The organism is Pedobacter roseus (assembly GCF_014395225.1).
In the GTDB taxonomy this organism is placed as follows: Bacteria; Bacteroidota; Bacteroidia; order Sphingobacteriales; family Sphingobacteriaceae; genus Pedobacter; species Pedobacter roseus.
In genome coordinates this window covers 3,633,307-3,690,977 of sequence record NZ_CP060723.1, presented here as the reverse complement: position 1 = coordinate 3,690,977, position 57,671 = coordinate 3,633,307, and the positions used below count along the sequence as shown (strand labels likewise).

At 39.3% G+C, this 57,671-nt stretch carries 55 protein-coding genes (2 of these 55 only partly in view); 26 read left to right on the top strand and 29 right to left on the bottom strand.

Going from position 1 to position 57,671, the window contains the following annotated elements:
* Positions 1–368, bottom strand: the start of a protein-coding gene (locus H9L23_RS15255) for a tRNA pseudouridine synthase A (protein WP_187591223.1). It extends 427 nt beyond the left edge of the window; 368 of the gene's 795 nt are visible here — the first part of the coding sequence; it begins with the start codon at positions 366–368; its stop codon lies off the left edge, out of view.
* 74 nt (positions 369–442) lie between these two features.
* On the opposite strand from H9L23_RS15255, the gene H9L23_RS15250 reads away from it, so the two are divergent.
* Positions 443–826 (top strand): YchJ family protein, encoded by a 384-nt coding sequence (locus H9L23_RS15250; RefSeq protein WP_246474703.1) that lies wholly within the window; start codon positions 443–445, stop codon positions 824–826.
* Here H9L23_RS15250 and H9L23_RS15245 read toward each other — a convergent pair.
* The 7 genes from H9L23_RS15245 to mnmD form a co-directional block, all read right to left on the bottom strand.
* Entirely contained in the window at positions 821–1,945 is a 1,125-nt protein-coding gene (locus H9L23_RS15245) for an ATP-binding protein (protein WP_187591222.1), read from the bottom strand. The two genes, H9L23_RS15250 and H9L23_RS15245, sit on opposite strands and share 6 nt — an antisense overlap.
* Before the next feature lie 75 nt (positions 1,946–2,020).
* Positions 2,021–2,827, bottom strand: a complete 807-nt coding sequence (mazG, locus tag H9L23_RS15240; protein ID WP_187591221.1) for a nucleoside triphosphate pyrophosphohydrolase — start codon at positions 2,825–2,827, stop codon at positions 2,021–2,023.
* 18 nt (positions 2,828–2,845) lie between these two features.
* Positions 2,846–3,295 (bottom strand): DoxX family protein, encoded by a 450-nt coding sequence (locus tag H9L23_RS15235; protein ID WP_187591220.1) that lies wholly within the window; start codon positions 3,293–3,295, stop codon positions 2,846–2,848.
* Positions 3,296–3,309: 14 nt separating this feature from the next.
* Entirely contained in the window at positions 3,310–3,606 is a 297-nt protein-coding gene (locus tag H9L23_RS15230) for a hypothetical protein (RefSeq protein ID WP_187591219.1), read from the bottom strand.
* 1 nt (position 3,607) lies between these two features.
* Positions 3,608–4,717: an AI-2E family transporter gene (locus H9L23_RS15225; RefSeq protein ID WP_187591218.1), complete on the bottom strand. Its 1,110-nt coding sequence runs from the start codon at positions 4,715–4,717 to the stop codon at positions 3,608–3,610.
* A gap of 80 nt (positions 4,718–4,797) precedes the next feature.
* Entirely contained in the window at positions 4,798–5,745 is a 948-nt protein-coding gene (locus H9L23_RS15220; RefSeq protein WP_187591217.1) for an aldo/keto reductase, read from the bottom strand.
* A 231-nt stretch (positions 5,746–5,976) separates the two neighbouring features.
* A complete protein-coding gene (mnmD, locus tag H9L23_RS15215) occupies positions 5,977–6,642 on the bottom strand; it encodes a tRNA (5-methylaminomethyl-2-thiouridine)(34)-methyltransferase MnmD (protein WP_187591216.1) in 666 nt (221 codons plus the stop codon).
* A gap of 271 nt (positions 6,643–6,913) precedes the next feature.
* Here mnmD and H9L23_RS15210 point away from each other — a divergent pair, with 271 nt between their 5' ends.
* Entirely contained in the window at positions 6,914–7,252 is a 339-nt protein-coding gene (locus tag H9L23_RS15210) for an MmcQ/YjbR family DNA-binding protein (RefSeq protein WP_187591215.1), read from the top strand.
* Between the two features lie 11 nt (positions 7,253–7,263).
* Here H9L23_RS15210 and H9L23_RS15205 read toward each other — a convergent pair whose 3' ends face one another.
* From H9L23_RS15205 to H9L23_RS15195, 3 genes are all read right to left on the bottom strand, one after another.
* Complete coding sequence (locus H9L23_RS15205; protein ID WP_187591214.1) at positions 7,264–7,728, bottom strand: DinB family protein; 465 nt, start codon at positions 7,726–7,728, stop codon at positions 7,264–7,266.
* 5 nt (positions 7,729–7,733) lie between these two features.
* Complete coding sequence (locus H9L23_RS15200; protein ID WP_187591213.1) at positions 7,734–8,513, bottom strand: DUF2625 family protein; 780 nt, start codon at positions 8,511–8,513, stop codon at positions 7,734–7,736.
* A gap of 261 nt (positions 8,514–8,774) precedes the next feature.
* Complete coding sequence (locus H9L23_RS15195; RefSeq protein ID WP_187591212.1) at positions 8,775–10,808, bottom strand: M13 family metallopeptidase; 2,034 nt, start codon at positions 10,806–10,808, stop codon at positions 8,775–8,777.
* Positions 10,809–11,170: 362 nt separating this feature from the next.
* Here H9L23_RS15195 and H9L23_RS15190 point away from each other — a divergent pair, with 362 nt between their 5' ends.
* The 3 genes from H9L23_RS15190 to H9L23_RS15180 all read left to right on the top strand — a co-directional run bounded on the left by H9L23_RS15190 (position 11,171) and on the right by H9L23_RS15180 (position 14,679).
* Positions 11,171–13,162 (top strand): heavy metal translocating P-type ATPase, encoded by a 1,992-nt coding sequence (locus H9L23_RS15190; protein ID WP_187591211.1) that lies wholly within the window; start codon positions 11,171–11,173, stop codon positions 13,160–13,162.
* A 191-nt stretch (positions 13,163–13,353) separates the two neighbouring features.
* Positions 13,354–13,992 (top strand): Uma2 family endonuclease, encoded by a 639-nt coding sequence (locus H9L23_RS15185; RefSeq protein ID WP_187591210.1) that lies wholly within the window; start codon positions 13,354–13,356, stop codon positions 13,990–13,992.
* A gap of 45 nt (positions 13,993–14,037) precedes the next feature.
* Positions 14,038–14,679 carry a Uma2 family endonuclease gene (locus H9L23_RS15180; RefSeq protein WP_187591209.1) on the top strand — a complete coding sequence of 214 codons (642 nt, stop codon included), beginning with the start codon at positions 14,038–14,040 and terminating at the stop codon, positions 14,677–14,679.
* Here H9L23_RS15180 and H9L23_RS15175 read toward each other — a convergent pair.
* Positions 14,615–15,091, bottom strand: coding sequence for a DoxX family protein (locus tag H9L23_RS15175; protein WP_187591208.1), 477 nt, complete (start codon positions 15,089–15,091; stop codon positions 14,615–14,617). The two genes, H9L23_RS15180 and H9L23_RS15175, sit on opposite strands and share 65 nt — an antisense overlap.
* Before the next feature lie 427 nt (positions 15,092–15,518).
* Here H9L23_RS15175 and H9L23_RS15170 point away from each other — a divergent pair, with 427 nt between their 5' ends.
* The 4 genes from H9L23_RS15170 (at position 15,519) to H9L23_RS15155 (ending at position 22,837) form a co-directional block, all read left to right on the top strand.
* Positions 15,519–18,209, top strand: coding sequence for a valine--tRNA ligase (locus tag H9L23_RS15170; protein ID WP_187591207.1), 2,691 nt, complete (start codon positions 15,519–15,521; stop codon positions 18,207–18,209).
* A 272-nt stretch (positions 18,210–18,481) separates the two neighbouring features.
* Positions 18,482–19,837, top strand: coding sequence for a Gfo/Idh/MocA family protein (locus H9L23_RS15165; RefSeq protein WP_187591206.1), 1,356 nt, complete (start codon positions 18,482–18,484; stop codon positions 19,835–19,837).
* Positions 19,838–19,958: 121 nt separating this feature from the next.
* On the top strand, positions 19,959–21,323 hold the full coding sequence (locus H9L23_RS15160; protein ID WP_187591205.1) for a 3-keto-disaccharide hydrolase: 1,365 nt from the start codon (positions 19,959–19,961) through the stop codon (positions 21,321–21,323).
* Between the two features lie 320 nt (positions 21,324–21,643).
* Positions 21,644–22,837 carry a Gfo/Idh/MocA family protein gene (locus tag H9L23_RS15155; protein WP_187591204.1) on the top strand — a complete coding sequence of 398 codons (1,194 nt, stop codon included), beginning with the start codon at positions 21,644–21,646 and terminating at the stop codon, positions 22,835–22,837.
* A 284-nt stretch (positions 22,838–23,121) separates the two neighbouring features.
* Here H9L23_RS15155 and H9L23_RS15150 read toward each other — a convergent pair whose 3' ends face one another.
* Positions 23,122–23,580 (bottom strand): type I restriction enzyme HsdR N-terminal domain-containing protein, encoded by a 459-nt coding sequence (locus tag H9L23_RS15150; RefSeq protein WP_187591203.1) that lies wholly within the window; start codon positions 23,578–23,580, stop codon positions 23,122–23,124.
* Between the two features lie 232 nt (positions 23,581–23,812).
* Here H9L23_RS15150 and holA point away from each other — a divergent pair, with 232 nt between their 5' ends.
* Positions 23,813–24,832: a DNA polymerase III subunit delta gene (holA, locus tag H9L23_RS15145; protein ID WP_187591202.1), complete on the top strand. Its 1,020-nt coding sequence runs from the start codon at positions 23,813–23,815 to the stop codon at positions 24,830–24,832.
* Between the two features lie 133 nt (positions 24,833–24,965).
* The gene (locus H9L23_RS15140) at positions 24,966–27,224 is read left to right on the top strand and encodes a glycosyl hydrolase family 95 catalytic domain-containing protein (RefSeq protein ID WP_187591201.1); all 2,259 of its coding nucleotides are present in this window, start codon (positions 24,966–24,968) and stop codon (positions 27,222–27,224) included.
* A gap of 392 nt (positions 27,225–27,616) precedes the next feature.
* Here H9L23_RS15140 and H9L23_RS15135 read toward each other — a convergent pair whose 3' ends face one another.
* The gene (locus tag H9L23_RS15135; protein WP_187591200.1) at positions 27,617–28,237 is read right to left on the bottom strand and encodes a class I SAM-dependent methyltransferase; all 621 of its coding nucleotides are present in this window, start codon (positions 28,235–28,237) and stop codon (positions 27,617–27,619) included.
* Between the two features lie 159 nt (positions 28,238–28,396).
* Here H9L23_RS15135 and H9L23_RS15130 point away from each other — a divergent pair, with 159 nt between their 5' ends.
* From H9L23_RS15130 to H9L23_RS15115, 4 genes are all read left to right on the top strand, one after another.
* The gene (locus tag H9L23_RS15130) at positions 28,397–29,389 is read left to right on the top strand and encodes a helix-turn-helix domain-containing protein (protein WP_187591199.1); all 993 of its coding nucleotides are present in this window, start codon (positions 28,397–28,399) and stop codon (positions 29,387–29,389) included.
* A gap of 574 nt (positions 29,390–29,963) precedes the next feature.
* Entirely contained in the window at positions 29,964–30,524 is a 561-nt protein-coding gene (locus tag H9L23_RS15125; protein WP_187591198.1) for an RNA polymerase sigma factor, read from the top strand.
* A complete protein-coding gene (locus H9L23_RS15120; RefSeq protein ID WP_187591197.1) occupies positions 30,505–30,774 on the top strand; it encodes a hypothetical protein in 270 nt (89 codons plus the stop codon). Before H9L23_RS15125 ends, H9L23_RS15120 begins: the two co-directional genes overlap by 20 nt.
* Positions 30,775–30,852: 78 nt before the next feature.
* The gene (locus tag H9L23_RS15115) at positions 30,853–31,542 is read left to right on the top strand and encodes an ATP-dependent Clp protease proteolytic subunit (RefSeq protein WP_187591196.1); all 690 of its coding nucleotides are present in this window, start codon (positions 30,853–30,855) and stop codon (positions 31,540–31,542) included.
* Positions 31,543–31,693: 151 nt separating this feature from the next.
* On the opposite strand, the gene H9L23_RS15110 is transcribed toward H9L23_RS15115, so the two are convergent.
* Both H9L23_RS15110 and H9L23_RS15105 read right to left on the bottom strand, forming a co-directional pair.
* The gene (locus H9L23_RS15110) at positions 31,694–32,053 is read right to left on the bottom strand and encodes a ferredoxin (RefSeq protein ID WP_025143736.1); all 360 of its coding nucleotides are present in this window, start codon (positions 32,051–32,053) and stop codon (positions 31,694–31,696) included.
* 20 nt (positions 32,054–32,073) lie between these two features.
* Complete coding sequence (locus H9L23_RS15105; RefSeq protein WP_187591195.1) at positions 32,074–32,697, bottom strand: hypothetical protein; 624 nt, start codon at positions 32,695–32,697, stop codon at positions 32,074–32,076.
* A gap of 333 nt (positions 32,698–33,030) precedes the next feature.
* Between H9L23_RS15105 and metN the strand changes: the two genes are divergently transcribed.
* The 3 genes from metN to metQ are packed head-to-tail and all read left to right on the top strand — an operon-like array spanning position 33,031 to position 35,551.
* On the top strand, positions 33,031–34,062 hold the full coding sequence (gene metN, locus H9L23_RS15100) for a methionine ABC transporter ATP-binding protein MetN (protein WP_187591194.1): 1,032 nt from the start codon (positions 33,031–33,033) through the stop codon (positions 34,060–34,062).
* A 4-nt stretch (positions 34,063–34,066) separates the two neighbouring features.
* Positions 34,067–34,711, top strand: a complete 645-nt coding sequence (metI, locus tag H9L23_RS15095) for a methionine ABC transporter permease MetI (protein ID WP_394355221.1) — start codon at positions 34,067–34,069, stop codon at positions 34,709–34,711.
* Between the two features lie 18 nt (positions 34,712–34,729).
* The gene (gene metQ, locus H9L23_RS15090; protein WP_187591192.1) at positions 34,730–35,551 is read left to right on the top strand and encodes a methionine ABC transporter substrate-binding lipoprotein MetQ; all 822 of its coding nucleotides are present in this window, start codon (positions 34,730–34,732) and stop codon (positions 35,549–35,551) included.
* A 250-nt stretch (positions 35,552–35,801) separates the two neighbouring features.
* Here the strand turns inward: metQ and H9L23_RS15085 are convergent, their stop codons facing one another.
* On the bottom strand, positions 35,802–36,299 hold the full coding sequence (locus H9L23_RS15085) for a hypothetical protein (RefSeq protein WP_187591191.1): 498 nt from the start codon (positions 36,297–36,299) through the stop codon (positions 35,802–35,804).
* Between the two features lie 6 nt (positions 36,300–36,305).
* Positions 36,306–36,674 carry a DUF7674 family protein gene (locus tag H9L23_RS15080; protein ID WP_187591190.1) on the bottom strand — a complete coding sequence of 123 codons (369 nt, stop codon included), beginning with the start codon at positions 36,672–36,674 and terminating at the stop codon, positions 36,306–36,308.
* 571 nt (positions 36,675–37,245) lie between these two features.
* On the opposite strand from H9L23_RS15080, the gene H9L23_RS15075 reads away from it, so the two are divergent.
* The gene (locus tag H9L23_RS15075; RefSeq protein WP_187591189.1) at positions 37,246–37,728 is read left to right on the top strand and encodes a hypothetical protein; all 483 of its coding nucleotides are present in this window, start codon (positions 37,246–37,248) and stop codon (positions 37,726–37,728) included.
* A 575-nt stretch (positions 37,729–38,303) separates the two neighbouring features.
* Positions 38,304–38,849, top strand: coding sequence for an REP-associated tyrosine transposase (locus H9L23_RS15070; RefSeq protein ID WP_187591188.1), 546 nt, complete (start codon positions 38,304–38,306; stop codon positions 38,847–38,849).
* 172 nt (positions 38,850–39,021) lie between these two features.
* Here H9L23_RS15070 and H9L23_RS15065 read toward each other — a convergent pair whose 3' ends face one another.
* The 3 genes from H9L23_RS15065 to H9L23_RS15055 all read right to left on the bottom strand — a co-directional run bounded on the left by H9L23_RS15065 (position 39,022) and on the right by H9L23_RS15055 (position 41,767).
* Positions 39,022–39,477: a hypothetical protein gene (locus tag H9L23_RS15065; RefSeq protein ID WP_187591187.1), complete on the bottom strand. Its 456-nt coding sequence runs from the start codon at positions 39,475–39,477 to the stop codon at positions 39,022–39,024.
* A 416-nt stretch (positions 39,478–39,893) separates the two neighbouring features.
* Positions 39,894–40,934 carry a hypothetical protein gene (locus H9L23_RS15060; RefSeq protein WP_187591186.1) on the bottom strand — a complete coding sequence of 347 codons (1,041 nt, stop codon included), beginning with the start codon at positions 40,932–40,934 and terminating at the stop codon, positions 39,894–39,896.
* A gap of 332 nt (positions 40,935–41,266) precedes the next feature.
* Complete coding sequence (locus H9L23_RS15055) at positions 41,267–41,767, bottom strand: DUF2004 domain-containing protein (protein WP_187591185.1); 501 nt, start codon at positions 41,765–41,767, stop codon at positions 41,267–41,269.
* Positions 41,768–41,924: 157 nt separating this feature from the next.
* On the opposite strand from H9L23_RS15055, the gene H9L23_RS15050 reads away from it, so the two are divergent.
* The 3 genes from H9L23_RS15050 to H9L23_RS15040 all read left to right on the top strand — a co-directional run bounded on the left by H9L23_RS15050 (position 41,925) and on the right by H9L23_RS15040 (position 43,816).
* The gene (locus H9L23_RS15050) at positions 41,925–42,329 is read left to right on the top strand and encodes an EVE domain-containing protein (RefSeq protein ID WP_187591184.1); all 405 of its coding nucleotides are present in this window, start codon (positions 41,925–41,927) and stop codon (positions 42,327–42,329) included.
* A 253-nt stretch (positions 42,330–42,582) separates the two neighbouring features.
* The gene (locus H9L23_RS15045; RefSeq protein ID WP_187591183.1) at positions 42,583–43,095 is read left to right on the top strand and encodes a hypothetical protein; all 513 of its coding nucleotides are present in this window, start codon (positions 42,583–42,585) and stop codon (positions 43,093–43,095) included.
* Between the two features lie 154 nt (positions 43,096–43,249).
* A complete protein-coding gene (locus H9L23_RS15040; protein WP_187591182.1) occupies positions 43,250–43,816 on the top strand; it encodes a hypothetical protein in 567 nt (188 codons plus the stop codon).
* 330 nt (positions 43,817–44,146) lie between these two features.
* Here the strand turns inward: H9L23_RS15040 and H9L23_RS15035 are convergent, their stop codons facing one another.
* On the bottom strand, positions 44,147–45,181 hold the full coding sequence (locus H9L23_RS15035) for a cation:proton antiporter (RefSeq protein ID WP_246474702.1): 1,035 nt from the start codon (positions 45,179–45,181) through the stop codon (positions 44,147–44,149).
* Positions 45,182–45,250: 69 nt separating this feature from the next.
* Complete coding sequence (locus H9L23_RS15030) at positions 45,251–45,772, bottom strand: acyl-CoA thioesterase (protein WP_187591181.1); 522 nt, start codon at positions 45,770–45,772, stop codon at positions 45,251–45,253.
* 187 nt (positions 45,773–45,959) lie between these two features.
* On the opposite strand from H9L23_RS15030, the gene H9L23_RS15025 reads away from it, so the two are divergent.
* A complete protein-coding gene (locus H9L23_RS15025; protein ID WP_187591180.1) occupies positions 45,960–47,447 on the top strand; it encodes an alpha-amylase in 1,488 nt (495 codons plus the stop codon).
* 1,023 nt (positions 47,448–48,470) lie between these two features.
* Here H9L23_RS15025 and H9L23_RS15020 read toward each other — a convergent pair.
* The 6 genes from H9L23_RS15020 to H9L23_RS14995 all read right to left on the bottom strand — a co-directional run bounded on the left by H9L23_RS15020 (position 48,471) and on the right by H9L23_RS14995 (position 56,416).
* A complete protein-coding gene (locus tag H9L23_RS15020; protein ID WP_187591179.1) occupies positions 48,471–49,397 on the bottom strand; it encodes a hydroxypyruvate isomerase family protein in 927 nt (308 codons plus the stop codon).
* A gap of 15 nt (positions 49,398–49,412) precedes the next feature.
* Positions 49,413–50,360 (bottom strand): FAD:protein FMN transferase, encoded by a 948-nt coding sequence (locus H9L23_RS15015; RefSeq protein ID WP_246474701.1) that lies wholly within the window; start codon positions 50,358–50,360, stop codon positions 49,413–49,415.
* 59 nt (positions 50,361–50,419) lie between these two features.
* Entirely contained in the window at positions 50,420–51,739 is a 1,320-nt protein-coding gene (locus H9L23_RS15010; protein WP_187591177.1) for a Gfo/Idh/MocA family oxidoreductase, read from the bottom strand.
* A 17-nt stretch (positions 51,740–51,756) separates the two neighbouring features.
* Complete coding sequence (locus H9L23_RS15005) at positions 51,757–52,722, bottom strand: formylglycine-generating enzyme family protein (protein WP_187591176.1); 966 nt, start codon at positions 52,720–52,722, stop codon at positions 51,757–51,759.
* 164 nt (positions 52,723–52,886) lie between these two features.
* Positions 52,887–54,164, bottom strand: coding sequence for a type IX secretion system plug protein (locus tag H9L23_RS15000; RefSeq protein WP_187591175.1), 1,278 nt, complete (start codon positions 54,162–54,164; stop codon positions 52,887–52,889).
* Between the two features lie 344 nt (positions 54,165–54,508).
* Positions 54,509–56,416 carry an ABC-F family ATP-binding cassette domain-containing protein gene (locus H9L23_RS14995; protein WP_187591174.1) on the bottom strand — a complete coding sequence of 636 codons (1,908 nt, stop codon included), beginning with the start codon at positions 56,414–56,416 and terminating at the stop codon, positions 54,509–54,511.
* A gap of 167 nt (positions 56,417–56,583) precedes the next feature.
* Between H9L23_RS14995 and H9L23_RS14990 the strand changes: the two genes are divergently transcribed.
* Both H9L23_RS14990 and H9L23_RS14985 read left to right on the top strand, forming a co-directional pair.
* The gene (locus H9L23_RS14990; RefSeq protein WP_187591173.1) at positions 56,584–56,994 is read left to right on the top strand and encodes an Rrf2 family transcriptional regulator; all 411 of its coding nucleotides are present in this window, start codon (positions 56,584–56,586) and stop codon (positions 56,992–56,994) included.
* A gap of 73 nt (positions 56,995–57,067) precedes the next feature.
* Positions 57,068–57,671 carry the 5' portion of an NAD(P)-dependent oxidoreductase gene (locus H9L23_RS14985; RefSeq protein WP_187591172.1) on the top strand. Its footprint extends 47 nt past the window's final position, so 604 of the gene's 651 nt are visible here — the first part of the coding sequence; the start codon lies at positions 57,068–57,070; its stop codon lies beyond the right edge, outside the window.

Below are 57,671 nucleotides of genomic sequence, written 5' to 3'. Positions count from 1 at the left end.
TGCGTACTTAAAAAGGGATCTTTAAAGGTGTGTACAAAATAATCGTATTTCCGCTGTACGGCATCGAAACGGGCATGGGGCTTTCCTTCCATTTTAATAATGTCGAATACCGCAATATTATATGGCAATGCTTTGTTCAGGATGTAGAGCAGATCGAAATCAATTTCTTTTTCAATATCAGCATGAAAAAAAAACTGACTTGCATGTACGTGCGCATCTGTGCGGCCACAGCCATTAATGGCAATAGGCGATTTTAAAATTTTAGAAAGTGTTTGCTCAATAACTTCCTGAACGCTTTTAACCCCGGGTTGTTTTTGCCAGCCACTGTAGTATTGACCCTGATATGCAATATGGAAGAAGTATCTCATTATTTCGGTGCAATTTTACGGAAATTTTAGCAGCAGGAATATTAAATCCTATTTTTGCACGGTAAAATTTAATCATGGATTTAATAAATTGTCCCTGCGGAAGCGGCATTACCTATCAGCATTGTTGCCAGCCTTACCATTTAAGTTTGAAAAATGCACCAACAGCCGAAGCGTTAATGCGATCGAGGTATTCGGCATTTGTGACGGCCAATGCCGGTTATCTTTACGAAACTACCCATAACAGCAAAAGAAAAAACCACTCAAAAAGCGCTTATTTAAACAGTGCAAAAAATACCAAATGGCTTAAACTCGAAATTATTTTTTCTGCTTTTGATGTGGTGGAGTTTAAAGCCTATTACCTGAATAAAAAGTTTCAGACAGAGGTACTGCACGAAAAATCCAATTTCAGGTTAGAAGATGGGCGCTGGTATTATGTAGACGGGGTTTTTTACTCATAATAAAAACTCACTAATATTATCCGGCGTAATCACTTTTGTTTCTACACCATCATAAGCATCCAGAAATGTTTTTGGAAATCTTGCCTTAGCTTTTGAATTCCACTTAATTTCGTAAGCATTCATTAAACCATTCCGTTCTTCAATATAATCTATTTCTTGCTGTGCATGTGTACGCCAAAAGTATTGGTTACAGTTAATTTTATTATAAGCAAGGAATTTGACCCTTTCACTAATCACAAAGTTTTCCCAGAGCGCTCCGATATCCTGCCTTAACATCGCCGGGCTGAATTGATTAATCACTGCGTTTCTGATCCCATTATCGTAGAAATATATTTTCCGGCTCTTTTTTAGTTCATTTCTTAAATTTCTACTTAATGATCCTAGTCTGAATACGATAAATGCTTTTTCAAGTAGATCGATGTATTTCTCAGTGGTTTGATTATCCAAACCGGTTAACTGTCCTAATTCGTTATATGATACTTCATTCCCTACCTGAAAAGCCAATGCCTGGACTAATTTTTCCATTTTATCGGGCTTTTGTATTTTCTCCCACGTTAGGAGATCTTTATACAGATAACTATCTGATAATTGCTTCAGGCGTATTTCTTCTTCTCCGGGATTGTTTACGATTTCGGGATAGTAGCCATAAACCAGGCGTTGGTTTAATAATCTTTTTTCGGTAAGTAAACCATGTTCTTCTACCATTTCTCCGAACGAAAAAGGAAAAAGATTGTATTCCCATTTTCTACCGGTAAGTGGCTCGTTGATATGGTTGGCCAATTCAAAGGCTGAAGAACCCGTGGCAATTACTTTTACATCTTTAAGCTGATCGATAATTAATTTGATCGAGATGCCTATGTTATCGATTCTTTGGGCCTCATCAATAATTAATGTTTTTGATTTTCCCAAAAGAGAGCGTAATAAAGTAGAAGTAGTATTGGAAAGTATGGTTCTGATATCTGTATCATCACCATTCCACCACATTACAGGTTGAGCAAATTTAGAAGATAACTGTTGTAAGAGCGTACTTTTTCCCACTTGTCTTGGACCTAAAAGGATAATTGCCTTTTCGTCTTTAAGGTGCTTTTCAATGGAACTGGATATTGCTCTAGAAATCATATTCGCAAATTTAATATAAATTTTGCGAATGTAATCGCAAATCTAATATAAATTTTGCGATTTTACTCCTTTTAGCTATAACTTTTTTGCCTCATTCCAATATACATCCATTTCAGTAAGTGTCATATCTGCAAGGGCTTTACCATTTTCTTTCGCTTTGGTTTCGAGGTATTGGAAACGTTTGATAAACTTCTTGTTGGTTTTTTCTAAAGCGTTCTCAGGATTAATATTAATGAAACGCGCATAATTAATCAGCGAAAAAAGTACATCACCAAATTCTGATTCAGCCTTTTCTATATCAATTGCCGTATTATCTGCAACATTAAATTCGGCTTTAAATTCCTGTAGTTCTTCTTCTACTTTTTCCCAAACCTGGTTTTTATCTTCCCAATCGAAGCCTACTCCACGGGCTTTTTCCTGTATGCGTGCGGCTTTAACCAGCGCGGGTAGCGAAGATGGAACACCAGCCAATACAGATTTATTGCCTTCTTTTAGTTTAATCTGCTCCCAGTTGCGTTTTACATCTTCCTCGTTTTGTACTTCAACATCACCATAAATATGTGGGTGACGGTTAACCAGTTTATCGCAAACCCCATTTAACACATCGGTAATGTTAAAATCGTTGGTTTCGGAGGCAATTCTAGAATAAAAAGCCAGATGCATCATCACGTCGCCTAGTTCCTTTTTAATTTCATCTAAATCGCCCTCCAAAATGGCATCGCTCAGCTCATAAGTTTCTTCTATCGTTAAATGGCGCAGGGTTTCCATGGTTTGTTTTTTATCCCAGGGGCATTGCGTGCGCAAAGTATCTAAAACGGTAAGTAAGCGTGTAAAAGCATCAGCAGGATTATTTGCAGTGGCAGGAATCGGGTTGTTTGGCATGTCTTGTTATTAAGGTAATTATCGGATGCTAAAATACCAAACCCAGCCGATTAAGAAAAGCTGAAAAGGTATCCTAAACCATAAATATTTTGGTCCAGGGCCGGGTTTATACAGATTTTCGTAATTAATACGGTGTTTTGCCGCATAAATATTGGCAGGTAAAATGGCAATGTAAAAAATAATCAACGCAATTCCTGTGTAATACCGGGTACTGTCTACCGTTAAACCTACGGCAAATAAAATTTCTAATACTCCGGTAAAAAGCACAATTTCTACCTTTTTAGGGATAAATAATGGAATCATGGCCGCCATGCTGGTTTTAAACTTAAAATGCCCGATAGCAGTAAAAAGTAACATCACACCCATGGCAATATTGCCGGCAAAAATATTTCCTTTATCAAACGTAGTGTGACCGCCAAATGCTAAAAGTGCAACATATACAATGATGAGTACAAATAAAGGTTTCATGAATAATAGTTACCTTATTTTATGAGGTTAAATGCAATTAATATGGTTGCAACAAATAAAATGACCAGGCCGGATAAAAAGATGAAATCTGCAACTTTTTCTAACCTCTGACTGGAAGTTTTAACTCTTCGCATGGCGGTGAAAGATAAGATGCAACTAGTCATAAAAAACATCACGGCTGCTACCGCAAACTCATCAATCAGCGAACCATCAGTAAGTGCCAGTTTTTTTAAAGAGGTAAGTACAATGAAGCAAATTCCTAAGAGATTAGCCGAGGTGCTTAAAATATGTGGCGATCTGTTTTCGGCCATTTTAATCTTTTTCCTCTAATTTAATCTTTTTAGTGATCCGGTAAACACGTTTCTTTTTGTCGGGTTTATGTTCCTCGCCCATTAAAATACCCCAGGGTTTGAGGTTATCTACCCGGTCGAATATGATTTTTAGCATGGCCAGATAAGGGATACATAAAAACATACCGGAGATGCCCCAGATCATTTCGCCAACCACAATACCGATAAATGCAAACAAGGCATTGATTTTTACTTTCGAACCAACCACCAATGGCATTAAAACATTTCCATCTATGGCATGTACGCCTACAAAAGCGATTAAAACCAATAATACTTTACCTGCACCAGCTGTTGCGAATGTAATTAAACAGCTTACCAGCAATGCAAAGAATATACCGAGGTAAGGCACCACATTAAAAATGCCGGCTACCAAACCCAGTAAAACGGCATATTTAACGCCTAACAAACTGAGTACGGTAATCATTAATACGGTAACAATCAACATTTGTAAGAACAAACCGATGATGTATTTCTTGATGATATATTGAATCTGACTTACAATTTCGGTTACTTTTTCTTTATGTTCTTCTCTAAAAACGGAAGTTAAAAAGGTAAATAAAACCCTGCGGTAATTTAAAATGAAGAAAGTAAACAATAGTGTAAAACCTAAAAATAATAGGGTAGAAGATAGGGTAGCCAAAGTTGTGGCTACAATTGCAGCGCTGGTTGCCAGTGCCTTTTCTGTACTATCATTTAAATAATCGAGTTGTTTCTGAGAGTTTACGCCAAAAGTATGCGAAATCCATTTCTGCAGTTCGTGGTATGAAACATTGGCTTTTTCTTTTAATAACGGCCAGTCTGCCCATAAATCACTCAGCTGATTGCCAAAAAAGTAAATAATGCCACCAATTACGGCGATCATCAAAATTACTGAAACCAGGGTTGATAAACTCCTCTTAAATTTTAGCTTGTGTTCTAAAAAATTACCTACTGGCAGTAATAAGATCGCCATTAAAAAAGAGAAAAGCAAGGGCGCCAACAAAGATTGGCCTAAAATGGCGATGTATGTTAAACTGATTAAACAGAAAAGGACCAAAGCCAGTTTGGGTAGAAATGATAGTTTTTCTTTCATATATTTTAAAATCCTGTTTAATACAAAATGCCCGAGTAATTGTTTGATTATTCGGGCATTTAAATATAAGAGATTATTTTTTAATATCTACTCGCCTGGTCTAAAAGTGAAATATCTTCAGGTGATAATTTCAGGTTAGCCGCATCGGTGAAAGATTTTAGCTGACTTAGATCGGTAACACTGGCAATTGGGGCCGTAATCGAGGGGTGATAAATTAACCAGGCCAACGCTACAGAAGCCGGTTCAACATGGTGTTTGTCTGCAACCTGATCCAGCGCGTCTAAAATCCTAAAGCCACGGTCGTTCATAAATTTTTTAACGCCACCGCCCCTTTGACTTTTCTTTAAATCATCTTCGCCGCGGTATTTTCCCGTTAAAAAACCACTGGCTAAAGAATAATACGTAACTACACCCAGGCCATGTTCTAAACAGATTTTTTCATGTTCCTGTTCAAATTCTTCTCTATCGTAAAGGTTGTAGCCAGGTTGGTAAACCTCATAACGTGGAAGGCTATGCTCGCTTGAAGCGAGCAGCGATTCTTTTAACCGATCAGCAGAAAAATTTGAAGCACCAATCCAGCGTACTTTTCCGGCTTTAATCAGTGTTTCATAAGCACCTAAAGTTTCTTCAACCGGAGTGCTTTCGTCATCAAAGTGAGAAAAATAAAGGTCAATATAATCGGTTTGTAAACGGGATAAAGAATGTTCCACTTCATTAATGATGTAATCTTTTTTCAACGATTTCCCCTGGCCCATATCTGACCCAACCTTTGTGGCGATAATAATATCGTGACGTTTGTTCTGTTTTTTGAGCCAGTTGCCGATGATCGTTTCCGATTCGCCACCTTTATTTCCCGGCACCCAGCGAGAATATACATCGGCGGTATCGATAAAATTAAATCCGCTTTCTATAAATTGGTCTAATATTTTAAATGATTTTTGCTCGTCGATTGTCCAGCCAAAAACATTTCCTCCAAATACAATGGGTGCAATATTTAAATCGGTTTTTCCTAAGGTTCTTTTTTCCATAATATGAATGTTGATGTTATGCTAACAAATTATATAGGCTGTGGTTTTTTACCGCAGTCTGAATTATGTCAAAATGATATCTATGTTTTTAACCGCAAAGGCACGAAAACACAAAGGTGAACGGGAAGAGGGAAAAAAGTTGGGAGACTATTCTTTTGAAATTTTATCTTCGGACTTTCGGACTCCCTACATCGGACTTTACCCCATCATCCATCTTACATTTTACGTCCTTTACATTCCTTTAACCGCTCTCAGCATTTCTCTTTTCCCTGGTGCACCCGGTAGTTTTTCGATGGTAAATCCGCAGGCTTTCACTGCTCTTTTCAATTTTCCGGTAATGGCGTAGGTTACAAAAGTGCCACCCGGTTTTAAGAAACTGCAGGCGTGGGCTATAATTTCGTCGCTCCACATTTCGGGTTGGTGCTGAATAGAGAAAGCATCATAATAAATGATATCAAACTTTTGGTCGGTTTCGTATTCGGCCAGGGTTGTATGCGGAATTTCCAAAGTGCTGAGCGGTGTGAGTTTTTGAGGTACTGTTAATGCATTGGGGTAATTATTAATAAAATCAAACCAAATACTTTCAGGAACATAAGCAGAATAAGCTGTTTGTTCGATGACCTCGCTCGTTAGCGGAAAGGCCTCTATACTGGTATAATTAAGGTTAATCTTGTTCGCTTCACAATATTCGAAGCTTAAAATAAAGTTCAGTCCGGTTCCAAAACCCACTTCTAAAATGGAAATTTCAGCTTGTTTAGCGGAAGCGAATTTTAAACCTGCATCAATAAATACATGTTTGCTTTCTTGCAGGGCGCCATGTTTACTATGATAATGTTCGCCTATGGTTTCGTTATAAAGTGTATTAGAACCATCGGCAGTAGGGGTGATAATATTCATGGGCTATGATTTATTTATTTTTAAAGGTAATGGTGCAAATATAGGAACAGGATTGATAGGTTTTTTGGATTTCCAGGATCATAGGAACAGGATTTATTTGATTTTAATATTTTTAAGATCAATTTGCGGTTCCTGGATTTAATCATTTAAAGATCAAATTTGTCTTTATACTTCTGTCTTGATACTTTTATCTTGCTACTTCTGTCTTTAGTCTTTCCGCTTTCACCTTTAATTTTTTGTTACTAGCTTTGATCTTACCTAAAACCTAAATATGGATATCGAATCTTTCAGAGAATATTGTTTGAGTTTGCCCGGCACCACAGAAGGGATGAAATGGGAACATTTATGTTTTATGATAGAGGAAAAGATCTATGTCATTATTGCTATTGATGAAGGTAACCGTTTTTCGATCAAATGTAATCCTGATGACTTTGAGGAGCTGGCAGCGAGGGATGGCATTGCGCAGGCTTACCATCTGGCCAAAAGACAATGGATCCAGATAGAAAATTTAGAGGTTTTAAATGATAAGGAGCTTAAAAGCAGAGTGGCTGATTCGAGGGCGATGGTTTTGGCTAAACTCCCTAAAAAAACACAGGCAAAATACGCTTAAGTTTTTCAGATCTATACCAGTTTCTTCAATGCCATGATATAACCGATGTGCATACCTTCATGGAAGGGAATAAAATTTATGGCATCTTCTATCGTGTTTAGTTTCATACCGTAACGTTTATCCCAGTGATCGAAGGTTACAAAAATCCCATTTGTATAATCTGTTGCCAAACGGTCGATACTATTTAAAAGTACGTCGAAGATTGAATCAATTTCTTCTTTTTCGATAAAATGATCTGGCTTTGTTCCGCTTAAAAATGGAGCGAAATATTTTTCTTCAACAGTTACCGTTAAACCCGATCTTACATAACAAAGGTTTTGCTGGGTTGCAGTAAGGTGTGCAATATTCCAAATGATGTTATTGTTAAAGCCCGCTGGGATTTTATTTAACTGTTCAGTACTTAAGTCTTTTACAAGTTCTATAATAAACGTTCTGGTCTTTTTTATCTGCGTAATGGTGGCTAATGTATCAGGCATTGGAGTTATTGTTTCGGCGCTTGCTTTTTCATTTCTTCCTCATTCTTAAACTCTTTCGATTTCATGATGTTGAATTTGTACATATCTTCAACGCCTACCAGTTTTCGGGTGCATTTTTCAATATCAGTACCTTCCTGCCACAAATACGGACGGAAACTATAAGTTTTGCTTCCGTCTAAATTACCGATAAACTGATTCCATGAACTCCAGCGCAGGCCTTTGTAAAATTTGGAAAGGTCGCTATCGAAACAGAAAACAAGAAATTCGCCATAACCAGCACCTAATGGCTGCCAGGTTAAACTGTTCGGTTCAAGATAATATACATTTTTGATGTCTTTGCCTAAACCGCCATAATTAATGGCAAAGAAACCGCCAATAGCATCATCGGCAATTAAAAGGTAGGGCATATTATCGCCATATTCCTCAAGCGTTTTTCCTTTGTTCCATTCGGCAATGTTACGGTTAAGTTTTTCGCTACCCGAGCCTAAAATCCTGATCCAGCCATCATCGACCAAAATACCCCCCGTATTGTAAATTACCGATCCCAATGTGGCATAAGTAGTCATTTGTGCGTTATATAAAACCTCTTTTGCCTTCGCTGAATCAACTGGCAATACTTCAACCTTATTTTTGGCAGAATCGATCCATTTTTTTACCAGTGGCCACGCAGGATCTGTTTTATTGATTAATTTTTCAATACTGATCAATTTATTCTCCTGAGCAAAACCTGTGAAAGAAAATAAAGTTAAACCGAGGATAAAGAGAGATTTGATTGTGCTTTTCATTGAAGGATACTTATGTTTTTTCAAAGATAGAATGATAATTAAGAATTGTCGAAAGGAGTAGGGTTAATTTTTTGTTCGTGGGGATACAAACCAAGGGGCATCGTGCAGGAGGTTGTTACCATCTTCCCCTTATAAAACAAAACGTCCCGAAAATGATCGGGACGCTTGCAATATAGGGATGATATATATAATTAAATTTTAAGTTTAGGGGAGAAAACCTTAAGCCTTACACCCTCCACCTTTTAACCTTCAACCTCAAAACTACCACATTCTAATCCTATCCTCTGGTTTTTTATATAATTTATCGCCAGGTTTAACATCAAATGCATTATACCAAGCATCCATGTTAACCGGAGCACCAATAGTGCGGTACGGACCTGGAGAGTGTGGATCGGTTTTAATTAACTGAGCAGCACTTTCTGGTAAAATATTGCCTCTCCAAACCTGTGCCCAGGCCAAAAAGAAACGCTGGTCAGGTGTAAAACCGTCAATTTTTTCATTGCTCTGACCTTGTTTAGTCATTTTGAAAGCCGTGTAAGCAGCATTTAAACCACCTAAATCGCCTATGTTTTCGCCCATGGTTAATTTGCCAATTACGTGCACAGTGTCTAATACAGTGTAACCATCAAACTGCTCGCCTAAAGCTTTGGTTTTAGCATCAAATTTAGCTTTGTCTTCCGCTGTCCACCAGTTTTTTAAGTTACCTGCAGCATCGTACTGACTTCCGCTATCATCAAAGCCATGGCTCATTTCGTGACCGATTACGGCACCAATACCACCATAATTAACTGCATCATCAGCGTTAGGATCAAAGAAAGGGAATTGTAAAATTCCGGCAGGAAAAACAATTTCGTTCAAGGTTGGGCTGTAATATGCATTAACGGTTGGAGGCGTCATACCAAAACGTTTACGGTCAACAGGTTTACCCAATTGATCAACCATTTCGTTATAACCCCAAACACTTGCATTACGTAAGTTTTGGAAGTAAGTGCCTTTATTGATCGTTAAACCATCATAGTTTTTCCATTTTTCAGGATAACCTACTTTAGGTGTAAATGCATGTAGTTTAGCCAATGCTTTTTGTTTGGTTTCAGGGCTCATCCATTCTAAACCATTAATCCTGATTTCAAAAGCTTTACGCAGGTTCACAATCATCTGGTTCATACGCTCCTTAGCCTCAGGTTTGAAATACTTAGCTACATAAAGCTGACCCAATAATTCGCCAATGGTGCCATCAGTTAATGATGACATGCGTTGCCAGCGTGGAGTTTGTACCTTTTGACCAGTTTGCGCTTGTGTAAAAGCAAAACTTGCCTTAACAAAAGGAGAACTTAAGCTTGATGCCGAACCTTTTAAAATGTTCCATTCCAAATAAGTTTTCCAATCTTCAACCGGAACCGATTTCAACATGCCATCTAAGCTAGCCATAAATTTAGGCGAAGAAACCAAAACCGTATCCTGGTTTTTGATTTTGAATTTAGGCAGATAGGTTGTCCAGTTAATATCCGGTGTTTTTTTATTTAACTCAGCAACAGTAAGTTTGTTATAGGTCGCGTAAGGATCACGCATTTCTAAACGGCTCATTTGCGCTTCTGCAAACTGTTTTTCAATTTTATAAACTGTTGCAGCTTTTTGTTTGGCCTCTTCAGGAGAACTTCCTGTTAAGGTAAACAAGGTAACCATATAAGTATTGTATGCCTCGCGGATTTTAACACTACGGGCATCATCTTTCAGGTAATAATCACGGTCGGGTAGGGTTGTGCCGCCCTGACCAATATTAACCATGTATTTATTTACATTTTTACGATCCTGGCCAACACCTAAACCAAACATTCCACCGCCTAAACCATTGGTTCTCATATAAGCCACCTGATCTAAAACACCTGGAATATCTTTAATTTGTTTCACTTTCGCCAAATCAGCTTTTATAGGCGTATAACCTAATTTTTCGATGGTTACGCTATCCATAGCCGCAGTGTAAAAATCGCCAACCCTGCGTTTTACCGAACCCGAAGGAGCAGATTTATCTGCAGCAGCATCCTCAACCAAAGATTTTACGGCATTGATATTAAAATCGCGAAGCTCGTTAAACGAACCCCAGCGTGTTTCTTTAGCCGGAACAGGATTGTTTTTTACCCACGTACCACTTGCGTAGGTGTAGAAATCATCGCCTGGCTTAACGGATAAATCCATGTTTGCAGGGTCGATAAATTTTTTTGTTTGTGCATTTGCAGAAAAGCCAGCAGCGACTATACCCAGTGCCGCAAAATATCTTTTCAAATTTTGGTATTTCATTCGCTTAATAAGTTAGTATCATGATGCGAAATTTATGAAATACAAATCAATACTGATGCAATATATTAAGAATATTACTTGTTAAACCAGTAGTAGATTTTTGCTAAGCCAAGCCGCCTAATAAGTTCGGATGCCGAAAATGGGATTTTTATAGATTTCATGATTTTTAAATCTTTTATACAGTATTAACATTTTTTAACAAATTTTATTGTGTGCTTGTAAAAATTATTGCTATTAAGAATGATTCGGGATAAACCATTTAATTTTCCATAAATTTGAAAATGCTTACCCAAACCTCGCAGGTTTTCGAAACCTGCGAGGTTTATTAAATAATCTATAGAATATATTTAGTATACAATATAATGAGCCATTCCCACAATAAAGAAGATAGCTGTTGCAGTAGTAAAGCGCATTCCGCACCAATACATAATCACGATCACGGGCATTCGCACGATGATGGCGATGATCATGACCACGATCATGGTGGAGACCCATCTTCATTTAGAACCTATTTGCCTGCCATTATAACATTGGCAATGCTGTTAATTGGGGTTGCCTTTGATAATCTTTTTAAGGTTCCTGCATTTCAGATTATTAGACCTTACTGGTACATTGTAGCTTATCTTCCTGTAGGTATTCCGGTTTTGCGTGAGGTTTGGGAAACTTTTAAAGCGAAGGATTTTTTTACCGAGTTTTCGTTGATGTCTATCGCTACCATTGGCGCTTTTGCTATTGGTCAATACCCTGAAGGCGTAACGGTAATGCTATTTTATACCATTGGCGAACTGTTTCAGATGGCTGCGGTAAACCGTGCAAAAAGAAATATCAAAGCTTTGCTCGATGTGCGTGCCGATGTGGCCCATGTATTCCGCAATGGAAAATACGAGGCTATTAATCCCGAAAAGGTAGGAATCGGCGAAACCATTCAGGTTAAAGCAGGAGAGAAAATCCCTTTAGATGGCGAGCTGCTCAGTGATAAAAGCAGTTTTAATACTGCTGCATTAACAGGCGAGAGTAAACCTCGTACCATTAATAAGGGAGAAGCCATTTTAGCCGGAATGCTCAATTTAGATAAAGTGATTGAGGTTAAAGTAACCAAGGCTTTTGCTGATAGTGCCCTGTCGCGCATATTGGAAATGGTTCAAAATGCCACTACACGTAAAGCTAAAACCGAACTTTTTATCCGCAAGTTTGCAAAGGTTTATACGCCAATTGTTTTCTTTTTGGCATTGGCACTGGTTACCATCCCGATTTTGATTTTAGGCAGCGAATACAACTTTCAAACCTGGTTGTACCGGTCGCTGGTATTCCTGGTAATTTCATGTCCATGTGCTTTGGTTATTTCTATTCCGTTGGGTTATTTTGGAGGAATCGGTGCAGCCTCTGCAAATGGAATTCTGTTTAAAGGCTCTAATTTCCTCGATCTGATTACTAAACTCAATACCGTGGTAATGGATAAAACCGGTACGCTTACTAAAGGTGTTTTTAGTGTGCAGCAGGTAGAAAGCAGTATGGATGAAAAGGAATTTTTAAATCTGTTAACGGCTGTAGAAGCAAAATCAACACACCCGATTGCCAAAGCCATTGTAGCCTATTCCGGCGATAAAGAAATCCATCCTGCAGAAAATATTGAAGAAATAGCCGGAATGGGCTTAAAAGGAACCGTAAATGGTAAGGTTGTTTTAGCTGGTAATGTTAAACTACTGGAAAAATTTAAAATTGGTTTTGATGCTAAAATCAAAAATATTGAAGAAAGTATTGTCGTTGTAGCCGTTGATCAACAATATGTTGGTTATGTTTTAATTGCCGACGAAGTAAAAGAAGATGCTGCCGAAGCCATCAAACAGTTGCATGAAAATGGAATAAAACAGGTGGTAATGTTGAGTGGTGATAAAACCACTATTGTTAAAAAAGTAGCCTTAAGTTTGGGGATCGATACTTATTATGGCGATTTATTGCCTGAAGATAAAGTGGCCCGGCTAGAAGAAATCAAAAAAGATAGAACAAAGGTGGTGGCATTTGTAGGCGATGGCATAAATGATACCCCTGTTTTGGCCATCAGCGATATTGGTATCGCGATGGGTGCAATGGGAAGTGATGCTGCCATTGAAACAGCTGATGTGGTGATTCAAACCGACCAGCCCTCAAAAATAGCAACTGCGATTAAAATCGGTAAAGCAACTAAGAATGTGGTAATCCAGAATATTGTTTTGGCCTTTGCGGTAAAAGCAATTGTTCTAGTTTTAGGTGCAGGAGGAATAGCAACCATGTGGGAAGCTGTTTTTGCCGATGTTGGTGTAGCACTTTTGGCTATTTTAAATGCAGTAAGGATACAGAAAATGAAGTTTTTTTAATGGGTTAATTGTTTAAATTGATTAACTGATATAGGAGCATTCTAACTAAAGCGTTGATTTTATTGATCATTAGTTCATTAGCCATTGGTTGATGTGCTAGTTGCTTATTGTGAGCTGGTTCTGGATGATGTTTTGAGGATGTGTAAAATAATTTATCACTTTCAATACTAAGCAATTTAGTATGTTTGGTTATGTCGAAAAAAACAGTTCCATATCCAGTTTTAGATGAAATCGATGAACCTGTTAGGCAGTTCAATGAACTTGATGCTTCATTAACTTACAGCTACGCTAACTATTTAAACTGGCTTTTCCCTGAAAGGGTAGAGCTAATTGCAGGTAGAATCTTTAAGATGAGTCCTGCGCCATCAAGTTTTCACCAATTGATTACAGGAAAAATATACCGCAGGTTAGGTAATTTTCTCGAAAAACAACTCTGTAAGGTTTTTATTTCTCCATTCGATGTCCGTTTTCCAAAGAAAAGCAAAGCCGATAAATCTATTTTTACCGTTTTACAGCCCGATATCTTTGTCTTATGTGATAGAAACAAAATTGATGCCCGTGGTTGTGTAGGCGCACCCGATCTTATTGTAGAGGTTTTGTCCCCAGGCAATACCAAAATGGAGCTGCTTTATAAATACCGTGTTTACGAAGAATTTGGTGTTAAAGAATATTGGGTGGTGAGCCAAAGCAATCAGAACATTTTAATTTACACTTTAAACGATATCGGTAAATTCCAACCCTCTAAAATATTTACCCTCAGTGAAAAAATTACTTCATCTGTATTGCCTGGTTTTGAACTGGCCTTGGATGATGTTTTTGAGGATATGTAAAATAATTTATCACTTTCAATACTAAGCAATTTAGTATGTTTGGTTATGTCGAAAAAAACAGTTCCATATCCAGTCCTAGATGAAATTGATGAGCCCGTTAGGCAGTTCAATGAACTTGATGCTTCATTAACCTATAGCTACGCAAGTTATCTGAAATGGCTTTTCCCTGAAAGGGTAGAGCTGATTGCTGGTAAAATCTTTAAGATGAGTCCTGCGCCATCAAGGATACATCAAACAGTATCTATCAATCTGTTAAAGCCCTTAATCAATTTTTTAGATGGCAAACCCTGTAAAGTTTATGCCGCGCCATTTGACGTCCGTTTTCCGAAAGAAAGTAAAGCTGATAAAGATGTATTTACGGTATTACAACCCGATATCTGCGTAATTTGTGATAAAAATAAGTTAGATGCCCGTGGCTGTATTGGCGCGCCTGATCTGGTAGTTGAAATCTTATCACCAGGCAATACCAAAATGGAACTACTTCATAAATACCGCGTTTATGAAGAATTTGGCGTTAAAGAATATTGGATAGTGAGCCAAAGCGATCAGAATATTTTAATTTACACCTTAAATGATATCGGTAAATTCCAGCCCTCTAAAATATTTACCCTCAGTGAAAAAATTACTTCATCTGTATTGCCCGGTTTTGAACTGGCCTTGGATGATGTTTTTGATGATATAGATTAACACATTTTTCTTCTGATTTTTGAGTTGAGCCGGAATTAAAAAACATAATAGCGGCTAATACGCATATCAGTACAAAGTTATATTCAATGCCGTTTCTTCCACCGCCTACTACAAACCAGCCTTCTTTAAAGTGGACCATGATGATGCCCATAATCAGCACAAAAATGGTTGCAAAACATGCCAGGCGGATGTATTTATTGATCACCAAAAGTACCGCACAAACAATATGCGAAAGTTTAATCGTCCAGGCAATAACTACTCCAAAAGGCGCAAATCCTACTTTATTCAGGTAAAAATTCCCAAAATCATTAATTTCTCCGTCAAATATACCTAAAACACTGTGCGACAGTAAAATTATAGCGATTGTTAAGCGTAAGATGACATAGCCAATTTTGAAGTTTTTAGTATTCATGGTAGTTTAGGAGATGCATTATACTAAAATACAATTATCTATTCAGATTTATGGTGTTAGATGTTCCCAGCTGGCACTGAATTAATATTTATTCTTTTTGCCACGGAAATACGGAATTCACAGATTAAATTCTGTTTAAAACATCTTTAATGATTGCACAACCCAATGTTTCTAAACCTGATTGAAGTGTAAAGCCCGCAATCCCGATTCTTTACCGATGAATCGGCACTAAATTAGCATCGGGAGAGGACTTGTAACGTAAAGCAGGACTAACCTTAAAATGGAATGCTGTATCTGCTTTCCGAAAAATAAAACAATCCACGGAAGAGAGGAATGTTAAAGATACATTGATACTGCTTTGCTCTTTCACTCTACTCTCCTTTGGTCTTTCAGCTTAATTAGCTATTTTTGAACTTTTAATACATTCATGAGCATATCCACCAAGTACAATCCTGCAGAAACAGAAGATAAATGGTATAGCTATTGGCTATCTAAAAAGTTTTTTCATTCAGAACCCGATGAGCGTGAACCTTACACCATCGTAATTCCGCCACCAAACGTCACAGGTGTACTGCACATGGGGCACATGCTCAACAATACCATTCAGGATGTTTTGATCCGTAAAGCCCGTATGCAAGGCAAAAATGCATGTTGGGTACCAGGAACTGACCATGCGTCGATTGCAACCGAAGCAAAAGTTGTAGCGATGTTAAAGGAACAGGGCATTAATAAAAAAGACCTTTCGCGCGAAGAATTTTTGAAATATGCGTGGGAGTGGAAAGAAAAATACGGTGGTATTATTTTAGAACAGTTAAAAAAACTGGGTGCAAGCTGCGATTGGGACCGTACCCGTTTCACCATGGAAGAAGATCTTTCTGAAGCGGTGATCGATTCGTTTATCCATCTCTACAAAAAAGGATGGATTTACCGCGGTATCCGTATGGTAAACTGGGATCCGGCAGGTAAAACGGCTGTTTCTGATGAAGAAGTAATCCGGAAGGAAGTAAATCAGAAATTATATTATATAAGATATACTATTGTTGGCGATACGACTTCGGACTCCGGACTTCGGACTCCGGACTACCTTGTTGTTGCAACCACACGTCCGGAGACGATTATGGCCGATGCTGCAATCTGTATCAACCCTAACGACGAACGTTTTACGCATTTAAAAGGCAAAAAGGTTTTTGTGCCTTTGGTTAATCACGAAATTCCGGTTATTGAAGATGAATATGTAGATATCGAATTTGGTACGGGCTGTTTAAAAGTTACGCCAGCGCACGATCTGAACGATTACGAACTGGGCGTTAAACATAACTTACCGGTTACCGATATTCTAAATGATGACGGGACTTTAAACGAGCTGGCGGTTATTTTGGTGGGCGAAGACAGGTTTGTTGCCCGTAAAAAGATCGCTAAAATGCTGGAAGAGGCTGGTCATTTAGAAAAAGTGGAAGATTATAAATCGCAGGTTGGTTTCTCTGAACGTACAGATGCCGCTATCGAACCAAAACTTTCGATGCAGTGGTTTGTGAAGATGAAAGAGATGGCACAGCCAGCTTTGGATGATGTGCTGAATGGTGAAGTAAACCTGATCCCGAATAAATTTGAGAATACCTACCGCCATTGGATGGAAAATGTTCGCGATTGGAACATTAGCCGTCAGTTATGGTGGGGACAAAGAATCCCGGCCTGGTACGATGATAAAGGAAACTGGGTGGTAGCCAAAACAAAAGATGAAGCTTTAGAAGAATTCTGGAAGAAGAAACATCTCGACGAAAGCTGCTCTGATACTGAAAAAGCAGGATTTAAACATCAGTTGGAACCGTTTTTAAGACAGGATGATGATGTAATGGATACCTGGTTTTCATCATGGTTATGGCCGATTTCGGTTTTTGATGGATTTAAAAATCCTGAAAATAAAGACATCAACTATTATTATCCAACCAACGATCTGGTTACTGCACCTGAGATTTTATTCTTCTGGGTAGCACGTATGATTATGGCCGGACATGAGTTTATGGGCAAAAAACCATTTACTAATGTGTACTTAACAGGGATTGTTCGCGATAAATTAGGTCGCAAGATGTCTAAATCGCTGGGTAACTCACCTGATCCGATCGGATTGATTGAAAAATATGGTGCGGATGCAGTTCGTGTGGGGATGTTAATGTCATCTCCTGCAGGAAACGATTTGATGTTCGATGAAAGCTACTGCGAGCAGGGACGTAATTTCGCCAGCAAAATATGGAATGCTTTCCGTTTGGTAAAAGGGTGGGAAGTGGATGAAAATCTTGCAAATCCAAATAAGCAGGCCATTTCGTGGTTTGAAAATCGTTTCAACGAAGCATTGGTAGAAATTGAAGCTAACTTTAAACAATACCGTTTATCGGAAGCATTAATGATCACTTACAAACTGGTTTGGGATGATTTCTGTGCCTGGTATCTAGAAATGGTTAAACCTGCTTATCAACAGCCGATTGATGCCGAAAGTTATAAAGCGACCATTGCCTTTTTCGAAAATATCATCAAATTATTGCACCCGAATATGCCTTTCATCACAGAGGAATTATGGCATGATGATCTTTTCGCCGACCGTGGTGAACTGGATTGCTGTATCGTAGCCGAATTCCCTAAAGGTGGTGCTTTCGACGAGAAATTGTTGAAGGAAGCAGAGGTAATTAAAGCAATTATAGCCGAAATCAGGAATGTGAGGAATCAGAAACAGATTTCTCCTAAAGAAGCCTTGCCATTAAATATTAAGGTAAATTCTGATCTGGATTACGAAAAATGGTTAAATATTGTTTTCAAATTGGCCAACGTATCAGAAGCGGAGATTGTAAACGATAAAATTGTTGGCGCAACTGCTTTTATGGCTGGCAAGGATGAATTTTTCATCCCGCTGACCGAAAATATTGATGTAGAGGCCGAACGTGAGCGTTTAAATGCCGATTTGATATATTTACAGGGCTTTTTAAAGTCGGTTGATTCGAAATTAAGCAACGAACGCTTTGTACAGAATGCAAAACCTGAAATTATTGCCAACGAACGTAATAAAAAAGCCGATGCTGAAGCAAAAATCAAAATTATTGAAGAAAGTTTAGCAGTTTTAGGTTAATAATTACCTCACAAACCTATAAGGTATTTAAAAACCTTATAGGTTTTAAATAATCCCTTTAGAAAAAATTCTAAAGGGATTTCTTTTTTTCATCCATTCCCCATCTTACTTCTTACTTTTTCCATCTTCCATTCCACATCTCCATTCCTTTCTAAATTGTTACCTAAGCCCATCCATTTATTAAACTAAAAATCCTAATTTGGATTCTGTTAAACACCTTATAAATCGTTTAACATATAAGCTATCTAACCTTATTTAAACCGTTTTATTCTATGGAAAATTCCAGAAGAAAATTCATCAAACAATCAGCAATATTTGCTGCGGCAACCTATGCGGGTACCATGGGCATGAGTGCCAAAAGTTATGGCCGCATTATTGGCGCTAACGATAGGGTACGCGTAGGTGTTGTTGGATTTTCTGACCGCTTTAAAGACACCCTTTTGCCTTGTTTCCTGAACCACAACAAGGAGCTGAATTTCGATATTGTTGGCCTTTCCGATCTTTGGAACTACCGTAGGGATCTGGGCATTGCGCATTTAAAGGCAAAGTTTGGACATGATATTAAAGCTTGTCGCAATAACGATGAACTTTATGCTACAAAAGATCTTGATGCCGTAATTATCAGCACAGCCGATTTTCAGCATGCTTTACACACCATCGAAGCGGTAAAAGCCAGTTGCGATGCTTATGTAGAAAAACCTTTTGCCGAAACCATGGATGATGCCAAGGCTGCATTCAAAGCAGTTAAAGCGAGCAAACAAATTGTTCAGATTGGTTCGCAGAGAAGGAGCGGAGAGAATTACACCAATGCGGCAAAATTTATTCAGGATGGAAAATTCGGGCCTATCACCGCGGTAGATCTGGTTTGGAATGTAAACCAGCCGGGCAGGTGGCGCCGACCAGATTTGGTTGCTAAATTAAAAGAAGAGGACATTGATTGGAAAAGATTTTTGTTAAACCGCCCCAATGAGGCATTCGATCCAAGAAAATATTTAGAATACCGCTTGTTCTGGCCATATTCTTCGGGTATGCCCGGTCAGTGGATGAGCCACCAGATTGATACTGTACACTGGTTTACCAATTTAAAACATCCTCGCAGTGTAGTGGCCAATGGTGGTATTTATACCTGGAAAGATGGCCGTAGAAACTGGGATTCGATGGTTGCCGTATTCGATTATGGTCAGCCAGATTCAACTGATGGTTTTCAGGTAACCTTTACTTCGCGTATGCAGAATAGTGTGGGTGATGTAGGCGAGGTTTACTATTCAAACGGTGGTGAGCTGAATTTAATTACCAATAAAGTATCGCCAAAAGGAGGATTAAGGCAGCAGGAAGCCTCAGCAATGGGCATGAAAGCCAATCTCTTACCAGAGTTTGATCTGAGCAAAACCGAAGTTAAAGCCGCAACTGGTGCCAATATGGGTGGCGATGCCTTAACCTCAGGCCACATGCGCAACTGGATGGAATGTGTACGTAGCCGTAAAACACCTAATGCCCCTGTTGAAGCCGGTTATTCGCACTCTATTGCCAACATCATGACCAATGCCGCCGTAAGAACCGGTGCAAAAGCAGTTTTCGATGAAGGCAAACAAGAAGTAATTGCAAACGGAAAAGTATTTAAATATTAGCGTACCGTCATTGCGAGGAAGAATGACGAAGCAATCTTTTTTGCAGACAAACTGTTTTCCCGAAGTTTGGAATAAACAGCCTCTGTAATAATTAAAGACTATAAAATCTTATAAACCTATCATGTTAAATATCAAAAAATATAGTATTCTAGCCCTTTCCCTGATTAGCCTTTCAGCCGCTGCCCAAAAAACAAAACCCTTGTTTGATGGTAAAACACTAACGGGATGGAAAGCCGTTGCAGGTGCAGCACCATACAAAGTTGAAGATGGAATGATTGTGGGCACTATGACCAAAGGCACGCCAAATTCGTTCCTGATTACCGAAAAAGAATATGGCGATTTCATTTTGGAACTGGATGTGAAACTCGAAGGTGAAACCACCAATTCTGGCATCCAGACCCGTAGCCACATCAAACCTGAAGGCAATAATGGCAAAGGTTTGGTTTTTGGAAGACAAGTTGAAATAGACCCTACGCCAAGAGCCTGGACGGGCGGAATTTACGACGAAGCCAGAAGATTGTGGTTATATCCTTTAGAGCTTAATCCAGCAGCAAAACCCTTGTACAAAAAGAATGAGTTTAACCATTACAAAATAGAATGCATCGGCAACGAACTTAAAACCTGGGTAAACGGAACACCGGTTGCTTATGTGATCGATACGCTCGATAAATCGGGTTTTATCGGTTTACAGGTGCACGGCATAGGCAATAACCTCGATAACGATGGCAAAAAGGTTTATTTCAAAAACATCAATATCCAAACTGAAGGTTTAAAGGCTAAAGCTTTTCCAAAAGGCATTTATACCGTTAATTTAACGCCCAATACTTTATCTGCTTACGAAAAATCGGAAGGTTATAAACTCTTGTTCGATGGTAAAAGTAATGCAGGCTGGATCGGTGCTTATAAAACGGCTTTCCCTGCAAAAGGATGGAAAATTGCCGATGGCGTAATCAGTGTAGAGCCATCGGGTGGTGCAGAATCGACCAATGGTGGCGATATTGTAACTAAGGAGGAATACGCAGCTTTCGATCTGTCTTTCGAATTTAAACTGACACCTGGCGCCAACAGCGGAGTGAAATATTTTGTTACGCTGAGCGAAAAAAATACAGGTTCGGCCATTGGCTTGGAATACCAGGTTTTGGATGACGAATTACATCCTGATGCCAAACTGGGCAGAGATGGTAACCGCACCCTGGCTTCCTTATACGATTTAATGACCGCTAAAAAAGAAGCACGTTACCTGCGCCCAATCGGCAGCTGGAACAATGGCCGTTTAGTGGTTTATCCTAATAACAAGGTAGAACACTATTTAAATGGGGTTAAAGTTTTAGAATATACCCGCGGCTCTGAAGAGTTTAAAAAACTCGTTGCCATTAGTAAATATAAAGATTGGAAAAACTTTGGAGAGGCTCCAAAAGGACATATCCTGCTACAGGATCATGGTAATAAAGTGGATTTCAGGACCATTAAAATCAAAACTTTATAAGTTTTTGATTTGAAATGAGCGTTGATTCAACATGGAGGCCTACAGTCCCGCTTTCGCTTATAGCCTTGTTCGTGCCTCTCAGCGGGCTATTTAGCTCAATCGGGTTTATAATTAGCGTTTGTGCTGTGAAACTAACCCATTTAGCACTGAAAGAAGTTGACTAGCCCCGACATACGCGAAAATACTTTTTGTTGCATTTCCGCTCAAATGGCTGATAACGGTAACAAAAAGATTGCAGCATTGGCGGGACTACCATTTAATAGCAGTATTATCCTGGCGCTCCAAATCATAATCTTAAAGAAATAAAATATTAACATATCATGCATCGTCGATCTTTTGTTAAAACATCAGCCCTAATAGGTTCTGGTTTATTTTTGGGCAATCAGAGTTTTGCAAATTTAGTAGCTGATGAAATCATCAATGTTGCCATGATTGGTTGTGGCGACCGGGGCAAAGGTGTCCTATCGGTAATTAAATCCATGCCGGCCAAATATAAGATCAAAGCTTATTGCGATTTGCTCGATTTTAGGCTTAAAGAGGCCGAAAAGTATGTTCCAGCCGATGCAAAAGCCATTAAAGATTACCGTAAGGTTTTGGACGATAAAACAATCAGCGCGGTTTTTATTGCCACGCCTTTAAGCGAACATTTCAAAATTGCCAAAGATGCTGTGCTGGCAGGAAAACATGTGTACGTAGAAAAAACCATGACCTACAATATTGCACAGGCACTCGAACTTAAAAAGCTGGTTAAAAAATACCCCAATCAGGTTTTTCAGGTAGGATATCAATACCGATATTCGCCGCTTTATTTTAAAGTGAAAGACATGATCCAAAGCGGTTATTTAGGTAAAGTTTCGCAGATCGATTGTCGTTGGGACCGCAATGGGAATTGGCGCAGGGCTGTTCCGGATCCGGCTTTGGAACGAAAAATTAACTGGCGGATGTATAAGGAATATTCAGGTGGATTAGCGGCTGAACTGCTCTCACATCAGATCGATTTTATCAACTGGGCTTTCGAAACGCAACCCAATGAAATAATGGGATCAGGCGGAATAGATGTTTTTAAGGATGGCCGCGAAACTTATGATAACATACAGGCCATTTTGCGGTATAACGAAAAAGGTATGATCGGCAATTTCGGGGCCACTTGTGGCAATGCGCACGATGGTTACCTGTTTAAAATAAAGGGTACTAAAGGTTCGGTTTCTTTGCTCACCAACACAGGCTTATTTTATCCTGAAGAAAGTACCAGAAAAGAGCTTGGCATTGTTGATGGGGTAACCGGGGCAACAAAAATCGTAGTCAATAAAGACGGCGGAATCCCGATTTTGGATAAGCCCACCATTGATGGTACAAACTATGCGCTGGACGAATTTTATAAATCGATAACTACTAAAAAAGAACCTGCATCAAATATCAATACCGGAACACAGGCCGCTATTTGTGTGGCCATGTGTAATGAGGCCATTTATAGCGGTAATAAACAGGTTTGGAAGCCGGAGTATAGTTTATAGTATTTATCATTCTGAGAGGTGATTTATTGTTAAAAAAATCACTATAAATGACATTGGAATTTTAAGAAGGTGAATGGTCTCGAAGTATCGTCATTCCCAACCCGATAGCTATCGGGTCGATTGGGAACCACGGAGTGCCCATGAATACCTTTGAAACAAGTGAAACTTATGAATAATCGTAATGCAAGCGCTTTAAGATTCCCGCATGCGCGGGAATGACGACCGTTCTTTGCAATCATGCTATTAAATAAAGATCATTCGTGCCTCAGGATGACAAATACTGCTCACAACCCCAAATATTCAGGCATTTCTTCTACAAAATTAAAACGGCCTTTCTCCAGATCCATTTTGGCATAAACATGCTGCAAACCATTGGTTAGCACAATCCATTTGGCCTGGTGGATAGAATTGTACCTCGAAGCCTGATCGAATACCGATGGCGTAATTTTAACCTTAGGGGCTTTACATTCAATCAACATCAGCTTTTCGCCCGCAGTATTGTAAACCAAAATATCGCTTCGTTTTTGTAACTGGTTTAACACCAAACCACCTTCAATCTGGATCAACGTCCTCGGGAATTTCTTTTCTGCAATCAGGTTCTGTATAAAATGCTGACGCACCCATTCTTCTGGCGTAAGCACCAGGTGTTTCTTTCTAAGTTCATCGAAAATAAAAACCACACCATCCTTTTTACTGATTTTAAACGGATAAGGCGGAAGGTTAAGCGGGGTAGGGGTAAACATTTTCAGTTTTCAGTTGGCAGTTTTCAGTTGGCAATTAGCAATCTGCAATTTGCAGTTAACAGTGCAACAATAAAACAATTTATCAATTATTGCAGCTTCAAAGTTAGCTAATTTTAAGAAATGCAAGGAAATCTCCTATTTAATATCTCACATCTCAAATCTATCATCTCCTATCTCTTAATTTATAAACATTTACTCAAATCCTTAAACCTAAATCGTAATTTTACGGGCAATGACTGCTGCCGAAATTATTAAAGACATCAAAGCCCGAAAGTTTAAGCCTGTATACTTATTGCATGGTGAAGAATCTTATTACATCGATCAGGTGACTGATTATATCGAGGATAAGCTGCTGAACGATGCCGAAAAAGGTTTCAATCAAACGGTTTTATATGGGAAAGATACCGATATGGCTACGGTTTTGGGGGCTGCAAAGCGTTATCCGATGATGTCAGATTATCAGGTGGTGATTGTTAAAGAAGCACAGGATTTAAAATGGGGCAAAGAAGACAGTTCGAAAGAAGGCGAATTTGTACTCAATTACTTCGAAAAACCGTTAACAAGTACCATTTTAGTATTGGCTTATAAATATGCCAATTTCGATAAACGTAAAAAAATCTACAAGGCTATCAATAAAAGCGGACTGATTTTTCAGTCGGATCCTGTGCGCGATTATAAACTGGTACCCTGGATCGAAGAATTTATCAAAGAAAAAGGCTACAAGATCGATCAGCAGGCCTCGGCCTTAATGGCCGAATATTTGGGTACCGATCTGTCCAAAATTGCCAACGAGATCGAGAAGTTGATGCTGAATGTTCCGAAAGAAATGACGATTAGTACCGATCACGTTCAGAAAAATATCGGCATCAGTAAAGAATACAATGTTTTCGAACTGCAAAAAGCCCTGGCTATCCGCGATGTGCTGAAATGTAATAAAATCATTAATTACTTTGCCAGCAACCCAAAAGCGAACCCAACGGTGATGGTTTTGGCCAATTTAGGCGGTTATTTCACCAAGCTTTTAAAATATCATTACATCCCCAATAAAGCCGATGCCGCATCTGCATTGGGTGTTCCGCCCTTTTTCATCAAAGACTACGAAGTGGCGGCACGCAATTACAATACCGGCAAAGTTTTTCAGGTTATTGGTTTACTTCGCGAATACGACTTAAAAAGCAAAGGTTTGGATAGTACCGGGAACGTAGATGATGGAGAGTTGTTAAAAGAGCTTGTTTTCAAGATTGTGCACTAATCTTTTATTAGCAGAATAGTATTCTATATTACCTGTCAAACGTTTGCGCTAATTTTCAGGATTTTAGTCTCGCCAATTATCATTATTTTAGAAGTTGATCCCCCTTACGGGTGCTAACCATTTCTAAACACAAATGAAAACTAAAATCTTTTTACTGTTGATGCTTCAGTGCATGAGTAGCTTTATTTACGCTCAATCGCTCAAACCTTATAACCTTTCCTTTCCCAAACTGGCCAATAAATGGGATGAGGCCATGCCTTTGGGCAATGGCATGCTGGGCGTTTTAATCTGGGAAAAGAACAATAAACTGCGTCTTTCTTTAGACCGTGCCGACCTCTGGGATGAACGGAAGGCCTTTGATATTTCGAAGCTAAATTTTAAATGGGTAGAAGAACAGGTGCATCAAAATAATTATGCTGCCGTTCAAAAAATAGGCGACGAACCTTATGATACCAGTCCGTACCCAACCAAACTGCCCGCTGCAGCAATGGAATTTGATATTTCAAAGCTGGGTAAAGTCAAATCAAACGAACTGGATATAGAAACAGCCCTAAACACCGTAAAATTCGAAAACGGAACCACTTTTAACTGTTATATCCATGCTACCGGGGTACAGGGTTATTTTAGTTTCGGGAACCTTAAATCAGCCGCCATTATACCTGATTTAATCGTTCACAATTATAACAATGGCCAGATAGAAAAAGGCGATAACAGCCATGCCGGAAGTGGTTTGCAAAAACTGGGTTATGCAAAAGGAACGGTTACCAATACAAACAATAGCATCCGCTACCACCAACCTACTTACGAGGGACATTATTACGAGGTATTGGTGCAATGGAAAAAAATGCCGAATGGTAATGTAATTGGCTCCTGGACCATCAGCAATGATAAAACGGCAACATTGGCTGCAATTTCTGCTACTGCCAAAGAACCTACAGGCTGGGTTGCCCATACCAAATGGTGGAAAGATTTTTGGGGTAAATCAAACATTACTGTTCCAGATCCACTCATTCAGAAACAATATTATTTAGAAATGTACAAACTGGGCTGCGTGGCGAGAAAAGGTGCACCCGCAATTACTTTACAAGCCGTTTGGACAGCCGATAACGGCAGTTTGCCACCCTGGAAAGGAGATTTTCACAACGATTTAAATACCCAATTGAGTTATTGGCCAACTTATACCGCCAATCATTTGGCAGAAGGCGCAACTTTTACCGATTGGTTATGGAAAATCAGGGAACGGAACCTGGCTTACACTAAGCAGTATTTTGCTGTGGAGGGTTTAAATGTTCCCGGGGTAATTACCTTAAACGGCGACCCAATGGGTGGGTGGATTCAGTATGCGCTTTCGCCAACTGTGAGCGCATGGACCTCGCAGCATTTTTACTGGCAATGGAAATATAGCATGGACGATGCTTTCCTTAAAACCAGGGCCTATCCCTATATCCACGAAGCTGCAACTTACCTGGAGAATATTACAAGGTTAAAAGATGGAAAACGCATGTTGCCACTGAGCTCTAGTCCGGAGTATAACGACAACAGCATTAAAGCCTGGTTTTTAAACTGGACCAATTTCGATCTTTCATTGGCGAAGTTCCTGTTTAAAGCAGCATCCGAAGTAAGTAAAGCAAATGGCAAAATAGATGAAAGTAAACACTGGACGGAAATACTTAGTCAGTTGCCCGAATATGAAATAAATGAAACAGGTTTCACCGTCGCGCCAGGATCAAATTTAACCAGTTCGCACCGGCACATGTCGCAATATATGGCCATTTATCCGCTCGATCTCTTAGATGTTAACCAGGAAAAGGATAAAATCATTATCGATAATTCTCTAAAACGTTTAGAAGAAATTGGTACCCGTGCCTGGTGTGGTTATTCGTTTAGCTGGATGGCTTCCTTATATGCCCGCGCTTACCAGGCCGATAAGGCTGTAAAACAACTTGAAATTTTTGCATCCAATTTCTGTTCGCCAAACAGTTTTCATTTAAACGGCGATCAAAAAGGAGGACAATACTCCGGTTTTACCTACCGCCCTTTTACCTTAGAAGGTAATTTTGCCTTTGCACAGGGTGTTCAGGAACTTTTATTGCAAAGCAGAGGCAATTATATTCAGGTTTTTCCGGCAGTACCACAAAGCTGGCAAAACGTTACTTTTAATAACTTACGTACTGAAGGTGCTTTCCTGGTTAGTGGTATCAAAGAAAATGGCGTTCCAACCCAGGTGAAAATTTATGCAGAAAAAGCAGGTCTGTTAAGGATTAAACTGCCTTTTAAAACCTATGTGGTTAAAAATCTTCCTGCCGGACTTGTAAAAATGGACAATGATGGAATTATGGAAGTCAACCTGAAAAAGCAGCAAACTGTAACTTTCGAAAATGGTTATGAATAATACATTTTTAGGAAATAAAAATAATGGCTCAGGAATTATTCCTGTGCCATTATTAATTAACTGAAATCACAAACCTTAATAAAAAAGCAGAGGGGGTAAATCATCCCGGAAGCCCCCTCTTATGGTCATCTTTAATATCACAGTTAGATAATAACTATTGAGTAGGATCAATATTCCTATTTCCCTGGCTCGAGGTGTTTAGTTACCTGCGTATATTAAATTATATGATTACACGAAAATAAATTACAATAAGCTGTGCTGAAACAGACAATAGGTGAAAAGGTATAAATACTCCATGAATGATTGCTTAACTTCCATGAATCAAATTTGCTTCCGTAACGATTTACCTTAATCTCTTAAAGATTATGTCGGGTGAAATTTAGCCAGATCTACTATTTTTTCTGGCCAGATATGATGATAAAAGGTTTACTGATTTCCTTCCCGTTTTGATCCATAATTGTCTCTGTCATTTTCTTTACTTCAATATTCACAAATCCCGATTGTTTGAAAAGCGTTTTTACTTCATCAATCTCATAAAATGTAAAATCGAACTGTGTCCATGGCAGGTGGCCACCAAAGTTTTTTTCAACAAAGACAAGGTTCATTTGTCCATCTGGTTTTAACACCCGGTAGCTCTCAGTTAAGTATTTTAGCGGATCAGGCCAGAAATAAATGGTGTTCGCTGTAAAACAACAATCGAAGGAATTATCCCCGAAATCTAGTCCATGGTCAGTTGTTTTAATTAGTTCTACTGCATTGCCAGCAGGTTCATGTGTAGAAAAGGTTTCTTTTATTGCAGTTTCGGTAAGATAGGTGCCCGAATAAGTAATGGTTTCAGCTTTTTGAAACAGATAGGAGAGGTGTTCGGTATTCGTCAGGCCGATTTCCAATACTTTTGCCTCTTTTTTTAAGGGTAAATGTTGTAAGAGTTTAAAAATAAGGGTGTTTTTAGGTGGGAGAACGTCAAATTTTTGATCTAGCGTTAATGTATTCAGGTCTTCTTGTTTCTCCATGGTGTAGTAGTTAATCTTTTGCGGTGCATTTCGCAATTCGGGCAAAATTGAAAAATAGCAGCTTTACACTTTTACATCAAAAGGATTTTCTTTTGCAAAAAAACGAATTGTGGATAACCCCATTACATTAGTTCGGCTTTTTTTGTGATCATTGCCTTTATGGGAATCAATGTTGGTAAGAATTACGGGGCCTGGAAAAGGGTAGGGGGCAGCTTTGATGATCTTCCTGTTCAGGGAGGGTTGCTTACCGAAAGGAAGGAGAAATACAGCTTTTCTTTTAGCGATGCCGAATTGGTGCAGATCAACATCCCTGGTATTTACATTGTGTACGGCGACATCCTGTTTAAACAACATCAGATGTATTTTAGCCCTACCAATGATGTACCCGATATGATCAAACTGCGTTTTACGCTTTCCGGCAATGGCACCATTTATAACCGGGTAAATAAGCAGCAGTATATCTTTAATTCCAACCAGCAGAATATTATTTATATGCCTGAGCTTGATGGTACCGGCGAATATGATACCGGTCACAGCTATCGCTTTTTTGAGGTCCATTTTGCTAAAGAAAAGTTTTTGCAGCTCGCAGAACATTCTACCAAAGCATTACAGGTTCTGGCCGATGATGCGGATGCTGGCCGTTATACGCAACTGGCGGAGCACAACCTTCCCGTTTCATGGGCCATGCAACACTGCATCCGCGATATTCTCGATTGTGATTATCCCGAAGGCCTGAAACGTATGTTTATCGAATCGAAATGTATTGAACTGCTTGTGCTCCAGGCCGAAGCCTTTGAACGGGACATCAGCCAAAAACAGCCTTTGGCTTTACATTCTGCTTACGACAGGGACTGTATTTATCATGCAAGGGATTACCTTATTGCCAATATTCACCAGCCACCATCCGTTGCCGAACTGGCTAAATTATGCGGCATTAACGAATTTAAACTTAAACAGGGTTTTAAGGGATTGTTTGATAACAGCATATTCGGTTATTTAAGCGATTACAGACTTAACCATGCGAAAGAGTTGCTACTCGAAGGCCTGTCCATAAAATCGGTGGCCTTTATGCTCGGTTATTCCTCTGTGCAGCACTTCAGCAATGCTTTTAGAAAGAAATTTGCGGTAACACCGGGTAAGTTGAAGGGGTAAGATGGGAATTCATTAGTGCGCTAAAGTGTGATTCTTCTTCCGCTCTATGCCGCGGGGGCATGGTACTTTGGAGCGCCAAAGTACCCAAAGCGCTTCGTCAATCCGGCAATGAGCCTTTTGCACAATCCCATGCGCATCAAAAAAACAGCGGCACTTCGTTTTGTGTTCAATATTTTTTAAAATTAAATCATCGTTATGAACACAAAACCACTGCGTTTCAGGTTTGTTAGTGCCAATTTACCTGGACTGCACCTGTTTTTTTGATTTCCCTGGCCCTTGGGGATTGACGGGCGTGCTTCGGTGGGGGCTGTGTTATTTCAAAGCAAGCTAGTATAATGCCTAAATTTTCCTTAAAAGAGAATTTTCCACAAGGTAGGATTAATATAAGGATTGGGATTGACGAGCGTACTTCGGTAAGGGTTGTGTTATTTCAAAGCAAGCTGGCATAACGCTCCAAGCAATTTTTACAATATGTTTCCGAACAATAGATTAACTAACGCCCACAAAAAATAATTACTAATTTTAGGTGATATCTGATCAAAAATCCCCACATACTATATAAAGCATAGTAATCATGACAGCAACATCCATCAAAGAGAAGCCCAGCCAACGCGAAGCCCTTTTTATGAAACTCTATAAAGAAGCTTTTCCTTTGGTGGCAAGGCACATCAGCAAGATGGGCGGATCATTTGAGGAGGCGAAAGATATTTTTCAGGATGCACTGGTGGTGTATTATGAAAAAGTGCAGGCTTCGGGACTGAAGCTGAAGTACCAGGAGAAAGCCTATTTATTTGGGATCGCCAAATATTTATGGATCAAACGTTATCAGGAAAACGACAGGCAGGTTACCCTTGGTTCCTTTGGCTTTGTTTTTAACGAAGAGATCGATTTGGCAGATACCGGATACGAGGAAGTTTCTTCAGGGAAACTGATGCATTTACTGGAACAGGCCGGACAGAAATGCATGCAATTGCTCAGTGCTTTTTATTATGAAAAATTAGATATGGAGACACTGGCCGGGCGTTTTGGCTTTTCGGGGGCACGCTCTGCAACGGCCCAGAAATTTAAATGCCTCGAAAAAGTGAAAGAAACCGTTAAAGCAAAATCCTTAAAATATGAAGACATCGTTGAATGAGCTCCGTTTAATTGAGCATTATTTGCTGTCGGATGCTAAGGATGGAGAAAGTTTCCTGTTCGAAGCCAAAATGATCCTGCAGCCCGAACTGAAGCAACAAGTGTACTGGCAAAATAAAACCTACCATACGGTGCGTGATTATGGCCGGAAACAGCTGAAAAACGAAATCAATAACATCCACGAAACGCTGTTTAATACCGCTGAGCATCAAAGCTTCAGGCAACAGGTTATGCGTTTATTCCGCAAATAAACAATTAAGATAATATATAAATCATGCGCCATTATCGGGGCAGGGGCATCGCTATGCCCTAAATTTAAAATTAATACGATGGATATTAACAAAGAATTCCGCCTTTATGCGGTAAAACACCAGGGCTTAAACAGCCTGTATGTAGATCAGTATATGGGCAGAACTGCTGCTTATACCCTGCCTGTTGCCATGACGCCTTACATTACGGAAGAACGCCAGCTGAATGTGGCACAAATGGATGTTTTCTCGCGGCTGATGATGGACAGGATCATTTTTTTAGGCGAAGCCGTTGATGAACGGAATGCCAATGTAATACAGGCACAATTGCTTTTTTTGCAGTCTGTTGATACACAAAAAGACATTCAATTGTATATCAACTCGCCCGGTGGATCGGTTTATGCAGGTTTCGGCATTTACGATACCATGCAGTTTATCGCGCCTGATGTGGCCACAATCTGTACAGGCATTGCGCTTTCTATGGGCTCGGTATTGTTGTGTGCCGGTGCTGCGGGTAAACGTTCGGCTTTGCAGCACTCGCGGGTTATGATTCATCAAACCTCCAGTGGCGCAGAAGGAACCGCCATTGATATGGATATCAGGATCAGAGAGGTTATAAAAGTACAATCAGATTTGTACCATATTTTGGCGAAACATAGCGGACAAAGTTATGAACGGATCAATGAAATTGCCAGTCGCGATTACTGGATGAGTGCCATCGAAGCAAAAGAATTTGGAATGATAGATGAGGTGCTGACGCGTGAGGGTTAGGGGTTATTGATTAAATATGAGTTTTAAATAGATCTGGCGCAAGTCCGGCCCTGTTAGAAGCTAGGGGCGGACTTGTATTTTGAAATAAATATGCTAAAGTACGAATCATATCGCTCTTGGTCTAAACGCTAAGACTTGTGATTATATTGGGTTATTCTAAATCCTCTAATTTATAATCACATTCTGTTTGCAAATCTAAATCGTAAAGTCTTTTAAGTATTGCTTTGTCTTTGCCACCATATCTAATGCCTGAAATACATGACACTTGCATTGCATTAATTGCGCGGTCTAATTCGTCAGTGGTTGTAGGTTGTTTCTTAAAATAGCAGTGTCCATATTCAATTTTAGAATGTTCCATTAAGTCTGGTGCTTCTGCCTCAGGTGCACCACAGGCAATACAAACCTGGTTCTCTACATAAAAATCTCCCATCGAATTTTCAGGATACCTTTCTGGTAACGGTATATCATTCTCTTTTGTCTTTTTTGAAAAGATCTTTTTCAGGAATTCCATTTAATATTATGATTTTGTCACTACCAAAACTTCCACCAAGGCTTATTGTCGTCAATCGTCTCTTGCTTCTGTTGTTTAAATTGTACAAGTTCCTTTTTCATTTCGTCATTATATGCAAGTTGTTTAACGGTATAGGTAAGTTTATTTTTTCCTTCCAAATCGATCCCAAATTTGCCTGCCAGCTCTAAAATGTCGTCAGAAAAAATATTCTCGTTAATGTTCAAACCATTTTCTTGTTCTAAGGGAAAGCCTGAATTATCAGTTACCTCTCCATCAGAAACAAAAAATTGTCTTTTGATGTTGTCGTTATATACAGTAAAGCCAAATGAGTTTGAAGTAGTTTGAATCAGGAATGTTAAAATGTCGGTATCTAAAACTTTTGAAAGCCGTATTAAAGCTTCATCATCAACCGTATCCACCATTTCAGGGTCGTTAATTATTGTCCAGCCATTGTCTGACCAAATTCCTCTAATTGCCGTTTCCTTATTTGCAAGCTCAAAATAATTATCAAATAAATAATCGTTGAATTCCTGCCAGTCGTTAAACTGTTTGTCTCGATTGGTGTCAACGTATTTAAAAATTTCAAAGATTTCGTTTGCTTTGTCGAAGAAGTTACCTTTAATTGCGATGAAACTGTTTGTCATGTTTGTTATTCTTAGCTATTCCGATCGCGCACGCGTGCCGCGTGTGAAAATATTCCCTTATGCTTTGTACAAATATAACCCTTAGCATTTAAAATTCCAGCACTAATATTTGACTATTTAAGCTTATACCACTGCAGAAGAGGTCGATTTGGCCGCATCCACACTCAAAAGCCTGGCATCGGGGCCGGGTACAAAACGGCATTTCCTGTAGCGCACTTTGAAGCAAAGGAAATTATATAAAGCTATAATCCCTATAGGTTTTATATATTTGCATGCCCAAAGTTTTATTTGGCATTTACCACGTAGCTTTATTGATTTGCTTTTGAAAATTAAATGATAAGATTAAATAATATAACCAAAACATTTGTACTTCGCGATAGAACAATAACCGCGCTTTCAGGTGTTTCGATAAATGTGCCCAAAGGTAAAATATTTGGGGTAATAGGGGCATCGGGAGCAGGAAAAAGTACCCTTATCAGGTGTGCAAACCTGCTCGAGCAGCCAACATCGGGTGAAGTGTATATCGATGGCAAAAACCTGATGCAACTCTCAGGCGCTGAGCTGGCCAGAGAACGCAGGCAGATCGGAATGATATTCCAGCACTTCAATCTGCTTTCTTCCAGAACAGTTTATCAGAATGTAGCCTTTCCACTCGAACTGGAAGGTGCTTCCAAAACAAAGATCCGGGAACGGGTTTCTGAACTATTGAACTTTGTTGGCCTGGCGGATAAACATGCAGATTATCCGGTAAGTCTTTCGGGTGGACAAAAACAGCGTGTTGCCATTGCGCGCACCCTTGCTGCCAGCCCAAAGGTATTGCTTTGTGATGAGGCCACCAGTGCACTTGATCCGGAGACCACCACTTCCATTTTGAAACTTTTAAAAGATACCAACGAGAAATTTGGCATTACCATATTGCTCATTACACACGAAATGCAGGTGGTAAAAGCAATCTGCGATGAAGTAGCCATCATTAGCGGAGGCAAACTGGTAGAACAGGGTGCGGTGAGCGAGATATTTTCACATCCCAAAAGCGAACTGGCTAAAAAATTCATTTCATCTTCCATTAAGGTAACATTGCCTAGGGAATATGAAGAACGCATTAAATTAAATACTGCCGGATCAGGTAACCCGATTATCAGGCTCACTTTCAATGGCGATTCTGCCGATAGTGCGGTATTATCAGAGGTTGCAGGACTTTTTGGCGTAAACAACAATATCATTACTGCCCAGATTGAACATGCAGCCGGGATAAAATTCGGGACCATCCTGGTAGAAGCGCAGGGAAATGCAGAAAACCACTCCAGGGCAATCAACTATTATAAAACTTTAAATATCGGTGCGGAGGTGCTGGGTTATGTCTGAATCTATGATTAGGCTCTTATTGAGCGGCACGTTAGAAACCATTGTAATGACTTTTGTTTCGGGTTTCTTTGGCTTTGTTTTGGGCCTGCCAACCGGTATACTGCTTTTTATTACACGAAAAGGGCAGATTTTGGAGCATCCGTTATTAAATCGTGTATTAGCCATTCTGGTGAACATTTTCCGGTCTATTCCATTTATTATTTTAATTGTCTGGATGATTCCTTTTACCAGGGCTTTGGTTGGTACTTCAATCGGTGTAAAGGCAGCACTTGTTCCGCTAAGCATAGGTGCAGCACCTTTTATTGCCAGGATGATTGAGAACAGCCTGCTGGAAATTCCTTATGGACTTATCGAAGCGGCCAGGGCATTAGGGGCAAGGCCCATGCAGATCATCAGAAAAGTTCTGCTGCCCGAAGCTTTACCGGCAATTATCAACAGTGCATCAATTACCCTCATTACCCTTGTTGGCTATTCGGCAATGGGCGGTGCTGTTGGTGCGGGCGGACTTGGGCAGATCGGTTACCAGTATGGTTATATCGGCTACGATGTTTTGGTGATGAATACCGTTTTGGTATTGCTCGTGATCATCGTTTTCCTTATCCAGTTTGGAGGCGATCGCCTCTCAAAATATTTTGACCACAGAAAATAAAAAATAAAATCCTATAAAATGAATATCACTTTCAAAAAACGTTTTAATTCAGCGTTAATATTATCCATAACCCTTCTTGCGGCTTGCAGTGGCGGGGCTAAAAAAAATGATCCCAACCACATTATTGTCGGCGTAGAATCCGGTCCCGAATATACCATTGCACAGGTTGCCCAAAAGGTAGCCAAAGAAAAATACAATCTTGATGTGGAGCTGGTACAGTTTAACGATTATGTAATGCCTAACGAGGCGCTTCATCAAGGCGATATTGATGCCAATGCTTATCAGAATAAACCTTACCTGGATGTACAGGCAAAGCAGCGTGGTTACAAATTTGCCATCGTTGGCAATACCTTTGTTTATCCTATTGCAGGTTACTCCCGGAAAATTAAAAGCCTTAAAGAGCTTAAAGATGAAAGTACCATCATTATTCCAAACGACCCCACCAATAGCGGCCGTTCGTTATTGTTGCTTCAAACAGCCGGACTGATTAAACTTAAAGCAGGTGTAGGCCTTTTACCAACGCTTAATGATGTAACCGAAAACCCTAAGAAACTGAAAATCCTTGAGCTTGAAGCACCACAGTTACCAAGATCGCTGGATGATGCCAATGTAACTATTGCGGTAATCAACAATACTTTTGCGGCACCTATTGGTTTGGTTTCTACCCGTGACGGCCTTTTTATAGAAGACAGTAAATCACCCTATGTAAACGCCATTGTTGCCCGCGAAGATAATAAGGATGACGATAAGGTTAAACGTTTTGTAAAAGCATATCAATCACCCGAAGTGGAAGAAGCAGCAAAGGTTGCTTTTAAAGGAGGAGCGATAAAAGGCTGGTAGGAAATACCGGATTCATTACTTTAAATAACTTCCTGCTGGTTTGCATTTTCACGAGATCTTTCTAGCGATAAGTCTAAGGAGCCAGGTTTCAATATGCGATAAGGCGTTAATCAGATCATAGTTTAAATCAAATGAAATTCTCCCTGTAGTAAGTGCTGTTGGGGGAATTTTGGTTACACTGATTCTTTATTATAAATATTCCATATCTGGCGCAAGTCTCAACGCCCCCGGCCATGAGATCGATCTCTTTTCAGTTAGTAACGTCGAAAAAAGACAGATTTGTACTTAAGTCCAATTGCTCCGTCCTGTAAATTGAGTAGTCGTCAACTGTAGATATCAGTAATTTACAAACATTTTCAGCCAACCACATTTCAATATCTGTTTCGACTGTCCAGCCGAGTTTTAGAAATCCCTCACAAAGGATATAAGATTTGGTTGGTGACCAAAAAGCTTTAAATATATCGGTTAAATTATCAAATTCTAAGTCATAAAACTCGGCTTCATTTAATGTGAAAAATTGAAAGGCAATTGGGTTTGATATCCTAAATGCCGGTGCTTCTCCATTACCAGCTCCTAAAAGTATATCACCTATTCTGCCATCAAAATATTTTTCGTCTGGTGGTATGTTTTCAAGAAGCTGATATACGCCAATTCTTCTTGTTCCCTCATTTGAATCGACAAAACTATTTGTTGAGGGGCATTCAATAAAGCCTAGTAATTTGTGTTTATAAATATCTATCCCTGACATAATTTTTTATTGGCTGCTTTTATTAGCAAGCTCATTATACGATTTCTCATAGTCAATATATATGAACTTTAGTTTTGGAGGCATTAAATAAATCAAATCTTTCATCCTATCACCACATCCTCCTAATAATATCGACTCGCAATAGGATACCGTTAATGCATTTAGTAAGTCCGAAGTCATTAAGTCAATTTTTGATTCTTGAAAATTAAAGCATTTGGTGAGTTCAATTTTGTTATCTCTTTTTATTTGTTCTTTAGTATAATCTGCAAATATTTCCATACGCCAATGAATCATTTCGGTATCCTCTTTTAGGATTTCCGACTTTAGCGAAGGAAAAGCGATTATAAGTTCATCAAAATAGTGATCATTCGTCATCTTACTATATCTTTATTTGGGTAACTTCCACATCAACTCTTCTGACGCAAAGCCCGCGTTATGGTGACGTGGATGGTCTTATATAATAACCAAAGTAATTATCGGTCAGGTATTTTCTTTCTTCGTCATTTTTTGGTCCAGTGCTTGAAATGAAAATTTTATATGCTTGATAAGTTCCCCTCGCTGGCGCACGCGTTACGCGTGTGAAAATATTCCCTTGTGTCTTTTGGTACAAGTATAACCCTTAGAATTTAAAATCCCAGTAACTATATTTAAGTATTTCAGCTTTCATAAGATCGTTGTTAACTTGGCGAGTTGTAGTGATAATATTAAAATGCGCACGCGATACGCGTGCGCTAGCGACGGTCTCTATTTCATCTATCTCTTAAATAAAATATCAACCAAAAATTTTAATAAAATATATTTCCTTTCCCATCCATTTCTTATATTTAACTCAGTATATCCCGCAGTAAAACCATTATCCCAGCTATCCCATGGTAAATGGTTAATTCATCCCAAATTTTTATAGGAGTGCCAATTAACCTTAATATTTAATTAAAAACCATTTACTATGAGTTTAAGTAACAGGATTTCAACTGAAATCACCGCAGACCAATCAGAAGCTATTTCAGCTGCATTCGAGCAATTAAAAACTGCTTTAGCACCAGTTTTAGTCATTAATTTAACAGCTGCAGAGCGAAAATCAATGCTTAAAATGGGCGATAAAACCCTGGCTTTTGTAAACAAAACGCTCGAGTATGCCACGCAGAACCCAGCCCTGGTACCCAATTATATCAATTTGGCCGAAGCCAGAAAAGATAATAAACTGAGTTCCGATATCTATGGCATTTTCCAGCAGCTTAGTACCCTGCTGCGCGCCATGGAAGATACGGGCATGGTTGCCGGTGCCGAAGCTTACGAAGCCGCTTTGGTGATCTACCATTCTATAAAAGGGGCCAGCCGTTCCAATATTCCAGGGATCCAGGCCATTTGCGATGACCTGAAACAACGTTTCCCTGGCCGCGGAAAACATAATACTACACCGGAACAATAAGTTGATTTTTCGAAAAAGGCCTTTTATCACTATTTAAAAGTACCTCCGAAGACCAATTTGGTGTTCGGAGGTGCAAAAATGTCCTTCCGAAGTAGAACGAATAGCTTCGCTACTAGAAAAAGGTTGCTCGGAAGAGCAATAATGGTGTTCGGAGGTGCAAAAATGTCCTTCCGAAGTAGAACGAATAGCTTCGCTACTAGAAAAAGGTTGCTCGGAAGAGCAATAATGGTGTTTGGAGGTACAAAAATGTCCTTCCGAAGTACAAAGAATAGCTTCGCTGCTAGCAAAAGGTTGCTCGGAAGAGCAATAATGGTGTTCGGAGGTGCAAAAATGTCCTTCCGAAGTAGAACGAATAGCTTCGCTACTGGAAAAAGGTTGCTCGGAACAGCAATAATGGTGTTCGGAGGTATAAAAAGGTTGTTCCGAAGTAGAAAGAATAGTTTCGTTCGCTGGCGCACGCGTGCCGCGTATGCAATGTATGAATGCACACTTAGGATACCTGAAAGGATTGATCGATCTCCTCTTTACAAGAGAAATGCTTTCAATAGCGCAAGCGTGTAAAAAAAAGTAAAGAAATGAGTCGTAAATATAAATTCCATAATAAGGAAGGATTATACTTTGTGAGTTTTGCAACAGTATATTGGATAGATATTTTTACACGCTATATATACTGCGATATTATTGTAGATAGCCTGACTTACTGTAAGAAAAACCTGGGCCTGGAGCTTTATTGCTGGTGTATTATGCCAAGTCATATCCATTTAATATTTAGTGCAAAAAATAAAAATCCAGATATCTTATTAGGCAGAATAAAAGAATATACATCTAAACAAATTGTTAAAGCAATTAAAGAAAATAATCGGGAAAGTAGAAAAGAATGGTTGCTCTGGATGTTTAAACGGGCAGCTTCAAAAAGCAGCAATGTTAAGGAATATCAGTTCTGGCAGCATAACAATAAACCAATAGAATTATGGAGTACTGCAGTTATTGAGCAAAAGGCAGATTACCTGCATGATAATCCGGTTGTATCGGGTTTTGTTAACGAGGCCTGGCATTGGAAATATAGCAGCGCCATTGATTATAGCGGAGATAAAGGACTGATAGATTTGGAGGAATTGTAGTGGTGATTTAAAAAGGCACACGCGGGACGCGTGCGCTAGCGAGGGGGAGTTAGAAAGATCAATATGCTTTTCATCATTTAAATTTCATGTTATTGGGTACTAGTTGTTTGAATAAGATACAAATCCCTATTATCAGTAATTTCATTGCCATAACATTATTGTATTTATGCATTTACTTATTGGCAGATACAGCAAGTATATCAAAATATATTATACTTAGCCAATTACATAATTCCTCATTAATAATCTTAAAGAATACATCGTTCTCAATTATATCAATAGATCTAATATTACGTTGTCCCCCAACCGCAAAATGAAAATACCTATTTCTTAAATCAATAGCAAGCTTTAAAAGATGCTGATAACTGGTTGTAATCGAAACATTTTGGATTTGATTATCAATATTGTTATCTGTTAGAAACTGCTTGATAATCACAAAGTGGTTTTTGTTCAAATCGGGTGATAGTGTATTGAAATTAAAAATTAGTGGACTTTCTAGCAAGCTAGTGTCAAGCAGTTTTTTTACAAACTCGTCAAAAAAAGTAAGCTCACTCTTTGAACTATCGAAGAAATTCTTAAGCTTATTGAAGCTTCCATGATAATCCCTGGACAATGAGGCATATATCATAGGGAAACTATAAGACATATATTCTAATATCCTATACAAATGTAAAAATCCAACTGTGTAAGCACCTTTAGATTTCTTATAAAAGTAACATGAGAATTCCTCCAATAGATTAAGAAAAAAATCATTATTTAAGTATCTCGTGCGATGTAAATAGTCGCAAATATCATCGATGGATACTGTAGCCAAACACGTCGTTATAGGTCGTGTTGAAACTCTAGAATTTACTGTAGTTCCAAGATCAGAGTAGTTTACGAATTGATCAAAAACCTCTGTACTATATTTGTTCGTAACTTCGAGAGTTCCAACTAATAATCTTATAAGTTTGGCTTCGTTTCTTGTGTTAGATAGAACAAATTCAGGCCGCAAATATCTCAGAAACCTGTTTTCGATTGCTTCACTATATGTAAACGTTGACATTATAATACATTTTCATTCAACTTGTCCAAGAGATCAATTTCACCAAGACCATTTAAAACGTTATATTGCTCTATAAAAAAACTTGATAGGTTTCTTCTCTCTTTACTCAATTTTATGGTGGATAGGTTTAAAGCTTTGAAAGCCATTTCAAATACTTTAAAGGCATTTTCAACATTCGCAATTTCATCAGAGTTTACATAATCAAACGATTTCCTTATACCCACACTAAAGCCGATAATATTGTTTGTATTACTGAACCACTTCATCAAATATTCCGATGAAGAAAGGCGATTTATTAAAGTGATAACATCGTTGAATTGAATCTTATCTTCTGTTATCTTAGACGCAATTATTTTATTCGCCAATAACTCATCCATTTTGCTTTCGATAATCTTTTTATTATCTATAGCTGTACTTTTAGCTAGGAAAGCTAGGTAACTTTTTATGATATCCGATTTGTTAAAAGAATGTTCATATTTGCCCTTTTTTCCTTTTTCCTTCTCGGTACTAATAATGATATCGAGGTCTTTGAACTTATAGATATTTCCTAGAAGTATCTCAATCTGATGATTGGCAGACATTGGCTTCTGACCATTATTCAACGTTATCATCCTATACAACAGGTTGTCTGGCTTAAGACAAATAAGTATATTTAAGAATAGCGGTCTGCTATTATCGATTTTCTCAACATCATCTGATTGTTCTGAAGCTCTGTGCAATGTGTTTAACCTTTGAATGCCATCTAAAACAAACGCATTCGAGATATTTGAAGTTATATACGCCTCTGCATCTTTTATATTTGAAGGCAGTTTTCCCTTTTCTACGACTAGTGCCAACGTTATAGGCGGCATAACACAACCTTTTAATAAATCCAACCGAAGTCTATTGTAAAATGAAGGGTTTTGCAAATTGCGCTGAATATCTAACCGATCAATCAGGGGGTACAATACTTCTAATGCATATCCATAGTTTGTTTTAGCAGTTACAAACTTACTATCGATTACTTGATCATCATCTATGGAATTTATCTCTATTTTCATACTATTAAAATCAATGTTATTAAATTATAATTTAACATATCAATCGTAAATATAGCATGATTTAATATAATCTTAACTACGGAAATATAACAAATAATGTTCAAAGCATATTTAATTGAAACAAGTGAAAAAAAGTCTAAATGACAATTGAAATGCTTACCAAAAATTTTACTTTTACCACATCTAGCGCAACTCTTAGTGCCCCTGGCCAAAGTATTGGCCTGACTTGTGCTTAATAAATCAGTCAATTAAATATCTGCTAAGCACAAGCCATTCAGTCAACTAGCGTAAACGCTAAGACTTGCGCTAGTAATGGATGGTGGTAGTAGGTATTAGCTTTCCATTGTCATATAGTCCAGTTGTCCGTTCTCATCAGTATTTATTACTACCAAATAATTTGTTATATCCTTTCCAATTGAGTAGTCAAAAATGGCGAAGTTATCTTCATTATCAGGATAAAGACCAACTCTAACTAATTTCAATTTTGACAAAAGTTGCTTTTCGGGTTCTGTTATGGTGTCGGCAAAGTTTACAAGTTTTGTAAGGTCTTCTTTATCAACTTCCTCAAGATGGTGTTCTAAGTAAAATTTTACTGTGTCGCCATCTTCGTCATTATAGTCATTGAGAATATATGTCTTATTCAGGTTGTCAAATTTTTCTAATTTTTCAATGAAATTTTTTACTTTGCCCAGTATTAATGTGTCAACCGTCTGGTGTTCAAAGTTAAGGTCTACTTGAATTTCATTTCCATTTAATTCAATATCAACATCATAATATTCTTCTAAATTTTCTGTTGATAAGTTTCCGAAGTATGGTAAAGCGTATTCTGCCATTTTTATTATTAATTTATATTCACAAGATATTAATTTTCATTGAAAATGATATTCCGAAAAACTAATCAATTCTTAATATTTTGAAAACTCATTCTTTCAAACCTATTTCCTAATCCGTTCTGTTTTGTTAGTTTTGGGCTTTAAATTAAGAAATACAATGAACCATTGGTTAGTAAAATCAGAGCCTTTTAAATACAGTTGGGAAAAATTTAACGAAGATGGCCGTACCTTTTGGGATGGTGTGCGTAATTATCAGGCGAGGAATAACCTCAAAACCATGAAAGAAGGCGATTTAGTACTTTTTTACCACAGTAACGAAGGGAAAAACGTGGTGGGCATTGCTAAAGTGGTGAGGGAGTTTTACCAGGATCCAACCACCGATGATGCCAACTGGGTAGTGGTTGATTTATCGCCGGTAGAAAGCCTGAAAAATCCGGTATCTTTAGAGCAGATCAAAGCTGAACCAAGTTTAACAGATATCTCTTTAGTGCGCCAGGGCCGTTTATCGGTAATGCCACTAAAAGCTACTGAGTTTGATAAAATTCTGGAAATGGGAAGTTGATTAGTTTGGAGTTGGGAGTTTTCAGTTTGGAGTTTTCCCGCTAAGCGCCTAATGCTACGCACTAAAGTTTGGAGTTGGGCGTTTGGAGTTGGGAGTGGATTGATTGAATTTAGTCCGAAGTCTTGAGTCAGCAGTCTTTAGTCGATTTTAACAATTAACCGATTTTAACAATTAACCAGTTAACCAATTATTACAATTAACCGATTTAAACAGTTAACCGATTAACCAATCTAACCAACTAAACCGCTCTCCAATGAAAATTTTCTTTTTATCGCTCTGTTTTTTGATCAGTAACCTGTTTCTGAACAGCGTTAAAGCGCAGGAATTTATCAATTACCAGGTAAAAGTGGTTTCTGATTCTTTACCTGTTGTAAAAGGTACTTTAGAGAAAATTTCTCCTGAAGGTGTCGCTGTGAATGATGGTTATGGAAATTACATCATGCTCCGCGCTAAAAATATCATCAGCATCCGCTTAAAGAAAAAAGGCATCAACACTGGTAAAGGATTTCTAATCGGGACGCTTGCCGGCGCAGCTATTGGCTCTTTGGCATTTACAGATAGCAACAATGCATCTGGCAACGAGCAACTTGTGACGTTTTTGGCTGCTACCACTTTGGGGGCTGCAGTAGGTACAACCTATGGCCTCATTGCCGAACTAAAGGCTAAAAAAATGTTTTTGAACATCAATAAAGATGTAAAACTGTTTGCCACTGAGTATAAAAAATTGGAAATCTATTCCAAAGCTCACTATATTGATAAACGTTAAGCGCCAGGCTTATTTAGTCCAAAGTCCTGAGTCGGTAGTCTTTAGTCGGTTTACTGGTTTGAAGTTGGCCTCGGTTAACCGATTTAATCAATTAACCAATTAATACAATTAACCGATTAACCAGTTTATACAATTAACCAAATAAACTAATAACATGATAAAGTCTATCTACTTTACCCTCCTCTTTTTCTTCTCCCTAAGCTTTGCCATGGCGCAAAATGTGAAGCCCTATATTGCTGTGATTAAAACTGAAAAGGGTAAACAAAAGGGGATTTTATATAAGGTAGATTCGGCAAGCGTAATTTTAAATCATGATGGCGAATTTGTTACCGTTCCCTTAAACATTATTAAAACGGTACAGATCCGTACGATTAAAAAAGGTTATAAAGGGATGAACCTGATAAAAATAGGTACACAGGACCCCGATCAATACAAAATAGATGCCCGCGGAAAACTGGTAGATAAATGGGGCAAAGAAGCACCAACCTTAGAAGAGGAAGCTGGAATTACTTTTTTCTCTGTTATTTTTACCGCAATTGCCAATGCTGTTGCCTTGCCCATCCATGCCATTAACCCAAATGTCGCCAGGTTTAATCTCCATCAAAAAGAAGCCAGTAAAATAAACGAACTGAGTTATTATTCCATTTATTATCAGGCCAATCCAAATGTTTTGGCAGAATTGCAGCAGCTAAAATCCATTTCATCTACGATTAAGCATTAGGGAGTCCGAAGTCCTTAGTCTGAAGTCCAGAGTCTAATAAATCTATTTTAGTCCAAAGTTGCTAATCTATGGCTTCAGGCTATCAATCATGATCTATCAACCAATAAACCATTAACCAATTTGGCATGTAGCACCAACGCAATGACCAATGACCAATGAACCAATGAACTACTGAACCAATAAACTACTGAACTAACTTATTTCTATTGCTCAGCGTAATCCCCAGCGTCATTACTATGCTCGAGCCCAATACCACCAGGAACAAAAACGGTGTACCCACTTCCTGTATTTTTAGGGAGGCCGGCAGGTTAAAATAAAGTAAAATGCTGATCAGTCCGCGGGGGCGATGTATAAAATCGGGCCTAAATTATCCTTTTTGAATATTTTAAGGAAGAGCATCCTGATCAAGTATATCGTGATCAGAATGAAGAAGCCGTTGGCCAGTACAATCTTATTGTTCAGTTCGCCGATGTTCATTGTAAAACCGAAAATAACGAAAAAGAAGGTACGTAGAATAAAGGCACTTTCTGCCGATAACTGGTAAAGCTGCGATAAATCGGCTGTTAAATTTTTGTATAAAAAGATACTCCTGAACCAGGCATGCTGGATGGTATCGGCATTGTTCAGGAATAAACCTGTACTCAGGATCAGCACCAGCGAAGAGAGGTGGTAAGACTGACCGATGGCATAAACCAGGATGAGTATGGCGATAATCAGGAAAAACTTGATGTGGTGTACCAGCCTGCCCATAATATACAACAACACCACACAGGCAATGGCCGATAACAACAGGATGAGAAAGGTACTTAAGCCCAGGCCGATAAATGCGGAGGTATTAACCGAATGGTTGGTAATGGTGAAATTAAAAATGATGATACCCAGGATATCAGAGAAAGACGATTCGTAGATCACAAACTCTTTATCCTTATTGTTTAAGGCTGCGGCCGATGGAATGGCAATAGCCGAACTGATTACGCTAAAAGGAATGGCATTGGCAATACAGGTATATAAATCGTGGTGCGAAATCTGGTAAATGATGGTCGTAATTACGCTGATGGTGCCGAGCAAAATGGTTAAAGCTGAAAAAAAAGCACTTTTGATGATCTTGTTTTTATGCTGATCATATTTAAGTTCGAGGGAGCCCTCAAAAACAATTAAAATTAAACCTACTGTACCTAAAGTAGGGAGTATGGATAGAAAATTAAAAGTCTGTATTTTAAGATAATCGACCAGGAAACGCAAACCGATGCCCAATAAAAGCAGCAATAAAACCGATGGAACTTTGGTTTTACTGGCCACTAAATCAAACAGATAAGAAAAAATAACTAATCCGCTTAAAATAATAAGAATGGTATAAGTTGTCATATTTTTCAGCGTAGGTAAGCCGCTAAAATAAAACAATCAAGCGAAGCAAGAAGTAAATTATTGTAAAAATTATGCTTTAAAGAAAAGTGCTTTCAGCTCACTGGCATCGTCGGGGTTCATTTTTCCACCCAAAACCAGGCGCAATTGCCTGCGGCGAAGGGCTCCATCAAACAGATCAGTTTCTTCGGGTGTTTCTGGTATCAGCTCCGGTACGGGGATGGTCCGCGCACTCTGATCTACCGCAACAAAAGTATAATAAGCCTCGTTGCTTTTCTGGCGGGCACCACTTGGAATATTCTCTGCCCAAACATCCAAACGAACCTCTACGGAAGTATTAAATGCCCTGGTTACTTTAGCCTCAATGGTAATCACATCGCCCAGTTTAATAGGGTGCTTAAAAGAAACATTATCAACAGAAGCGGTAACCACAATGCGGTTACAGTGTTTTTGAGCAGAAATAGCAGCCGCAATATCCATCCAGTGCAGCAAACGGCCACCCATCAGGTTATTTAAGGTATTGGTATCATTTGGCAGTACCAACTCGTTCATGATGGTAAAACTTTCTTTGGCGAATTTCTTTTTAGGGCTCATTTGAACGCAAAAGTAACAAAAATGTATGTTAAATCTCATCCTAAATGGATTCTGATAGATTTTAATGGGATTTGCTGATGATCTGAACTATTATGGAGATTGTAATTTTTGCGTAAGGAGTAAAATCAGCGGGCATCATGCAAAAAACAATTCAATGCGAATCCTGTTGTCATAAAAAATTAAGTTAATGCAGAACCAGACACTGATCCAATTTTTTCATTGGTACTATAACGAAGCGCAAAATTTATGGACAAAAGTGGCTTCCGAAGCCACTCATTTAAAAGAAATAGGGATTACAGCAGTTTGGCTTCCGCCGGCTTATAAATCGAACAACGCCGCTTACGATGTGGGTTATGCCACTTATGATTTATTCGATTTGGGTGAATTTGACCAAAAGGGAGGCGTAAATACCAAATATGGCGCTAAAGACGAATATATTAAGGCCATTGAAGCCCTGCATGAAAATGGTGTAAATGCTTTGGCCGATATCGTTTTTAACCATAAGGCCGGTGGCGATGAAGTGGAAAAGGTGAAGGTGAGAACAGTAAACCCTGATAACAGAAATGAATTTACGAGTGATGTTTTTGAAATAGAAGCCTGGACAAAGTTTACCTTCCCGGGGCGACAAGGCAAATATTCTGAATTTATCTGGGACCACAATTGTTTTAGCGGGGTAGACTGGGCCGAAGACCTTAAGAAATCGGCCATTTATTCTATCCAGAATAATGTAGGTGAAGGGTTTGAAGAAGTTCCTTCTACCGAGCTCGGCAATTACGATTACCTGATGTTTAATGATATTGATTACCGCAATCGTGCCGTAGTAGAAGAATTAAAATATTGGGGCGAATGGGTGGTAGAAACCACTAAGGTGGATGGTTTTAGGTTAGATGCGGTAAAACATATTAACCCGGGTTTTATAACGGAATGGATTGACCATTTGAACCAGAAATTTAACCGCGAGTTTTTTATCGTGGCCGAAGATTGGAATGTGGTAGATATAGAAGGACAACTGGAATATATTGAGCTTACGGGAGGTCGTACCCAAATATTTGATTCGCTCTTACACCATAATTTTTTTACGGCCAGTAAGGATGAGCGTTTCGATATGCAAACCATTTTTAATGATACTTTGGTGCAGGTGAAGCCGGAACTGGCGGTTACTTTTGTGGATAACCATGATTCGCAACCTTTACAAGCGTTGGAATCTTATGTCGATTTTTGGTTCAGGCCCTTGGCTTATGCCATGATTTTATTGCGTTTACAGGGCATTCCTTGTTTGTTTTTCCCTGATCTGTATGGCGGCATTTACGATGATCAGGATCAGGAAGGAAATCAGGTTCATGTTGAATTGGTAGCGATCCCGGCGGTAGAAACCATGAGTAAAATCCGTAGCGCCCTGGCTTATGGTGAGCAACGCGATTATTTTGATCATGGCAATTGTGTGGGCTGGACGAGGGAAGGGGATGAGGAACATGAAAACAGCGGACTTGCGGTATTGTTAAGTACAGGCGAAGAAGGATATAAAAAAATGGAAATCGGCAAACGTTTCGCCGGAAAAACCTTTGTTGATGCGCTAGGCTATAGAGAGCAGGAAGTAGTTATAGATGAAAACGGCTGGGCTGAATTTCATTGCAATGCGGGCAGTGTATCGGTTTGGGTGTTGAAAGTGGGGTAGGAGCTTTTGTCTAATCCGTGGTCTGTGTCACAGAATTTTATGTGGAGGGCGTCATGTCGAGTTTTATTTTCTTGCCCTGGTGCACTGTCTTGCCTCGGCTCGCCGCCGCCGATGGGCTCTTTCTTTTTGGTGTCAAAAAGAAACAAAAAACACCGGCTGAAAATTTTTCTTTCGAAGCCAGTGGGGTGGCTTGATCAGTGGAGTCCGAAAAATTTATTAGGCCGGATTTAAGTAAAACGTGGATACTGTGGCAAGGCCTAGCTGGACGGAAATATATAGAGCAAACAAGATGCTCAATCCTTGGTCTGTATCCTCATAAACCATTTATAATAATTTTGGATATTACGCGGTGTTCTGTGGGGACACAGAACATGGTTATCGGATCTTAATTGGTGTTTAATGGAGATGAATTCTCTAGAGGTATCGTCATTCCCAACTTGATTGGGAATCTTAATGCAATAAGCCATAAGATTGACTGAGCAATAGTGATCACTGCCTGAGTCTGTCTTGTAGGTACAATTAATTATAATATTCTTCTACCCTCAATCCCGGCCAGCAATGACGACCACACTAACGAACTATGTATTATGTAGATTATTGGCGTCAGCACGGAAATGTCTAATAGTAGCACTGCCCTGAATTAAATAAACCTGATCGGAACGAACATCCCGATTTTGATCCGATCAAATTGGCCGTGAACTTACATCGGGATAAAGTGCAGAGCAGGACTACCAGAACCGAAGCTCTAGAAACCTGCTTTCCAAATCATTTTAGTTTTGAACCTTTATGAGGGATATTTTACGCAGTGTTCTATAGGAACCAACCTAAGGATATGGGATTTAAACGAGATGAATTGTTTCGTAGTATCGTCATTCCCAACTCGATTGGGAATCTTAATGCAATGAGCTTTAAGATTCCCGCCTGCGCGGGAATGACGAAACCCTAATCGAATTTGTAAATAGAATCAGATTCCAGGCTAACCGGGAATTAAAATTGCTCAGCTAAATATTAATATTTAATTGGTTACAAAAAATTATCCTCAGCCCTGTATGCTGAAATAACCGCCAGTTCTCCTTCTTTTCCGGTTTTAGAATTGCCATGTTCCATGCCCATTACGCCTTTGTAACCTTTGGCATGTAAATGTTTAAACAGGTTTTTATAATTGATTTCTCCGGTTGTTGGTTCTTTCCGGCCCGGGTTATCGCCAATCTGAATGTAGGCAATTTCATCCCAGCAGCGATCGATGGTTTTAATTAAATCGCCTTCGGTGCGCTGCATGTGGTAAATATCGTACAGAATTTTGCATGAAGGACTTTTAACGGCCTTGCAAACCGCATAAGTTTCGTTTGTTTTTTGGAGGAAAAGTTCTGGTGTATCACTCAAAGTTTCCAGCACCATAATCAATCCTTGAGGCTCGAAAATCTCTGCACCGGCACGCATGGCATCAATTACGTTGGCAAACTGGTTGCCATAAGGTAAATTACGCTCATAAAAACCTGGCACCACGGTAAGCCATTTGGCGTTGCAACGTTTGGCCGCTTCAACCGATTTTTTACAGGTTTCGATAAACTTATCTTTAAACTCTTTTTTGCCTGTAGTTAAAGAAGTCTTCCAGTTATCGCCCCCGTCTACCACGAAAACACCCATGCGCATGCCCAGTTTCGTCAGTAAATTGCCGATTTTTTCCTGTTCTTCAACAGAGCGATTGAGATAACCGTTATCTTCTATGGAACGGAAACCCTTATCGTACATGAACCGGATCTGATCTAAAAAGCTTTTGCCAGCATGGTTTTGGAACATGCCCTGGTGCGGTGCATAATCAAGGTTAAAAGTTTTATCGCTTAATTTATCATTTGGTTTCTCTGCAGCAAAAGTATTGGTCAATCCTCCGCCTGTGGTAATAGCACCAGCAGCAAGGAGGCTGTTTCTTATAAATTCACTTCTTTTCATCGCTTAGGTTTTAGGCTATTGGTGTGTAATTAATTTTTTAAATCCTGTAGTTAGCGTATCGGCTACTTTGCCATCTTTTTGGTGGTACACAAAATAAGCTTCGAGGTTTTTCCGGCTTTCTACAAAGGCAATGGCCTCTTTAAGGTGCATGGCCATTAAAGCATTATCATACCCATCGGCAGTAATGGCATCGTTGGCATAAACGGTAACGCTGATCATCTCATTATCTAAAGGATAACCTGTTTTAGGATCGATCAGGTGGGAGATTTTCTTCTTTCCGCTTTGATGAAATTTCCGGTAGTTGCCCGAAGTGGTAATGGCTCCGGAGTTAATTGCGGCAATATGCCTGATTATGGGCGTACCATCTTTATCAGGACCTTCGATGCCGATTTTCATGGTTTCGCCATTGGGTTTTGGTCCAGATATCCTGATTTCGCCACCCAGCTCGGCCACATATTGTTTAATTCCTTTTTGTTCAAGATAAGCAGCAATTAAATCGACGCTGTAACCTTGTGCAATTCCATTTAAATCGATATGTACGCATGGTTTTGATTTACTGAGCCATCCATCTTTTAATTTCAGGTTTTTCATGCCCACGCAGCTGAGGATCGATTTGATGGTAGCCGGATCGGGTTCTGATTTTTCCTCTTTCGGCCCAAAGCCCCAGGCCTGAACCAAAGGTGCTACGGTGATGTCGAAAATGCCTTTCGTATCTGCATTGATCTCAAAACTTCTTTTAAGCACATCGTTCATAAAACGATCGGTTTTGATCTCTTTTTTGGCAGCGTTAAACTGATTTATCAATGTTCCCTTTTTGTAAAGCGACATCGATAAATCAATTTCATTTAATAAACTGTCTATGCCCTGTTTGGTGGCCAAACTATCGGTGGCATAATACATTATAGCGTAATCGGTTCCCTGTGCATAACCGTTAATTTTGTATTGCCGGATTTCTTTTTTCAAAGAAAAAGCCAGAATCAACGGTAGCAGGAGAAATAAAAATCTATAACGCATCTTTAAATTTAAAGCACTTTTGCCTGTCCTGGCATGGCGATAGGGTATAAACCGTTTGCATCGGGCATTAAGCGTGGATTGGCATCCCATGCAAAACGCTCAGGCAATAAACTGTTGTTGGCGGCCAATGCTTCATCCCACTTAATGGTTTGACCAGAGTAGGTGGCGTAACGGCCAATAATAGCAGAGAACGTGCTGGTTGCTGCGTAATCTACATTACTAAATTTATACTCTCCTTTAGAAACCGCATCGAAAAGCTCATCGTGTTCGGTTTGGTAAGGGTTGGCATTTCCTTTGGTATTGTGGTTATACAGCTCTTTGCCGCTATAATCTTTCATAATGGCCTGGTTGCTTCCTGAGAGATATATTTTACCTTTTGTGCCTTGGAATGATTCATCTACACGGTTGCTGATGCCTTCAAAATGCCTGCACTGACTGTTAATTACCGCACCATCGGCATAAGTTAATTCGATAGAGTGGTTATCGTAAATTTCGCCATAATCTTTTCCGGTTCTCCAGGCACGGCTTCCTGTTCCCTGTACCGAAACCGGGTGTGCATTTTTGATCCAGTTGGCAATATCGATATTGTGTACGTGCTGTTCTACAATGTGGTCGCCGCATAACCAGTTGAAATAATACCAGTTTCTCATTTGGTATTCCATTTCGGTTTGGTTTGCTTTGCGCGGACGAACCCAAACGCCGCCACTGTTCCAATATACCTGTCCCGACATGATGTCGCCAATGGCCCCATCGTTAATGCGTTTCATCGATTCGCGGTAATTGGTCTGGTAACGTCTTTGTAAACCCACTACCACGTTTAATTTTTTCTTTTTGGCTTCTTCGGCAGCGGCCAATACCTTTCTGATCCCCGGCGCATCAACGGCAACAGGTTTTTCCATAAAAATCTGTTTATTTTGTTTTACCGCTTCTTCGAAATGGATAGGACGGAAGCCAGGAGGAGTGGTTAACAGCACTACATCAGCCAATGGAATGGCTTTTAGGTAAGCATCAAAACCTACAAACTGGCGTTCTTTCGGAACATCTATTTTTGCGCCAAATTTTGAGCTTAAAGATTGGTAACTGCTATCCAAACGATCTTGAAAAGCATCGGCCATGGCTACCAGTTTAATATTGAATTTGGTGCTTAAAGCCTGGAAAGCTGCTCCTGTACCACGGTCGCCACAGCCAATTAAAGCTATTTTAATGGTGTCTGATCCGGATGCATAAGCTCCGGCCAATGGAATGCTGCTTAACATGGCGCCGCCTGCAAGCATGGCTGTTGCTTTTAAAAAATCGCGACGATCTTGTTGGTTAATTGGTTTTTTCATGTGTTTAGTTTTTGGTTTTAAAAGTCTTTTATAGGTTGTTTGTTGTAATAAGCATCTATTTCTTCCTTTGAGGGCGTTTTAGCTGGTCGTACTAAACGCATGCCTACAAATGGTGCTTCCGGGAACCACCAATTGCTTTTCGGAATCTGTGGATCCAACTGTTTCCATGATGGATCGGATGCCAGCCTAACCGTTGAAGTTAAATTGCCGGGTATTTCATCATAAGAGCCACCACGCACGGCATTCGGATAAAGTTTTTCGGGTTGGGCTACCGGATTTTCGCTGGTTTTATCTTTACCCTGGTTATAAAAATCGGCCAGGTATTGGTCGTAGGTCCACTCGCTAACATTTCCGTGCATATCGAACAAACCCCAGGCATTTGGTTTTTTTAATCCCACCTGATGGGTTTTGTTGCTGCTGTTGTCTTTATACCAGGCATAATCGCCGAGTTTAGCTTCATCGTTGCCAAAAGAATAATTGGTTTCTGTACCGGCTTTACAGGCATATTCCCATTCGGCTTCTGTTGGTAAGCGATAAAATACTCCGGTACGCACATACAACCATTTACAAAACTGTATGGCATTATATTGGGTCATGGCTACTGCGGGTTGGTGTTCTTTGCCCATCCCGAAGGTCATGTCCAGATAGGGTTTTGTAGGGCGGGTTACAGCATCAACTTCGGAAGGTATAGCGCCTTCACTGGCTTTTTTTTCGTAATCGCGGTAAAGAAAACGTTCAAAAATATCCCAGGTTACCTCATGTTTTCCGATCCAGAAAGCATCGAGTTTAACTTCATGTACAGGTTGTTCGTCAGGTTTGCCTGCTTTGCTGCCCATTTTAAATTTACCTGCCGGAATGGCCTGCATATCGAATTTTAATTTGGTTCCGTTGATGGATTGGGTGTACGAACCGGTTGGGTTTTGCGCAAAAATATGCACGCAGGGACTGAAGATTAATGCAGCGGCAATTAATTTTTTAAACATAATTTTTGGTTAGAAAGAATATTTTCTAAGTTTTATCTGGTCACTTTCTGAAACACTAAAGTAAATAACCACATTTAAAACAAAGAAAATTAATGTAACAATAAAGGTAGGTATTGTAACATTAAAAGTCAAACTGACAATTAATATTGCTTGAAGAAAAGCGCTTATCTTCTGTCGGTTACCTTATTGCTTAAATTGGTGAAACCGATCAAGGTATCCCAGCGGGCACCAGGACGGCGGTAGTAAACAAAGATCTGATAACTGTTTTCTGTTTGAAAGAATGCGCCTTCGAAAAACCGGGTTTCCATTACTTTGGTATCTTTATTAAACCAGGCATATTCATAGTCGTATAGGCCTTGTTTGAGCAATACATTACCATAAAATTGCTTTCTGTTGGCATCATAAAGGAGTTTGTTTTCGTTGCTCATGGTGTAATTGTTAAAGCGGCCCACCACGTAGGTATCTCCGTTTGCGCTGGGGGCAGGAGCATTTAGCGTAAACAGCACGCCCATGTATTCTGATTCTGTTTTATCGTCGCGACCATCGGTATTGCGGATAAAAAAGTTTCCGTTTTCGTCATACTGGTTGGCAAAAGCGCCAACAGCTCTCGATGCATCCTGAAAAAGCATTACGTTTACCGACTCGTTATCGCGGTAAATATCTTTAACATTATCGGCTTTGTACCTTAAACTACGGGTATCAAATTTCCTGAATTCGTTGTCTCCCCAAAAATCGTTGGTGTTAAGGTCGTTATAAACCAATTGGTTTGGTCGTACAAATGATGGCTTTGTATTCAGCTGACTGGTATTGGGATTGAAATTCTGCATCACCACCGCTTTTAAGTCCTGATAAGGGTTTTGGATCGGAAAAGTATGGTTAATGGTGAAATTGATTTTCTGTTTGTAATTTCTGTTTTCGACCTGTAGCGAGTTGGTAACTTCTGCTGCCACGGCCACCTGACTATCTAGCACATAAAAACGTTGCGAAATCACAGGTTTATTTTTGTCGCCATCAAGGTAAACTTTTAACACATAATTGCCGCCAATTTTAGGCTGGATCTGTGTGTTGGGTAAGCTGATTTCGTAATGTGTATATTTTCGGGTGGTATTGGATGAATAACGGTAATTCAGGATGCGGTCGTCATTAAAACTACCTAAATAATCAATGCTCGAAATCTGCGAAGGTTGCCATTCTGCATTACAGTGCTCAACGGTGTACCAATAGTTTTGGGTTCCGGCGAGCAGGTCATCAAAAGAAAAAGTAATGGTTTCTGATGAGTTGAGCATAATTACCGGTATGCTCTGTTCCTTATTGCTGTTGTAGCAAAGCACTGTTTTAATATTTGGAAGATAAATTTTATTCTCGTTGGTGAAAGTGTTGGCATTTTGCGCAAAAGCCAGGGTAGAGATGAAAAATAAAACCGGAATTAATATTTTCTGCATGGTTAAAAGTAAAGTTTTATTGGGAAGTGGCAAAGTCTGTTGTTAAGTTTAGCCACGGATGCGCGGATTAAAACGGAGGATTTTGCAGGGTGTCGTCATTCCGACCGTTTCCGAGGGATCTGTCTAAGAAGGAAATAATTGTCAAAAATGCAGTGATTTTTCTGCTCACCGGAACCTTGAATACGCTGTAATGCTGAGGCACGAAGCATCTGCAACCTATGAAACAGATGCTTCGTACCTCAGCATGACATAACCAAATATTAATCTCCGTGGCAAAAAAATGCAAAATAAAAAAGCCGTCCCGATTTTACATCGGGACGGCTTTATATCTATATTAACTTAAGTTAACCTTCCAGCTCCATAATTTCAGCCGCCAGCGTTTCCCATTTAGTCTGATTTTGATCCAGATCGGCCTTAACAGCTAAATAACGTTTGTTGGTTTCTGCCAGTTTATCGGCTTTACCATAAACATTCTCATCCGCCAGTTCTGCTTCAATATTTTTAACATTTTGCTCCAGCTCTGCAATTTGTTTTTCTGTTTTTTGAAGCTCGTCATTCAGTTTTTTCAACTGGTTGGCGGTATTAGGTGTAACCGGTTTTGGTGCTTCCTTTTGTTTTTCCGGCATTTTAACCGGGATAGGTTTAGCCACAGGAATGATGCGTTTGCTGTTCCACTCCTCATATTCGGCATAAGTACCAGGATATTGTTTGATTTTTTCGCCTTCGATAAACCAGATTTTGTTGGCCACATTATCCAGGAAATACCTATCGTGTGATACCGCAATAAAAGTACCTTCAAATTGTTGTAAAGCCTGGATCAGGATATTAACTGATTGGATATCCAGGTGATTGGTTGGCTCATCCAGAATCAGGAAGTTCGAATCTGTTGTTAATGATTTCGCCAGTGCCACACGCGATTTTTCACCACCTGAAAGCACTTTGATTTTTTTGAAAACATCATCACCTGTAAACAGGAAACAGCCTAAAATACTACGCAATTCGGTATCGCTATGTTTTGGCGCAAAAGCCTGTAACTCCTCTAAAATAGAATTGCTTAAGTGTAGTGATTCCAGTTGGTGCTGTGCAAAGAAAGTAGTGGTAACATTATGACCTGTTTCGCAAAAACCCTCAAATTTTTCGGCACCTGCAATCATCCTCAATAGCGTAGATTTACCTTTACCGTTTGCCCCGATCAAGGCAATTTTATCGCCTTTTTCGATTACACCTTCTGCATCATCTAAAATGTGTACGTTCGGATAGCTTTTAGTGGCGTGTTCAATACGCACCACATGCCTGCCTGATGGTTTAGAGAATTTAAAGGCGAAGTTTACTGTTGGATTATCATCATCCACATCATCAACGCGCTCCATTTTATCTAAAGCTTTCATACGCGATTGCGCCATTTTTGCCTTCGAAGCCTTGGCTTTGAAACGCTCTATCAAACGTTCTTCCTGTTTGATTTTAGCCTGTTGGTTTTTAAATTCGCCTTTCTGAATTTCTCCCCGTAAAGCCTTTTCTTCTACATAGAAGCTATAGTTACCCGCATAAACGTTCAACTTGCCTTTACGCGATTCGACCGTACGGTTTACAATTTTATCTAAGAAATACCTGTCGTGAGATACAATCACAATGGCCCCTTCAAAACCCATTAAATAGTTTTCCAGCCACTTAATAGAGGGTAAATCCATGTGGTTGGTAGGCTCATCCAGTAATAGAATATCTGGTGTTTGCAATAAGATCTTCGCCAGCATTACCCGCATACGCCAACCTCCGGAGAATGTATTTAACGGGCGCAGCTGATCAGCTGTGCTAAAACCCAAACCGGCCAGGATTTCGTTTGCCCTATATTCGATGTTATAACCGTCTAAAGCTTCAAATTCCTGTTGTTTATCGCTCAGTTTAAATAAAACCTCCTCGCTATAATCAGTTTCGATTTTTTTTAGCAGTTCTTCAATTTCATCGTGCAGTTGGTTTTGGCGCTCAAAAGCCTCCATGGCCACATGCAAAATGCTATGGTGCGATTCGTAAGAAAGTAAATCCTGGTTCAGGTAACCTATTTTAAGGTCTTTCGACATCGAAACAGTACCCGAACTCGGCGCATACTCGCCAACTATTATTTTTAAAAGTGTTGATTTTCCTGTCCCGTTGGCGCCGATTAAGCCTGCTCTGTCGCCGGGTTTAATGTGCCAGTTCGCGTCATCATACAAGGCCCTCGAGCCGATCAGGAATGTTAAATTATTTATTGAAATCATTTCGGCTGCAAAAGTACGAAATTTAAAGGCTTTTTTCAGATGGAAAGTCAAATAGCAAAACACTGTGTCCTAAACGCAGCGAAGAATCGTTTATTAAAAATTGCAAAATAAATTTTGATTTCAATAAAACCTTCTTACTTTTGTACTGTAATAAAAATAGTTACAGAATGAGCAGCAGCCGGTTTCCAGTCTCTTTACACATCTTAACCTTATTAAATGAGGCGAAAGGCACTATGGTGAGTTCAGAATATCTGGCCGGAAGTATTAACATTAATCCTGTTTTAGTACGTAAAGAAATCATAAATTTACGTAAACATGGTTTTGTAGAAAGTAAAGAAGGAAAAGGTGGGGGATCGTTTCTGGCACGGGCTGCGGCAGACATTAATCTGGGTGAGGTTTACCGTGCGGTTAGGAATAATAATGTTTTGGGGCAGAGCAAAAATGAACCGAATCCAAAATGCCCGATTGGCAGACAGATCAATCAGCATTTAGATTCACTTTACAGCGATGCAGAAAATGCTTTGATAGAGAATTTGTCGAAGCAGACATTGGCAGATTTCGCATCAAAGTTTAAATAAAATTTTTTTGTTTAAAACTGTAATAAAAATTATTACAATTTAACATAGATTAATAAATTAAAAATTGAATAACATGAAAGTAGCATTAATTGGAGCATCAGGCTTTGTGGGTAAAGCCATCTTAAACGAACTGGTAAACCGTGGAAATGAAGTAACTGCCATTGCACGTGATACTGCGAAAATTGAAAACAGTGATAGCAGCGTAAATAAAGTTGCAGCTGATGTATTGGATACAGAAAAACTGGCTGAAGCTTTAAAAGGTGCTGATGCAGTGGTAAGTGCATTTAATGCCGGCTGGACTAATCCGAATTTATATAACGATACGGTGCAAGGTGCAGAGGCTATACAGAAAGCGGTAAAAGCAGCAGGTGTTAAACGTTATATTTTTATTGGCGGGGCAGGTACTTTGCAGATTGACGGGCACCAGATTGTAGATGGACCAAATTTTCCGGCAGAATATAAACCAGGAGCAACTGCAGTAAGAGATTACTTTAATACCTTAAAACAGGAAAAAGAATTGGATTGGTTGTTTTTTAGTCCGGCGATTGAAATGCACCAGGGGATTACCACCGGCCGCACAGGCAAATACCGCTTAGGTAAAACCAGTCCGGTTTTTAACGAAGAAGGCCGTTCTATTTTATCTGTTGAAGATTTAGCCATCGTAATTGCTGATGAGC

Coding starts and splice junctions, on each gene's coding strand:
- H9L23_RS15230 (WP_187591219.1), bottom strand. CDS start 3,606: ATGGCCGAAAACAGATCGCCACATATTTTAAGCACCTCGGCTAATCTC.
- H9L23_RS15120 (WP_187591197.1), top strand. CDS start 30,505: ATGAAGACATCGTTGAATGAGCTCCGTTTAATTGAGCATTATTTGCTG.
- H9L23_RS15165 (WP_187591206.1), top strand. CDS start 18,482: ATGGAAAATTCCAGAAGAAAATTCATCAAACAATCAGCAATATTTGCT.
- metI (WP_394355221.1), top strand. CDS start 34,067: ATGATTAGGCTCTTATTGAGCGGCACGTTAGAAACCATTGTAATGACT.
- H9L23_RS15125 (WP_187591198.1), top strand. CDS start 29,964: ATGACAGCAACATCCATCAAAGAGAAGCCCAGCCAACGCGAAGCCCTT.
- H9L23_RS15205 (WP_187591214.1), bottom strand. CDS start 7,728: ATGCCTGATACATTAGCCACCATTACGCAGATAAAAAAGACCAGAACG.
- H9L23_RS15250 (WP_246474703.1), top strand. CDS start 443: ATGGATTTAATAAATTGTCCCTGCGGAAGCGGCATTACCTATCAGCAT.
- H9L23_RS15075 (WP_187591189.1), top strand. CDS start 37,246: ATGAGTTTAAGTAACAGGATTTCAACTGAAATCACCGCAGACCAATCA.
- H9L23_RS15055 (WP_187591185.1), bottom strand. CDS start 41,767: ATGGCAGAATACGCTTTACCATACTTCGGAAACTTATCAACAGAAAAT.
- H9L23_RS15115 (WP_187591196.1), top strand. CDS start 30,853: ATGGATATTAACAAAGAATTCCGCCTTTATGCGGTAAAACACCAGGGC.
- H9L23_RS15030 (WP_187591181.1), bottom strand. CDS start 45,772: ATGAGCCCTAAAAAGAAATTCGCCAAAGAAAGTTTTACCATCATGAAC.
- H9L23_RS15155 (WP_187591204.1), top strand. CDS start 21,644: ATGCATCGTCGATCTTTTGTTAAAACATCAGCCCTAATAGGTTCTGGT.
- H9L23_RS15010 (WP_187591177.1), bottom strand. CDS start 51,739: ATGAAAAAACCAATTAACCAACAAGATCGTCGCGATTTTTTAAAAGCA.
- H9L23_RS15025 (WP_187591180.1), top strand. CDS start 45,960: ATGCAGAACCAGACACTGATCCAATTTTTTCATTGGTACTATAACGAA.
- holA (WP_187591202.1), top strand. CDS start 23,813: ATGACTGCTGCCGAAATTATTAAAGACATCAAAGCCCGAAAGTTTAAG.
- H9L23_RS15135 (WP_187591200.1), bottom strand. CDS start 28,237: ATGGAGAAACAAGAAGACCTGAATACATTAACGCTAGATCAAAAATTT.
- H9L23_RS15080 (WP_187591190.1), bottom strand. CDS start 36,674: ATGACGAATGATCACTATTTTGATGAACTTATAATCGCTTTTCCTTCG.
- H9L23_RS15220 (WP_187591217.1), bottom strand. CDS start 5,745: ATGGAAAAAAGAACCTTAGGAAAAACCGATTTAAATATTGCACCCATT.
- H9L23_RS15150 (WP_187591203.1), bottom strand. CDS start 23,580: ATGTTTACCCCTACCCCGCTTAACCTTCCGCCTTATCCGTTTAAAATC.
- H9L23_RS15060 (WP_187591186.1), bottom strand. CDS start 40,934: ATGAAAATAGAGATAAATTCCATAGATGATGATCAAGTAATCGATAGT.
- H9L23_RS15085 (WP_187591191.1), bottom strand. CDS start 36,299: ATGTCAGGGATAGATATTTATAAACACAAATTACTAGGCTTTATTGAA.
- H9L23_RS15190 (WP_187591211.1), top strand. CDS start 11,171: ATGAGCCATTCCCACAATAAAGAAGATAGCTGTTGCAGTAGTAAAGCG.
- H9L23_RS15040 (WP_187591182.1), top strand. CDS start 43,250: ATGATAAAGTCTATCTACTTTACCCTCCTCTTTTTCTTCTCCCTAAGC.
- mnmD (WP_187591216.1), bottom strand. CDS start 6,642: ATGAATATTATCACCCCTACTGCCGATGGTTCTAATACACTTTATAAC.
- H9L23_RS15005 (WP_187591176.1), bottom strand. CDS start 52,722: ATGTTTAAAAAATTAATTGCCGCTGCATTAATCTTCAGTCCCTGCGTG.
- H9L23_RS15130 (WP_187591199.1), top strand. CDS start 28,397: ATGGGAATCAATGTTGGTAAGAATTACGGGGCCTGGAAAAGGGTAGGG.
- H9L23_RS15170 (WP_187591207.1), top strand. CDS start 15,519: ATGAGCATATCCACCAAGTACAATCCTGCAGAAACAGAAGATAAATGG.
- H9L23_RS15140 (WP_187591201.1), top strand. CDS start 24,966: ATGAAAACTAAAATCTTTTTACTGTTGATGCTTCAGTGCATGAGTAGC.
- mazG (WP_187591221.1), bottom strand. CDS start 2,827: ATGCCAAACAACCCGATTCCTGCCACTGCAAATAATCCTGCTGATGCT.
- H9L23_RS15210 (WP_187591215.1), top strand. CDS start 6,914: ATGGATATCGAATCTTTCAGAGAATATTGTTTGAGTTTGCCCGGCACC.
- H9L23_RS15235 (WP_187591220.1), bottom strand. CDS start 3,295: ATGAAACCTTTATTTGTACTCATCATTGTATATGTTGCACTTTTAGCA.
- H9L23_RS15020 (WP_187591179.1), bottom strand. CDS start 49,397: ATGAAAAGAAGTGAATTTATAAGAAACAGCCTCCTTGCTGCTGGTGCT.
- H9L23_RS15175 (WP_187591208.1), bottom strand. CDS start 15,091: ATGAATACTAAAAACTTCAAAATTGGCTATGTCATCTTACGCTTAACA.
- metN (WP_187591194.1), top strand. CDS start 33,031: ATGATAAGATTAAATAATATAACCAAAACATTTGTACTTCGCGATAGA.
- H9L23_RS15065 (WP_187591187.1), bottom strand. CDS start 39,477: ATGATATATGCCTCATTGTCCAGGGATTATCATGGAAGCTTCAATAAG.
- H9L23_RS14995 (WP_187591174.1), bottom strand. CDS start 56,416: ATGATTTCAATAAATAATTTAACATTCCTGATCGGCTCGAGGGCCTTG.
- H9L23_RS15200 (WP_187591213.1), bottom strand. CDS start 8,513: ATGAAAAGCACAATCAAATCTCTCTTTATCCTCGGTTTAACTTTATTT.
- H9L23_RS15050 (WP_187591184.1), top strand. CDS start 41,925: ATGAACCATTGGTTAGTAAAATCAGAGCCTTTTAAATACAGTTGGGAA.
- H9L23_RS15180 (WP_187591209.1), top strand. CDS start 14,038: ATGTCGAAAAAAACAGTTCCATATCCAGTCCTAGATGAAATTGATGAG.
- H9L23_RS15195 (WP_187591212.1), bottom strand. CDS start 10,808: ATGAAATACCAAAATTTGAAAAGATATTTTGCGGCACTGGGTATAGTC.
- H9L23_RS15225 (WP_187591218.1), bottom strand. CDS start 4,717: ATGAAAGAAAAACTATCATTTCTACCCAAACTGGCTTTGGTCCTTTTC.
- H9L23_RS15105 (WP_187591195.1), bottom strand. CDS start 32,697: ATGACAAACAGTTTCATCGCAATTAAAGGTAACTTCTTCGACAAAGCA.
- H9L23_RS15245 (WP_187591222.1), bottom strand. CDS start 1,945: ATGATTTCTAGAGCAATATCCAGTTCCATTGAAAAGCACCTTAAAGAC.
- H9L23_RS14990 (WP_187591173.1), top strand. CDS start 56,584: ATGAGCAGCAGCCGGTTTCCAGTCTCTTTACACATCTTAACCTTATTA.
- H9L23_RS15035 (WP_246474702.1), bottom strand. CDS start 45,181: ATGACAACTTATACCATTCTTATTATTTTAAGCGGATTAGTTATTTTT.
- H9L23_RS15070 (WP_187591188.1), top strand. CDS start 38,304: ATGAGTCGTAAATATAAATTCCATAATAAGGAAGGATTATACTTTGTG.
- H9L23_RS15110 (WP_025143736.1), bottom strand. CDS start 32,053: ATGGAATTCCTGAAAAAGATCTTTTCAAAAAAGACAAAAGAGAATGAT.
- H9L23_RS15000 (WP_187591175.1), bottom strand. CDS start 54,164: ATGCAGAAAATATTAATTCCGGTTTTATTTTTCATCTCTACCCTGGCT.
- H9L23_RS15160 (WP_187591205.1), top strand. CDS start 19,959: ATGTTAAATATCAAAAAATATAGTATTCTAGCCCTTTCCCTGATTAGC.
- H9L23_RS15045 (WP_187591183.1), top strand. CDS start 42,583: ATGAAAATTTTCTTTTTATCGCTCTGTTTTTTGATCAGTAACCTGTTT.
- metQ (WP_187591192.1), top strand. CDS start 34,730: ATGAATATCACTTTCAAAAAACGTTTTAATTCAGCGTTAATATTATCC.
- H9L23_RS15185 (WP_187591210.1), top strand. CDS start 13,354: ATGTCGAAAAAAACAGTTCCATATCCAGTTTTAGATGAAATCGATGAA.